Below are 57,671 nucleotides of genomic sequence, written 5' to 3' on the forward strand. Positions count from 1 at the left end.
CTTCCACGGCCTTTCGGCCACAACGACCTCAACGTTGCGCGTCTACCAGTTCCGCCACGACCGCACATCATGATGGTCCGGACGGGTCCGGCACCAGGTAGGAGCGGGCGCCTAGCAAAGCTTATCGGTCGATGCAAGCGAGCTTCGCCGCATTTATTTTTGCAGGTGCGAGCAGGCGATGCCGAGCGTCGCTGCCGCCCACCTCCGGCCATGTCATCGAACCGACTCAAAAGAGTCACTCAAATGTCACGGCTCTGGCGTCAGACCGTCATCGAATCACCCTAGTGGCGGCGTCACCGGGGGCGAGTCAGCGCATCTCTTCTCGTTCGCGGCATGTTTTTCATCAGGGGCGCCTGCGGGCGCGTACCGGGAACGGAGATTTTCATGGCGGCTTTCGCACGCGTTCGTTTGGTCATGCTCAGCGGCGTGGCCTGTTCTATCCTCGCGGCCTGCGGCGCCGATGGTGTCGCTTCGCCGGGTGAAGGCGTGATCGTCATTCCCGCGCCGACGCCGACGCCGACCCCCACGCCGACCCCGACTCCGACGCCCACGCCGACCACCGTCACCCCGGCCGCGAACTGCCCGACCATCGCGGGCCCCGACCAGCTCGCGAACCTCGGCACCATTTCGGGCCCCGGCGGCGAATGGCGCAACTGCGGCTTCCCGACGCGCTTCACCGCGACGACGGCGATCCCGAAGGTTCCCGGCGTCATCTATTCGATTCCCGGCCGCGTCGATGTCGGCACCGACCAGGGCGCGGCGAGCACCAACAATGTCGTCACGCTGACGATCGACCCCGGCGTCACCGTGTTCGGTGCGACGGGGGTCTCCTTCCTCGCGGTCAACCGCGGCAACCGCATCGACGCGGTCGGCACCCCGACCCAGCCGATCATCTTCACCGGCCGCGGCAACGTCGTCGGTTCGGCGGGCGACCAGACCTCGCAGCTGTGGGGCGGTGTCGTCCTGCTTGGCCGCGCGCCGATCACCGATTGCCTTGCGCCGGGCGCGACGCCGGGCACCGCGGCCTGCGAACGCGACACCGAAGGCACGTCGAACGCGCTCTATGGCGGCGCGCAGCCGGCCGATAACTCGGGCCGCCTGTCCTATGTCCAGATCCGCTATTCGGGCTTTATCCTGTCGGCGGCGAGCGAGCTTCAGGGCCTGACGCCGTCGGGCGTCGGTTCGGGCACCCAGCTCGACCATATCCAGATCCACAACAGCTCGGACGACGGCATCGAAGTGTTCGGCGGCCGCGTCAACATGAAGCATCTGGTCATCACCGGCGCCGAAGACGACGGTCTCGACACCGACGTCGGTTACCAGGGTAACATCCAGTACGTCATCGGCGTGCAGCGCGAAGGCGGCGCGGTCGGCGACTCGATGATGGAAATCGACTCGAACGGCAACGAAGACGCGTCGCCGCGTCAGCGCGTCGCGATCTCGAACTTCACCTACATCCATCGCAACAACGCGGCGGGCAACGGCGTGTCGATCCTGGTGCGCGGCGGTGCCGACTATACCTTCGCCAACGGCCTGATCGTGGCGCCGGGCTTCCGCTGCCTCGGCTTCAACAGCGCGACGACGGTGCAGGCCGCGGGCGCGGCGGCTGATGAGCAGGGCCCGCCGGTGTTCCGTTCGGTGTCGATGCAGTGCAACGCTTCACCGTTCCGCGGCACGAACGGCGTGACCGATGCGCAGGTGCAGGCGATCTTCGATGGCGGCACGAACAACCGCACCGCCTATACGCCGTCGCTGACGAACCTGTTCGTCAACGGCGCGACCGAGACGGCCTTCGCGCCGTTCGATGCGAAGACGCTGAACGCCTTCTTCGACACCACCGCTTATGTCGGCGCCGTCCGCGACGCCAATGACACCTGGTATCAGGGCTGGACCTGTAACTCGACGACCGCAAACTTCGGTACGTCGAGCCGCGCCTGCAGCGCCATCCCGACGACCTGATCGCTCGCGATCCAATTTGGGGAGCGGGCACGCCTGACGGGCTGGCCCGCTCCCTTCCTACATTTTCTTGGGGACATTCCACATGACCAAGCGGCCGATTTTCGCCAGCCTGCTCCTCCTCAGCTCGGCCCTCGTTGCGCCCGCGGCGCTCGCGCAGGACGCCGCTAGCGAACCCGCCGCCGACGCGCCGGCGCCTGCCGAAGAAACGCCTGCCGAAGAAGCGGCGCCGGCGGACGAGGAAGGCGATGTTTCGATCCCCGGCGGCGCCGAACAGGAAATCGTCGTCACCGGCCGCTATACCCCCAACATCGTCCGCGCGACGCCCGAAGTGGTGTCGGTGCTGTCGTCGGCGGACATCGCGCGCACCGGCGAGGGCGATATTTCGGGTTCGCTCCAGCGCGTCACCGGCCTTTCGGTCGTCGGCGGCGGCTTCGTCTATGTCCGCGGCCTCGGCGACCGTTATTCGCTCGCCTTGCTCAACGGCTCGCCGCTGCCGAGCCCCGAACCGCTGAAGCGCGTCGTCCCGCTCGACATCTTCCCCTCGAACGTCATCGATTCGACGCTCGTCCAGAAAAGCTATTCGGTGAACTTCCCCGGCGAATTCGGCGGCGGCGTGATCAACCTCACCACCAAGTCGACCCCGCGCGAACCCTTCCTGACCTTCAGCGGCGGGATCGGCTGGGACAGCGAGACGACGAACGAGCTTGGCTATACCTATTATGGCAGCGACACCGACGGGACGGGCTTCGACGACGGCAGCCGCAACGTTCCGTCGCTTTTGAAGGCCGCGTTCGCCAGCGGCAAGCCGATCCTTGAAGGTGCTGATTTCTCCCAGGACGATCTGGAACTGATCCAGATGGAACTTCTCAACAGCGATACGACGCTGCTGCAACAGAACAACCACATCCCGGTCAACTGGTCGGCGGGCATCACCGGCGGCACGACGATCCCCATCGCCGACGGCGAGCTGGGCATCATCGCAACGGCGGGCATCAGCAACAAGTGGCGCACGCGCGACACGTTGCAACAGACGTCGCTCAACCAGGATCTGTCGGGCGATCCACAGACAAGCTACAACCGCGTCATCACCGACAATCGGATCGTCGTGAACGCCCTGCTGGGTCTCGGCCTCGAAATCGGCGAGCACAAGCTGCGCTGGACCAATCTTTTTATCCGCGACACGCTGAAGCAGGCGCGCCTCGGGCTCGGCACCGATGCGAACCAGGTCGGCCGCGACATCATGAAGCAGGACACCGCCTGGTACGAGCGGCAGCTGATCAACACGCAGTTCGTCGGCGAATTCCACTTCGACGAGCTGAAGGTCGATCTGCGCGGCGCCTATGCCAACTCGCAGCGCGAGGCGCCCTATGAGCGCGGCTTCACCTATGTCCGCACCAACCTGCCCGTCGCGCAGGATCCCACCGGCAACAAGTTCGTCAACGACCTGGGCGGCAACCGCGGCGACGCGACGATCGCCTTCTCGGATCTGAACGAGGATTTGTGGTCGGGCGGCGTCGACCTGTCGTACGAGCTTGCCCCGCAGATTACCGCGACGGTGGGTTACGCCTATACGGACACGACCCGCACGGCGGTGCGCCGCGCCTTCCAGTTCCGCGCTTCGGGTCTGCCGGTGCCGGTGACGCAGCTGCGCCCCGACTATCTGCTCTCCGACGCGTCGATCCAGCTCTATAATATCACGCTGGTCGAAACGTCGGCGCAGGACGGCACCGCCGCCTTCGACGCCGGGCTGACCACCCACGCCGGATATGCGCAGCTTCAGGCCGAGATCGTGCCGGGCATGAACGTCAATGTCGGCGTGCGCTATGAGGATGGCAAGCAGACCGTCGTGCCGATCGACCTGTTCGGCACGGGCGGAAGCGCGATCACCGCAACCAATCTCAAGAATGACTATTGGCTGCCCGCCGTTACGCTGACCTGGGAAGTGGCGCCCGATATGCAGCTGCGCCTCAACGCATCGAATACGATCGCCCGGCCGCAGTTCCGCGAACTTATCGCGCAAATCTATCAGGATCCCGAATCGAACCGTCAGTTCCGCGGCAACCCGTCGCTGACCGACAGCGAGCTGTGGAACGCCGAACTTCGCTATGAGTGGTATTTCGCCAAGGACCAGCGTCTGACCGCGGCGGGTTTCTTCAAGAAGATCGAGAACCCGATCGAGGCCTATACCTCGCTCAGCACCGATTCGATCGCCAACACCAGCTTCGCCAATGCGCCCAAGGCGTTGCTTTACGGTGGCGAGATCGAGGTTCAGAAATATTTCGCGCTCGACACGCTGTCGGAATCGGCCTTCTGGGCGAGCCGCCGCCTGGTGCTGATCGGCAACTACACCTTCACCAAGTCGGAAATTCAGGTCGGCGCGGGCGACACCACGGTGATCAATGGCGTGGTGCAGGATGCGCGCAACTTCTTCTTCGACGGTTCGCCGCTGACCGGCCAGTCGGACCATCTGGTCAATTTCCAGATCGGGCTCGAGGATCAGGACAGGCTGTCGCAGCAGACCTTGCTCATCACCTATGCCAGCCCGCGCGTCACCAGCCGCGGTCCGTCGGGCCAGCCCGACATTCGCGAAAAGCCCGGCATCTCGGTCGATTTCGTCGCGCGGCAGGGCGTCACGCTGCTGGACAAGGAAATCGAGCTGAAGTTCGAGGCGCGCAACCTGACCGGCCGCAATTACGAGGAAGTGCAGACGTCCGGGGATAACCGCATCTTCCTCAACCGGTACAAGCTCGGCCGCACCTTCTCGCTCAGCGCGTCGCTGAAGTTTTGACGTCTATATCCTCCCCGTGCCGAAGGCATGGGGAGGGGGACCGCTCGCGAGGCGAGTGGCGGAGGGGCCAGCAGCGCCAAAGACCCCTCCGTCAGTCCCTCCGGCGCTGCCACCTCCCCATCGCTTCGCGACAGGGAGGATCGCTTCGGGCGGTCTCAGCGGACTCGCCCGACCGTCAAAAAACTGTAATCTTCCGGTCAACTGATTGTCACCAATCGCCCCTAGGCGATTCGCGACGGCAACTTCAGCCTCGGGGGGACAGGGACAATTTCATGGCGACGCTGATGTCCGGATCGGCCGTTCGGCTGCCGCGCGGTTTGCCCGCCTGGTTGCGGACGGCCAAGCGCTCGCCGCGCGAGATCGCACCGCAGCTGCTCGTCGGCCTGCTCGGCGCGCTGCTCGTCTGGCAGCTCGTTCGCCTGCTGTGGACCATCCTCACCCCGCTGTCGCCGCTCGGCGCGTGGCAGCCGCAGGCGGCGGTCATTGCGTCGCCCGCCGAACGGCGCGCGCTCTTCACCAGTTTCGATCCCTTTTTCCGCAGCAACGCACAGGGCCCGGCATCGGCGACCGTCACCGCGCTCGGCCTCACGCTCTTTGGTATCAACATCAACGAAGCGACCGGCGGCGGCTCGGCGATCATCGCCGGCGAGGACGGGATACAGAACAGCTATGCCGTCGGCGACGAGATCGCACCCGGCGTGAAGCTGGTCGGGGTCGCGTTCGATCATGTGCTGCTCGACCGCGGCGGTGCGCGCGAAAGCCTGTTCCTCGACCAGAGCGGCGACGCGGCGCCCGCGAACCCGGCGACCCCGCTGCCGGCTCCCACGCCCGAAATTGGATCGCCCGCTGCGGCCAGCAGCAACGCCAGCGGCGAGATGTCGTCGGCGACGCTGAAGGCCGGTGTCGGCTTTGCGCCGCGCACCGAAAACGGCCGCGTCACGGGGCTTGTGGTCCAGCCGCAGGGCGACGGCGCGACATTCCGTGCCGCGGGACTCCGTCCGGGCGATGTCATCCGCTCGGTCAACGGCCGTCCGATCGGTTCGGCGAGCGATGCCGCCGGGCTGGCCAACCAGATTGCGCCGGGCGCCCGCCTGTCGCTCGAAGTCGAACGCGGCGCCAGCGTCGTTCCCGTCGCCATCTTCCTGTCAAAGTCTTAGAGGTTTATGCGCCTGAAACTCTCCCTGATGCTTGCCGCGGCGCTGATTTCGGCCACGCCGACCGTGGTATCTGCGCAATATACGCTCAACGTCCGCGACGCCGATATTCGTGCCTTCATCCAGGATGCGGCGCGGATCACCGGCCGCACTTTCGTCATCGACGGCCGCGTCAACGGCAAGGTGTCGGTGGTCACCGACCGCCCGCTGTCGCGTAGCGAATATTTCGAGATTTTCCTTTCGACCTTGCGCTCGAACGGCCTTGTCGCGGTGCCCGGCCCGAACGGCAGCTATCGCGTCCAGCCGATCGACGGCGCGGCGTCGCAGCCCGGCCGGATCGGCAGCGACCGCGCGGCGCAGAACCAGTTCGTCACCGAAATCATCCGCCTGCGCCACATCGACGCGGTCGCGGCGGTCGAAACGCTGCGCCCGCTGGTCAGCCCGCAAGGATCGCTGACCGCGAACCGTAACGCCAACAGCCTGGTCGTCGCCGATTTTGCCGACAATATCCGCCGCATCCGCGCGCTTGCGTCGAGCATCGACCGCGACAGCTCGACCAGCCAGATCGTGACCCTGAAAAATGCCGGCGCGCGCGAAATCGCCGCCGCCTTGCAAGCGCTCGTCCCGGCGGCGGGGGAAGGTGCGCGGGCGCCCGTCGCGATCGTGCCGATCGACAGCAGCAACGCGATTGCCCTGCGCGGCGACCAGGCGCTCGTCGCGCGCTTCGTCCAGATGGCGAACGATCTCGACGCGAAGGCGGCGGGCGGCACCGAATTGCGCGTTTATTGGCTCGAGCATGCGAATGCCGAAACGCTGCTGCCGACGATACAGCAGCTGATCGGCGGGGGCAGCGATCCCGCGCAGAAGGCGGGACTGCCGCCCGCTTCGGCGTCGTCGTCGTCGGGCGGCAATGGCGCATCGGCGTCTGCGCCCGCGGCCACCACAGCGGTTTCGACGGGCGGCGGCGGGAGCGGCAGCATTTCGACCCGCGGTCCCGCCATCGTCACGCGCTACGAAGGCGCCAACGCGATCATCGTCGCCGCCAATAGCGAAGTCCAGCGCATGCTCGGCGAACTGATCCGCCAGCTCGACAGCCGCCGGCAACAGGTGCTGGTCGAGGCGATCGTCGTCGAGATCGGCGACGATGCGGCAAAGCGGCTCGGCGTCCAGTTCCTGCTCGGCGGCAAGAATATCCCTTTCGTCGCAACGAGTTACAGCAATGCGTCGCCGAACATATTGACGCTCGGCGGGGCCTATGCCTCGACCCAGCTGCAGCAGGAAACGACCACGGTCGACGGCACCACCGTCGTCACCCAGACGTCGAGCGCGCTCGGCAACAGCCTGCAGGAAGCGGCCGCGGCATCGTTGCTCGCGGCGACCGGCGGTTTCGCCGGTTTCGCGGGCGACATCGGCAAGAACACGATCTTCGGCGCGATCATCAACGCGGTGAAGTCGGATACGACATCGAACCTGCTCGCGACCCCGCATATCGTCACGCTCGACAATCAGGCGGCGAAATTCCTGGTCGGGCAGGACGTTCCGATCACAACCGGGGAAAAGCTGGGCGACAATTTCGAAAACGCCTTCCGCACCGTCCAGCGCGAAGAGGTCGGGATCAAGCTCGAAGTGACCCCGCAGGTCAATGGCGCGGGCGAAGTGAAGATGTTCCTGCGCCAGGAAGTGTCGAGCGTTGCGGGCCCCGTCTCGTCGCGCAACAGCGACCTCATTTTGAACAAGCGCTCGTTCGAAACGGTGCTGACCGTCGACGACGGCGAAATCCTTGCGATCGGCGGCCTGCTCAACGACGACGAACGCCGGACGATCGAGCGCATCCCGCTGCTCAGCGATATTCCGCTGCTCGGTGAGCTGTTCAAGTCGCGCAGCCGCACGCGGTCGAAAACCAACCTCATGGTCTTCATTCGCCCGACGATCCTCCGTAACCGTGAGGATAACGCCGCGCTCACCGCGCGCCGCTACGGCTATATCCGCGACTTCCAGCTTCAGCGGAATCCCGACGTCGAGCCCGCGATCGACACGCTGGTGCGCGATTATCTGGGCGCCGTTCCGCCTGTCCCGACGCCGCCCACCGCCGCCGATGTGACCGTCGGGCCGGTGAACCTCCCCGCGCTGCGCGGCGCCGACGGCACGGTCGCGCCGACCGACGTGCCGCCGTCGGTGTTGAACGCGCCGGCCCCACCGCCCGAGGGAGACTTGCCGTGAGCGACGGCGAACCGACCGCTGCGCCGCCCCCGGCGCCGGTCGATATTCCCTATGGCTTTGCGCGCGCGCATGGCGTCGTGATCGCACAGGGTGAGGGCGGTGCGTGGCTCGCGACCTTGCGCGAGGGCGCCGACCCCGCGGTGCTGATCGAGGTGAAGCGCTATCTTTCGCAGCCGCTGCGCGTCGTGACCGCGAGCGTCGCCGATTTCGACCGGCTGCTGTCGGACCATTATGCCGTCGACAGCTCGGCCGCCGCGATGGCGGGCTCGCTCGACGGCAGCGACATCGACTTCAGCCTGCCGAGCGCCGAGGACCTGCTCGACAGCGCCGACGATGCCCCCGCGATCCGCCTGATCAACGCGATCATCGCCGAAGCGGTGCGGCAGGGGGTCAGCGACATCCATATCGAGCCCTATGAAAGCGGGCTCGTCGTGCGGATGCGGACCGACGGCGTGCTCCGCGAGCATCTGCGCATGCCGCCGCATGTCGCGCCCGTCGTCGTCAGCCGCATCAAGGTGATGGCGCGCCTCGACATCGCCGAACGCCGCGTGCCGCAGGACGGCCGCATCGGGCTGACGCTCGCGGGGAAAGCGGTCGACGTCCGCGTCTCGACGCTTCCCAGCCGCGCCGGCGAGCGCGTCGTGATGCGTATCCTCGACAAGGATGCGGCGGGGATCGACTTCGACGTCCTCGGCCTGACGGGCGCCGCCGACCAGATTTTGCGCGAGGCGCTCGCCGAACCCAACGGCATCATCCTCGTCACCGGCCCGACCGGGTCGGGCAAGACGACGACGCTTTATGCGGCGCTGAAGCAACTCAACGACGGCCAGCGCAATATCCTGACCGTCGAGGATCCGGTCGAATATGCCGTCGATGGCGTCGGCCAGACGCAGGTGAACAGCAAGGTCGGGCTCGATTTCGCCGCGGGCCTTCGCGCGATCCTGCGCCAGGATCCCGACGTCGTGATGGTCGGCGAAATCCGCGACCGCGAAACCGCCGACATCGCGGTACAGGCGTCGCTGACGGGGCATCTCGTGCTCTCGACGGTGCACACCAACGACGCGGTGGGAGCGATCACGCGCCTGAAAGATTTGAAGGTCGAACCCTTCCTGCTCGCCTCGACCCTCCGTGCCGTCATCGCGCAGCGGCTCGTCCGCAAGCTCTGCGACCATTGCCGCGAACCGGTGCAGGCCGACAACGGCGTCGCCGCGATGCTCGGGCTCGACATCGGGACGGTCATCTGGCGCCCGAAGGGCTGCGAGCATTGTAGCGGCAGCGGCTACAAGGGCCGCATCGGGGTGTTCGAGGCGATCAAGGTCGACGAGACCGTGCGCCGCTACATCTATAATGGCGGCGACGAGGCGATGATCACGCGCCACGCCTTTCTGAAATCGCCGACGCTCGCTTCGGCGGCGCGGACGATGGTGGCGAAGGGGCTGACGACCGCCGAAGAGGCGATCCGCATCGCGCGGCGCGAGGATGTCGATGCCTGATTATCGCTATGTGGCGATCGATCCCCAGGGCCGCGAGCGCAAGGGACGGCTGACCGCCGCCAACGACGATGCGGCGCGCGCCGACCTGGTGCGGCGGAAGTTCCATATTGTCGCGGTCGAAGCCGCGGGAACGCGTCCTTCGTCGGGGCGCTCACTCTTGGCGTTCCGCCGCGCCCGTTTGAACAGCAAGGAACTGGCGCTCTTTACCCGCCAGCTCGCGACGCTGGCCGAAGTCGCGCCGCTCGAAGAGGCGCTGCGCACGCTCACGCGCCAGAGCGAGGCCGAAAGCGCGCGGAATGTCATCGGCGACGTCCACGCCGGGCTGCTCGAAGGGCGCCGGCTTGCCGACGCGATGGCGCGCCAGCCGGGAAGTTTCCCGCCGCTCTATCGCGCGATGGTCGCGGCGGGCGAAACGACGGGCAGCCTGACGACCATCCTCGCGCGCCTCGCCGACCTGCTCGAACGCCAGGCCGAGGTGCGCGGCAAGCTGATTGCGGCGCTCGCTTACCCGATCGTACTTGCGATCGTCGCGATCGGTGTCGTTGCGGCGCTGATGATCTTCGTCGTTCCGCGCGTCGTCGAACAATTCACCGACGTCGGCCAGCAACTGCCCTTCCTGACCCGCGCGGTGATCGCGATCTCCAGCTTCGCTGCCAACTGGTGGTGGCTGATCGCGCTGCTGATCGCCGCGGCGAGCTTCGGATGGATGACCGCGATGCGCCGCCCGGCGTTCAAGGCGCGTGTCGATGCGCGCCTGCTCCGCCTGCCGCTCTTCGGCCGCCTGCTCCGCGATCTTTACGCGGCACGGTTCGCGCGCACGCTGTCGACGATGGTGTCGAGCCGCCTGCCGCTCGTCGACGGGCTCCGCTTGACCCTCCCGACGATCCGCAACGCCGCGCTCGCGGGCGCGACCGCGACGATCGTCGACCAGGTGCGCGCGGGCGGCAGCCTGTCGGCGGCGCTGCGCGACGCCGGGGTCTTTCCGCCGCTGCTCGTTTACATGACCGCCAGCGGCGAAAGCGCGGGGCGGCTCGAGCAGATGCTGGAGCGCGCCGCCGACTATCTCGAGCGCGAGTTCGACCGCTTCACGGCGGCGTCGATGGCGTTACTCGAGCCTGTCATAATTGTCGTTATGGGGTCATGCGTTGCCCTTATCATCCTCGCCATCCTGCTTCCGATCCTTCAGTTGCAGAACCTTGCAGGTCTATAATAGATGTCCCTGATGCAGCTTTTCATTCGCCTGATGCTCGACCCCGCGCGTCCGCCGGTTCACCGGCGCCGCAAGAAGGGCGAACGCGGCTTCACGCTGACCGAATTGATGGTCGTGATCTTCATCATCGGGCTGCTCGCCACCGTGGTGATGATCAACGTTCTGCCCAGCCAGGACCGCGCGATGGTGACCAAGGCGAGGGCCGATATCGCGACGCTCGAAACCGCGCTTGAACAATATCGTCTCGACAATCTGACCTATCCGGCATCGACCGACGGACTCAACGCCCTCAGCTCGCCGCCGCCCGCACTGGCACAGCCCGAACGCTATCGCCGCGGCGGCTATATCAAGAAGCTGCCCGCCGATCCGTGGGGCCGCCCCTATAATTATCAGGCGCCGGGGCCGAACGGGAAGGCGTTCGACGTCTGGTCGCTCGGTGCCGACGGTGCCCCCGGCGGGACCGACGACAATGCGGATATTCGCAGCGAAAGCTGAGACGCGCGTGCGTCGCGGGCAAGGCGGCTTTACCCTTGTCGAACTGATGGTCGTGCTCGCGATCATGGCGCTCGCCGCGACGGCCGTCGTGCTGACCATTCCCGGCGAGGAACGCACCGTGCGCAGCGAGGCCGACCGCCTCGCCGCGCGCCTCGCCGCCGCGCGCGATGTCGCGGTGATCGAGGGGCGCAGCGTTTCGGTCAACTTCGCACCCTCGGGCTATGGGTTCGAACGGCGGATTTCGGGCGAATGGCAGCCGCTGCCCGGCCGTGCGTTTGAACAACGCAACTGGCCTTCGGACGTGCGCTTCGTTGCCGGTGACGGGCAGGGCGCGGTGCGTGTGCTGTTCGATCGTGTCGGCACCAGTCCGACGCCGCAGGCGGTGGTGCTTGTCGGCGGCGACGCGCGCGAGGTCGTGCGCGTCTCGGCGACGGGGGAGGTCAGCCGTGGTCCGTGAGCGACAAACCCGTTCCCCGGCGAAAGCCGGGGTCCATGGTGTCAAACGCAGCACCGTACCGCTCTGGGCCGCGTTCGGAGTCACGTGCCTCCGAACGCCTTTCGCCGGGGCGCGATCAAGTGCCGATGATCGCGGTTTCACCCTGCTCGAAATGCTGGTGGCGCTCAGCGTGATTAGCATCGCCGCGCTGGCGCTTGTGCGCCTCGATGCCTATGCGGTGCGTACCGCCGGCGACCTCGACGAAAGCACGATGGCGGGGATCGTCGCGCAGAACCGCGCGGTCGAATTATGGACCGATCCGGCGCCGCCGACGATCGGCAACAGCGCCGTTGGCGTCGCCAATGCCGGGCGGAACTGGCGCATCGAACAGCGTGTCGCGAAAACCGCCGACGACGCGCTGCTGCGTATCGACCTGATCGTCCGCCCCGAAGCCGGGCGCGGGCAGGCGGCGCTGACGATCATCCGGCCGTCGCGATGAGGCGGCTATCTTTCATCCTGAAGTGTTCCCCGGCGAAAACCGGGGTCCTGCGCGTGCGTGCGCGACGTTGGTTTGATACACTCTGGGCCCCGGCTTTCGCCGGGGAACATCTTTCTAACCGCGAGCGCGGCTTCACCCTCGTCGAAATGCTCGTCGCGCTTTCGATCTTTGCCGTGATCGCGGCGATGGGTGTCGGCTTGCTGCGCAGCAGCGTCGATACGCAGGACGCGGTGCAGGAACGGCTGAAGGCAATGGGCGGTATCAACCGCCTTCGCGCCGTGATGGCGAACGATCTGGCCCAAGCGGTCCAGCGCCCGACGCGCGGGTCAGCGGGCGAGGCGGTGCCAGCGTTCGTCGGATCCTCGAACGGCTTTGCGTTCGTCCACGGCGGCGCGGGTTCGCTCGACGGCAGCCCGCGCCCGAATGTCGAACGCGTCGCCTATGCCCTTGTTGGGCGCGAGTGGCGGCGCGCGACGCAGCCGATGCTCGACGGCACCGCACTCGGTGCGGGCGACCGGCTGATCGGCGAGGTTGCCGGCGTCGCGGTGCGTTATCGCGACGAGAGGGGCAATTGGGGCGAGAGCTGGACGTCCGAACCCGGCGACCGCCTGCCGCGCGCGGTCGAGGTGCGAATGACACGCACGGGACGCGAGGCGCTGACGATGCTGTTCCTCACCGCGCCGACCTTGCCGCCGCCGCCGCCCGTTGCAGGGGTGCCAGCACCATGACCCCCGGCGCAAAGGATGAACGCGGCGCGGCGCTGCTCACCGTATTGCTCCTGGTCGCGGTGATGGCGGTGATCGCGGCGACCGCGCTCGACCGGCTGACGCTCGCGACCCGCATCGCGGGGAGTGCGGCGACGGTCGATCAGGGCCGCGCTTACGCCTTCGCCGCCGAACAGATTGCGCTGCGGCGCGTCGCCGACCTTGTCGGGCGCGATCCCGCCAAGCTGACGCTGGCGGGTGATTGGCTGGGGCGCGATTTTGTCCTGCCGCTGCCCGGGGGCGAGGGGCGGGCAAAGCTTGCCGACGCGAACAATTGCTTCAACCTCAACAGCCTCGTTGCCGAAACCGTGCCGGGGCGGTTCAGCCAGCGGTCGGGCTCGATGCGTCAGTTCGGTGAACTGATGACCTTGCTCGGGATCGATCCGGGGCAGGCGCAGGCGATTGCCGGCGCGGCGGCCGACTGGATCGATAGCGACAGCAATGAGGGCCCGCTGGGAGCGGAAGACAATGCCTATCGGTCGATGCCTGGCGCCTATCTGCCCGCGAACCGCAAGATGGCCGATATTAGCGAATTGCGCGCCGTGCGCGGCGTCAGCCCAAAAATCTACGCGCGCCTCAAGCCCTGGATTTGTGTGTTGCCGGTCGCCGAGCCCGTGCGGCTCAACGTCAACACGCTGGCACCCGGACAGGCGCCACTGGTGGCGATGCTGTTGCCCGGCGAAATCGGCATCGCCGATGCGCGGGCGGCGCTAGCGGCGCGGCCCGCTGGCGGCTATGGCAGCAGCGTACGATTCTGGGAGGCAGGTCCGCTCGAACGGTTCGATCCGCCGACCGACGTCGCCGAGCAGGCGGGGGTGACCAGCCGCTGGCTGACGCTGACGACGAATGTGACGATGGGGGACGGGTTTTTGACGGCAGTTTCGCTCATCGACGCCAATGGCGGGGCACCATCCGCCGGCATGGCGTCGCCCTCGATCGTCCGCCGCGACTGGGGCGAGACCGACTGAGATGCCGCGCACGCTGGTTCTCTGGCTGCCCCCCGTGGCGGTGCTTGGCGATGAGAATGCGCCCCCGCCCGCGTGGCTGCGTGTCGACGATGGCGTGATCGTCGATTCGGGGCAGGACGATGGCTGGGTCGACGCATGGGAAAAGCCGCGGGATGACGGTCCCGACGATCGGCTGATTGCGGTGGCGCCTGCCGCCGACGTGCCGCTGCGCTGGCTTCATTATCCCGACGCCGCTCCGGCGCAGGCCGCCGCTGCGGCGCGCATCGACACGCTGAAGGCCAGCCTGGGCGATGCGGCATTGCTTCATATCGTCGCGGGGCAACCGGCGGAGACGGGGCAGGCGGTTCCCGTCGCGGTGACGACGCACGCTGCGATGACCGCGTGGACCGATTGGCTGAAAGCCCGCGACCTTGCGCCTGTGGCGATCGTTCCCGCCGCCGCCGCGGTGCCGCCGCCCGAACCCGATACGCTGTGGAAGGCCGATGTAGGGGGCGAGCAGATCGTCCGCGCCGCCGATCATGCCTATGTCTCCGACCCCGAGCTCGATCCGCTGATCGCGGGTGGCCGCACAATCGCGCCGCTCGATGCCGACCGGATGCGCGAGGCGTTGCTGCTGACGCTTTCCGTCCCGCCGCTCGACCTGCTCAGCGGGGGATGGAAACCCAAGCGCAGCTGGTCGGTCGATCCCGCGATGCTGCGGCTGGCGAAGCGCCTCGCCATTGCGCTTGTTGTCGTCAGCCTGTTGATCCCGATCGTCTATGCGCTGCGGCTGACGTCCGACAGTGCCCGTGCCGATGATGCCGTCGTCGCGATGGCAAAAAAGGCCGGGGTGACCGCGACCGATGCCGCGGCGGCCGAAGCCGAACTCGACCGCCGCCTTGCGGCGGCGGGCGGCGGGCCGCTGGCTTTCTCGGTCCCGGCGTCGGCGCTTTACGATGCGATGGGCGATGTGCCCGGCGTGTCGCTCAAGACGCTGTCGCACCGCACCGACGGGACGCTGACGACGACGCTCGCCGCGCCGCGCGTCGAGGACATCAACAAGGTGCTGCTCGCGCTGCAGGCGCGCGGCTATCGCATCACCGCCCAGCCGATGGCGGGCAGCGATGGCCAGCAAATGGCGAATATCACGATCCGGGCGGTGCCATGACCGAGAGATTGCAAAACTGGTGGCTAGCCCTGTCGTTACGCGAACGCTGGCTCGTCGGTATAGCCGGCGGGCTGGCGCTGGGCGTCATCCTGTGGGGTCTCGGCCGTCCGGCCGTCGCGGCGTTCATTGATCTCGAAAGCCAGCATCGCGCCGCGATCGAGCGCGAAGGCCGGGTGGCGGCAAAGGTGCAATTGCTCGCGCAGCGTCCGGCGAGGTCGGTCGCTGCGACGGTCGATGCGGTCGCGATCGACCAATATCTCGCGCAATCGGCGGGCGAGATCGGGCTGACGCTCGACCGCAACGAGGCGCGGGGGCAGGGGCAGGCGACGATCGCCATCGCCACCGCGCGCGCGACGGTGCTGACTGACTGGCTCGCTTCGCTCGAAGGGCAGGGCTTCGTCGTCGATCAGTTGACGATCACGCCGGCCGCCGACGGCACCGTGGGCGTTACCGCCGAACTCAGGAAGGGCGGCCAATGAGCGCACGGCGACGTTGGGGTATCGCGGCGCTGCTGTTCGCGCTGATCCTCGTCATTGCGACCTTCCCGATGCGGCTCGCGCTCGCCTGGTCGGGCGCGACCGACGCGGGCGTCACCGCGCGCGAGATTCGCGGGTCGGTCTGGTCGGGCGAGCTCGTCGAGGCACGGCTCGGGGCGTTGCCGCTCGGCACGGTGCGCGCCAGCCTGTCGCCGCTCGCGCTGCTCGGCGGGGGCGTTGAACTCGCTTTTTCGCGTGCCGACGAGCGGCTCGGCGCGCTGGCCGGCCGTCTCTACGGCAGCAATCCGCGCGGCGTCGCCGATGTCAGCGGTACGACCATGATGTCGGGCGGGCTCGGCATGATCCCCGTCGACACGATCCGGTTCGAAGGTGCCACCGTGCGTTTCGATGGTGCTGGAAAATGCGCCGAGGCAGCCGGGCGGATCCAGCTCGCGGTCACCGCGCCGATCGCGGGCCTCGACCTGTCGCGCGGCCTTGCGGGTCCGCTCGCGTGCGTGAAGGGGCGCGCGCAGGCGGCGCTGGCCAGCCAGTCGGGTATGGAGCGGCTGACGCTGTCGTTCGACGGCAGCGGCGCCTATCGCGCGAACTTCGCGATCAATGTCGACCGCGACCCAGCGATGGCGGCGGCGCTCGCGGCGCTGGGTTTCAAGGCCGGGACCGGCGGGTTCGTGCTGGCGACCTCGGGCCGCTTCTGAAATGCCCATCCTCGATGCCTTGCCCTTTGGCATGGGCGTCGCTCTTGCCGCGCTGATCGGGCTGGTCCTCGGCAGCTTCATTGCGACGCTGGTACTACGCTGGCCCGAAGGACGCTCCGTGCTCGGGCGCTCCGAATGCGATGGCTGTCGGCGGCCGCTCGGCCCTCCCGATCTCATACCGTTGTTGTCGGCTTTATGGTCGCGCGGCCGCTGTCGCCGCTGCGGCGCGCGGATCGACCCTTTTCACAGCCGCGTCGAGCTGGGCGCCGCGCTGATCGGCGGCATCGCGCTCGCGCTCCTGCCCGAAACCGCCGGGTGGCTCTGGGCGCTGTTCGGCTGGCTCCTGCTGCCGCTGGCGCTGCTCGATGCCCGCCACTTCTGGCTCCCCGACCGTCTCAATGCCCTGCTCGCCATCGCCGGCCTGCTGCTTGCCGGTCCGATGCTCGGCGCCACGCTGCTCGACCGCTGGATCGGGGCGCTTGCGGGGGGATTGCTGCTCGCGCTGGTCGCCTGGGCCTATCGTCGCGCGCGGGGCGGCGACGGCATGGGCGGCGGCGATCCCAAGCTTGTCGCCGCGATCGGTGCCTGGCTCGGCTGGCAGGCGCTGCCGCTGGTGCTGCTGCTCGCGAGCCTTGGCGGGCTGCTGTGGGCGCTTGGCACCCACAGCAAAGGGGACCAGCCGCTTGCCCAGCGGCGGGTCCCCTTCGGTGTTTTTGCCTGCACCGCCGCTTTCGCCGCGGTGCCGTTCTGGCCGCTTCTTACCGGCCGATAACGACGGTCACCGCGCGGCGGTTCTGCGCCCAGGCTTCCTCGTTCGATCCCATCGCGGCGGGACGTTCCTTGCCATAGCTGATGACGTTGATCCGCGACGGGTCGACGCCGAGCGACGCGAGATAGTTTTTCGCGGCATTGGCGCGGCGTTCGCCGAGCGCGATGTTGTAATCGCGCGTGCCGCGTTCGTCGGCATGGCCTTCGAGCGTGACGCGCACCGCGGGGTTGCGCTGCAGCCACTGCGACTGGCTCTGCAGCGTCGCCTGGTCTTCGGCGTCGACATTATACTGGTCGAAACCAAAGAAGATGCGATCGCCCGACACGTTGGCGACGAAATCTTCCTGCGATCCGGGGACGACGCCGGTGCCGGTTCCGGCGCCGGTGTCGGTTCCGGTGCCTTCGGGAGCGGGGGGGAGCGTGTCAGGAGCCTTTTTCGCGCAGGCGCCAACAGCAAGCATGGTGATCGCCGCGATCATCGCGGTGCTTTTCCGTATCGTCATGTCTTCTGTCCTCTTGTTGTTGTTGGGAATTTTGTTCGAGCGGGCGAATATACCCATTCAGGACGCGCTATTGGAACCCAAATGGGGCATTTTGGTTCCGGTTTCCTCAGGGCAGAACCGGGCCCCAGCTGGGGTCCGATCCGTCCTGCGGGGTCGGCAGGCGGCGCAGGTTCACGCCGGTCAGGTCGACTTGCCACAGGCTCGATTTGCCTTCGCGTCCCGCGGTGGTGCGGAAGAACTGGATGACGCGGCCGTTCGGCGACCAGGTCGGCGCCTCGTCCTGCCAGCTGTTGGTCAGCATCCGCGTGCCGCCGCCCGAGGGCGTCATCACCCCGATACGGAACTCGCCGCCGCCCATGCGGGTGAAGGCGATCAGGTCGCCGCGCGGCGACCATTCGGGGGTGGCGGCGCGGCCGCCGCCAAAGCTGATCCGGCGCTGGTCGGACCCGTCGATGTTCATCGTATAGATTTGCTGGGCGCCCGACCGGTCGCTTTCGAACACGATCTTCCTGCCGTCGGGGGAAAAGCTGCCGCCGACATCGATGCCCGGCGTGCTGGTCAGCCGCACCGGGGTGCCGCCGTTCGCCGAGATGCGATAGATGTCAGTGTTGCCGCCGACCGCCATCGAATAGAGAATCTGGCTGCCGTCGGGCGACCAGCGCGGCGCGAAGGTCGCGTTGCTGCTTTCGGTCACCAGTTTCTGCGAGCCGTTCGCCACGTCGTAGATGAAGACGCGGACGCGGTTGTTCAAATAGCTGACATAGACGATTTTCTTGTAATCGGGCGAGAAACGCGGGCTCAGCGCGAGCGCCTGGCCGTTGGTGATGAAGCGGTGGTTGCCGCCGTCCGAATCCATGATCGCGAGGCGCTTGATGCGGTTCCCCTTGGGGCCGCTCTCGGCGATGTAGGCGACGCGGCTGTCGAAGAAGGGCGACTCGCCCGACAGGCGCGAATAGATGGCGTCGGCGCATTTATGCGCGGCGCGGCGCCAGTCGGCGGGCTGGATTTCGAACCCCTTGCGGACAAGCTCGCTGCCGAGCGCGGTGTCATAGAGATAGCATCCCACCACCAGACTGCCGTTCGAGCCGGCGTCGACAAAGCCATGGACGACATTTTCGGCGCCCCGCGCCTGCCAATCGGCAAAACGCGGCGCCTGAACCTCGGCGCGGGTGATCGCGCGAATGCCGCTGGGGCCGATGGGCTCGTACAGGCCGCTGCGCTCAAGGTCGGCGGCGATGACTTCGGCGATCTGGCGGCCGAGGCTGTCGGTGCGGAGGCCCGCTACGGATTGCACCGATGCGGTTGCCAGCGAAGGAATCGCGATGACGGTGCGGTCCTGCGACAGCGTGCCCTCGATCGTCTCGCGCGGTTCGGTTTGCGTGACGACTGGTGGTTGGATCGGAGTTTGCGCGAAGACCGGCGCCGCGGTGAGCAGCAGGGCGAGCGAGAGGCTGATCGGACGGAGGAACATTTCTCTTACCTCTTGATGAAATCGAGCGTGTAATTCTGCCAGAAGCTGTAATTTTCTTCGGGCAGATCGAAGGGGGCGGCGAGTTCGACAGCGCGTTTCGCGCACTCCTGGTGCCGCTGGACCTGGAACTTGTTGCTGTCGTTTTCGCCCGACGTCGTGACGCTGGTGAAACCCGCGAGCGCGCCCGACTGGGTCAGCCGGAACTTCACCACGGTCTTGAGCTGATCGACATCGACGCCCGAAATGCGGCAGCCATTCCAGCGCGGCGCGACCGCCGACTTGATGCTGACATCGATCGAACGGCGGACCTCGGCGGCGGTTTTCGACGCCGGTGCGCCCTTGCTCGGCGATTTGGTCAGCTCGCGGCCAATATCGTCGAGGTTACCGGTTGGGCGGCCACTCGGCTGCGCGCCCGTTTTTTTGGTCGGCGTCTTTGGCGCGGCCTTGGGCTGCGCCTTTTTTACCGCGGGCGGCTGTTTTTTCGCGGGTTCGACCTTGGGACGCGCGACTTGCTTGGGCGTCGGGGCGGGTGTTGGGCGCACGATCGGTTCGGGCAATGGCGGCGTCGGCACCGGCTCGGGCGCCGCGATGTCGGTCATATCTTCTTCGCCCAGCCGCGCGGCGGGGGGCGTTTCGCTGATCACCGGCGCGGTCGATTGCACCGCGCTTTCGGCGATCAGGTCGACTTCCATCGGCGGGTTGTCGAAACGCCGGTCGCCCGCGGTCCACTGGACCGAGAGCAGGCCGATGATGACGACATGCGCCGCCACCGCGATGGCGACGCCGCGTCCTTCATTCCCCCTCACTGCCCGTGTTTCGGCCATGATGATCAGCCTATTGCCCCGTTTCTGAACCGTCGGTGACCGCGGCTTCGGCCGCCGGTTCGCTGTCGGCTGCGCCCTCCGAACCCGTCGTCACCAGCGAAATGCGCGTCAGGCCGGCGCGGTTGAGTTCGCCCATCACGCGCATCACGCGGCCGTAATCGAGCCCCTTGTCGGCGCGCAGCATGATCTGGCGCGGCTTGTCCTGGCCGTCATTCTCGCGCGCGATCGCATCGAGCCGCGCGGGAAGCTCGGCCTCGGGCACCACCTCTTCGCCGATATAGAGCGTGTCGTCGGCATTGATCGACAGCTGCACCGGCTCCTGATCCTCGGTCTCGACAGGCTTGGCGCGGCTTTCGGGCAGATCGATCGGCACCGCGGAGGCGAGCAGGGGCGCGGTGATCATGAAGATGATCAGCAGCACCAGCATCACGTCGACGAGCGGGGTGACGTTGATCTCCGCCATCGGCGCGCGGCGGGTGCCGCGGCCGCGCCGTCCGCCGATGCCGCCCGAAGGTCCGGTCATCGCCATCAGGCTTCGACCTCGAGCTCGCGGCTGAAGGTCGCGTGCAGCCCGTCGGCGAAGCGACCGAGCCGCGATTCGAGCCGGTTCAAGCGCTGCGAAAAGGCGTTGTACGCGATGACCGCGGGGATCGCGGCGAACAGGCCGATCGCGGTCGCGAACAGCGCTTCGGCGATACCGGGGGCGACGACATCGAGGCTGCTCTTATTTTGTGCGGCAATCTCGGTGAACGCGCGCATGATGCCCCACACGGTCCCAAACAGGCCGACGAAGGGCGAGACTGAACCAATGGTCGCCAGGGTGCTAATTTTTTCGGCCAGCCGGTCGACTTCGCCCGCGACCGCGCTGTTCATCGCGATGCCGAGGCGCTCGCGCGTCCCGTCGCGGTCGATATTCTTGCTCTTGGTCGAGCGGCGCCATTCGCTGATGCCGGCGCCGAGCACCTTCGCGCTCGGCAATTCCTCGCTGCCATTTTTGTCGAAGAATTTGTCGATATTATCGGCGCGCCAGAAATCGCGCTCGAAGCGATCGGACGCGCTCATCAACTTGTTGACGCTGCGGCCATGGGTGAAAATCACCGCCCAGACATAGATCGACGCGAGCAACAGGCCGATCATCACCGCCTTCACGATGATATCGGCCTGCAGGAACAGCGCGACGGGGGACAAGGTCGCCGCGTCGGCGGCCAGCGAGATATTGTCTAGCAAGGGATATTCTCTCCATTCATGATGGCGGTAAATCGGTCGGCCCAGCCCGCGGGCTGGCGGCGCGGCCGGCCCTCGGGCGACAGAAAGGCGGCGGTCACCCGCCCGTCGGTCAAACTCTCGCCGGATAACGTGTCAGTTCCGCGAAGGATGCGCTGCGCGATAATCACGCTCGCGCCGCGCACCGCCTCGACGGTGCTGACGACGAGCAGGTCGTCGTCGAGCCGCGCGGGGCTGCGGTATTTTATGGTGAGGTCGGTGACCGCCCAGCTGCCTTCGCCGGCCTCCATCGCCGCGCGCTGATCGATGCCCGCGATGCGCAGCATGTCCGACCGCGCGCGCTCCATATAACGCAGGTAATTTGCGTGATAGACGATGCCCGACAGGTCGGTGTCCTCGAAATAGACGCGCGCCCGATAATGATGCTCAGCCCCGACGAAAGCGCCGGGGATGAAGGGGGGCGGGGCGTTTACCATTGCTTCGACCGATAGCGGCGCAACGACTCGTCGCAAACCCCTCTTGAACGGTTCGTCGCAGATCGGGGCCAGTTGGTGGAATGAAAGCGGCAGAAATCCGCCTATTTTCCTTGATCGAAAAGTCCGTCCTGCGATCCTGCGGGCGGATTGAGCCCGAGATGCTTCCACGCGCTCGCATTGAGCATGCGTCCGCGCGCGGTGCGCGCGATCAGGCCGACCTGCAGCAGATAGGGTTCGATCACATCCTCGATCGTATCGCGCGGTTCGGACAATCCCGCCGCGAGCGTCTCGACCCCGACCGGCCCGCCGCGGTAAATATCGGCGATCATCGTGAGGTAACGGCGGTCCATCGCGTCGAGCCCGAGCGCATCGACCTCGAGCCGGTTGAGCGCGGCATCGGCGGCCCTCGCATCGACGATCTTGTGGCCAGCAACCGTCGCGAAATCGCGCACGCGGCGCAGCAGCCGTCCGGCGATGCGCGGCGTCCCGCGCGACCGCTTCGCAATCTCCAGCGCCCCGTCCGACGCGATGGGGAGCGCGAGCAATCTGGCGGCGCGGGTGATGACCTGCTCGAGCTCGCCATGCGTATAGAAATGCAGCCGCACCGGGATACCGAAGCGGTCGCGCAGCGGCGTCGTGAGCAGACCTTGTCTGGTCGTCGCGCCGACGAGGGTGAATTTCGGCAGGTCGATCCGCACCGAGCGCGCCGACGGCCCTTCGCCGATCATGATGTCGAGCGCGCGGTCCTCCATCGCGGGGTAGAGGATTTCCTCGACCGCAGGCGACAGGCGGTGGATCTCGTCGATGAAGAGGACGTCGCCGTCCTCGAGATTGGTGAGCAGCGCGGCAAGGTCGCCCGCCTTCGCGATCACCGGGCCGCTGGTCGAGCGGAAGCCGACGCCGAGTTCGCGCGCGACGATCTGTGCGAGCGTCGTCTTGCCGAGCCCCGGCGGGCCATAGAAGAGCACATGGTCGAGCGCATCCGACCGCGCCTTCGCCGCCTCGATAAAAATCCGCAAATTCTCGCGCGCCGCCGCCTGCCCGACGAACTCGGCGAGCGTTTTCGGACGCAGCGCGGCGTCGGCATCCTCGGGGGTACGGATCGGGGTGGTGAGGTCGGTCACGGTGTCGCGATACCTATAAATCTCGTCATGCTGAACTTGTTTCAGCATCCATGGTCCGGCCGATCGGCCCAGCACCGATTTCGAAGGCAAGATCGCGCCATTCGGGATTGTCCTTCTCGATCAAATTAATCTTCCACGGGCGATGGCAGCGCTTGAGCTGTTTCTCGCGCGCGATGGAGTCGGCCATGGTCCCGAACAGCTCGAAATGGACGAGGCGATAGGTGTGATATCTTGCTGCAAATCCCTCGGCCGTGCCGTTTCGATGTTGCCATATGCGTCGCACGAGATTCGAGGTGACGCCGATGTAAAGTGTACCGTTGCGGTATTTCGCGAGGACGTAGATGCAAGGCTGAAAAACGTCGCGCCCGGACCGTAAGCTCAGGGCCATGGATCTGAAACAAGTTCAGCATGACGAGGATTGGAGATGGAGCCTCAGTCAAGATGCTCACCAGTGTAGGCGATACGAAGCTGGCCGCAGCGACAGGCGGCGTTGTGGACGCGATCGGTCACTTGGCCGCTTTCTTGAGCGCGACACGGACCAGCGCATCAAGGCTGGCGTCTGCACCCAATTCTTCGCTCGCGGCAGCCACCGCGGCGCTCGCTTCGCCGGGTTTGAAGCCGAGGCCGGTGAGGGCGGTGACGGCGTCGGTGAGCGGGCCGGGGGCGGCCGAGAGGATCGGTCCGCTCCCCGCGATCCCGCCGAGCCCGCCTGCCTTATCCTTCAACTCATGCGTGATCCGCTGCGCGAGCTTCGGCCCAACGCCGTTCGCGCGCGCGATCATTGCGCTGTCGCCGCTCGCGAGCGCGCGTTGCAGGTCGCCGATTTCGAGCGCCGAAAGGATCGCAAGCGCGACCTTGGCGCCGACGCCCTGCACGCTGGTGAGCAGGCGGAACCAGTCGCGTTCCTCGGCCTTGGCAAAGCCGAGCAGGCGCAGGAAATCCTCGCCGACGAGCATTTCGGTGTGGATGGTGACGTCGCCGCCGACCGGGCCGAGGGCGTCGAGCGTTCGCGCCGATGCCTCGACCAGATAACCGACGCCGCCGACGTCGATCACCGCATGGCCTGCGCCGCTCGAATCCAGCCGCCCCGTCAGTTTCGCGATCATGATCCGTGCCTAGCGCGGGGAGAACGAAAAGGGAATCAATTTCCCTTCCTCGTCATGCCGGACTCGATCCGGCATCCATATCGGCACGGTTGGCATGGACCCCGGATCAAGTCCGGGGTGACGAATTATTATGATCGCGGGCGATGGTTCGCATGGCAGATCGCGACCGCCAGCGCATCCGCCGCATCGGCGCCCGTCACCTTTGCGCCGGGCAACAGCACGCGCAGCATCGCCTGCACCTGTTCCTTCGCCGCACCGCCGGTGCCGACGATCGCCTTCTTGACCAGCCGCGGCGCATATTCGCCGACGGGGAGCCCCGCGCGCGCGCAGCCGAGCAGGACGACGCCGCGCGCATGCGCGAGCTTTAGCGTCGATTGCGGATTGTCGTTGACGAAGACCTCCTCGACCGCGGCGCACTGCGGCGCGTGATCGGCGATCACCGCCGCGAGCGCGGTGTCGAGATGCGCGAGCCGGTCGGGCAGCGACGCCTTGGCGTCGGTTTTCACCTGCCCGTTGGCGATGTGGCTGATCCGGCTGCCCTCGACGTGGATGACGCCCCAGCCGGTGCAGCTGAGCGAGGGGTCGAGGCCGAGGATGATCATGGGGTCAGGCCGGGCCGACCAGCCGGTCGATCAGCGTCTGGTCGGCGTCATAGACCCAGCATTCGCGTAGCAGGTCGTCGGCGATGGTGTAGACGAGCACGCGTTCGACCTCGACCGCCGCGTCGCCCTGGCCCAGCCGCTCGCGCGCGATCACCGCGCCGCGGTGCGGTCCCGCCATGACATCGACGATTTCGAGAAGTTTCCGGCCAGTTCGCCGCGAGAAGTCCGCGAGAACCGCGAGCGCGGCCATCTTTCCGGCATGGACGCCCGACAGCGCATTGGCGCCGGCATAGTGCAGCGTGAAATCGTCGTGATAGCGCGCGACGATCGCGGCCATATCGCCCGATTGCCACGCGGCGGCATAGGCTTCGAGGACCGATCTTACCCGGTCCTCGCCGCCTGCTGCCGCAGGGTCGCTCATCCCAGTTTTTCCATCACCGCATCGGGGATTTCGTAATTGCCCCAGACGGTCTGGACGTCGTCGTCGTCGTCGAGCGTGTCGATCAGCTTGAACAAGGTCTGCGCGGTCGCCTCGTCGCCGACTTCGCTCTTCAGCGTCGGGCGCCACGCGAGCTTGACGCCCTCGGCTTCGCCCAGCTTGCTCTCGAGCGCTTTCGCGACCTCGTGCAGGCTGTCGACGCTCGTCCAGATTTCATGGCCGTCGTCGGACGATTCGACATCGTCGGCGCCGGCATCGAGCGCGGCTTCGAAGATCGTGTCGGCGTCGCCCGCCTTGTCGGGATAGCTGATCAGGCCGAGGCGGTCGAAACCGTGCGACACGCTGCCCGAAGTGCCGAGGTTGCCGCCATTTTTCGCAAAGGCGGTGCGGACGTTGGTCGCGGTGCGGTTGCGGTTGTCGGTCAGTGCCTCGACGATCAGCGACACGCCGCCGGGGCCATAGCCTTCGTAGCGGATTTCCTCGTAATTATCGCCTTCGCCGCCCGATGCCTTGTCGATCGCGCGCTGGATATTGTCTTTCGGCATCGACTGCGCCTTGGCGGCGTTGACCGCCGCACGAAGGCGGGCGTTGGCGTCGGGATCGGGCAGGCCCATCTTCGCCGCGACGGTGACTTCGCGCGCGAGCTTCGAGAAAAGCGTGCTGCGCTTTTTGTCCTGCGCACCCTTGCGGTGCATGATGTTCTTGAATTTACTATGGCCGGCCAAGCCACCCTCCATCGGTAATTTTGAAAGCTGGCGCCGCCCTAGCGCGGCTGTCCAAAAGAGACAATGCGATCAGACAACCACGGCGGTTCCCGACGCGCTGACCATCAGCATCGACCCATTTTGGCCGAGCACCTCATAGTCGAGGTCGACGCCGATCACCGCATTGCCGCCGAGGCGCGCGGCTTCGGCTTCCATCTCGGCGATCGCTTCCTTGCGCGCGCGGGCGAGGACATCCTCATATTTGCCCGAGCGGCCGCCGACGATGTCGGTGATGCTGGCGAACAGGTCGCGGAACAGGTTGGCGCCGACGATCACCTCGCCAGTGACGATGCCCAGATATTCGCGGACCGGATGGCCTTCGACATTGTTGGTGGTGGTGCTGAACATCGTCACTCTCCTTCGTTGCTTTTAGTCGATTCCGAGCGCCGACTTATACACGTCGAGGATCGCTTCCATTTCCTTGCGGTCGTGGACCGGCAGTTTGCGCAGGCGAACGATCTGGCGCATGATCTTCGGGTCGTAACCCTGCGATTTCGCTTCGTTATAGGTGTCGCGGATATCGTCGGCGATGCCCTTTTTCTCTTCTTCCAACCGCTCGATACGCTCGATGAAAAGGCGCAGTTGCTGGTCGGACACGGTGGCTTCGCTCATTTTTGACTCCGGTTGTTGGGATGATGCGGCGCGAGAATCGCGCTTGGCGCGTCCCTAATCGGCTCGGGGATTTTTGGCCATGCTTTCTTCCATCCGCGCGAGCTGTTCGGGAGTGGCGGCGGTGTGATGGCGCGCTTTCCATGCCGCGGTGGGCATGCCGTGGACGATCGTGCGCCCGGCTTCCTTGTCCATCCTGCCCGCTTCGGCGATCCAGTCGCCGAGGCAGTTGCGGCAAAAGCCCGCAAGCCCCATCAGGTCGATGTTGGCGGCGTCGCTGCGATGCTGGAGCAGGCGGACGAGGCGGCGGAAGGCCGCGGCGGCGACGGCATCGTCGAGCGTGTCGAGCGCGTCGTTCGGGGCAGGTTGGTCTTCGCTGCAGGACATGGCGGATTTCCTTCGGGTGTGGCGATGAATAGCTATACGCGGCTTGCCTTGGCCGGGGCAACGCGCCTACGCAAGCCACCCCAGCTTTTCATCGGTTCGGAGCAATTGTGGTCCAGAGTTTTACCCCCCGCCAGCGCAAGGTGCGCATCCTGGCGACCCTTGGCCCGGCCAGCGCCAATCCGGAGATGATCGCCGAATTGCACCGCGCCGGCGCCGATGCCTTTCGCGTCAATATGAGCCATGGCGACCATGCGGGGCACGCCAGGGTGATCGCCGCGATCCGTGCGCTGGAGAAGGAAACCGGCCGGCCGACGACGATCCTCGTCGACCTGCAGGGGCCGAAGCTGCGCGTCGGCACCTTCAGGGACGGTCCCGCCGAACTGGTGAAGGGCAGGAGCTTCATCCTCGACGCCGACACGGCACCGGGCGACGCGACGCGCGTCCACCTGCCGCATCCCGAACTGTTCGCGGCGCTCGAACCCGATACGCGGCTGCTGATCGACGACGGCAAGCTGGTGCTGCGTGTAAAGAGCGTGGCCCCGGGCAAGATCGAGACGGTTGTCGAGGTCGGCGGCAAGATTTCGGACCGCAAGGGCGTTAACGTCCCCGACGTCGTCGTCCCGCTCGCCGCGCTGACCGAAAAGGACCGTAAGGACCTGACCTTCGCGCTCGAACAGCATGTCGACTGGATCGCGCTGTCGTTCGTCCAGCGGCCCGAGGACGTCGCCGAGGCGCGCACGCTGATCGGCGGCAAGGCGGCGCTGCTCGTCAAGTTCGAGAAGCCGTCGGGCGTCCAGCGGATCGAGGAAATCCTCGAGCTCGCCGACGCGGCGATGGTCGCGCGCGGCGACCTGGGCGTCGAGCTGCCGCCCGAAGCGGTCCCGCCGCTGCAAAAGCGCATCGTCGCGACCGCGCGGCGTATGGGCAAGCCCGTCGTCGTCGCGACGCAGATGCTCGAATCGATGATCACCTCGCCCTCGCCGACGCGCGCCGAAGTGTCCGACGTTGCGACCGCGATCTATGACGGCGCCGATGCGATCATGCTGTCGGCCGAAACCGCCGCGGGCGCCTGGCCGGTCGAGGCGGTGACGATGATGGACTCGATCGCGCGCTCGGTCGAAAGCGACCCCGACTATTTCCGCCGTCTGCATTTCACCGAAACGCATCCCGACGCGACGACCGCCGACGCGCTGGCGGAGGCCGCGGGCAGTATCATCACCACGATCGCCGCCGATGCGATCATCTGTTTCACCGCATCGGGTTCGACCGCGCGCCGCGTGGCGCGCGAACGCCCCGACGCGCCGCTGCTCGTGTTGACGCCGAAGAAGGAAGCGGCGCGGCGCATGGGCCTCTTGTGGGGGGCGCATGCGGTGCCGACCAAGGATATTGGCAGCTTCGAAGAGATGATCGCCAAGGGCAAGCGCATGGCGCTGCGCCACGGCATCTGTAAGGCGGGCGCGAAGCTGGTGATGATGGCGGGGGTTCCGTTCGGTACGCCGGGGTCGACCAACGTGCTCCACGTCGCGACGCTGACCGGCGACGAGCTGCGCGGGTATAGCTGACCGAAACGCGAGACCGCGATCATCAATAATAATCCGTCGCCCCCGCGAAGACGGAGGGCCGCCGTCGTCATTGCCTTTCGCCGCTTTGTAAACCTCCAGCGGCCGCGTTCAGAGGCACGTGACTCTGAAACGCCCTTCGCGGGGACGACGATGTATCTCTGATTCAATTCGGCACAACAGTTACCGGCCGATTCAGAAAATTTTCGGGTTGATTCAGATCGGGACGTCCAAAAATGGTAAATGCACTTTGCACCATTGACGCCGCGCGGCATAGTTGGTGCAAGTAGCGCGTCGGACCCGCGTCGGGGGGATCCGCATCGCCAATCGGAGGTCCATTTCGCGTGTCCGCACCGTTCCGCTTTCCGCGTTTTTTTGTCACCAGCCCCGCGCCTTGCCCCTATCTGGCGGGCAAGACCGAGCGCAAGGTGTTCACCGAACTCAGCGGCAATACCGCGAACGAGCTGAACGACGCGCTCGGCCGTATCGGTTTCCGGCGCAGCCAGTCGGTCGCCTATCGTCCAAGCTGCGCCGATTGTTCGGCGTGCGTGTCGGTGCGCGTTTGCGCCAGTGAATTCACGCCCAGCAACTCGCAGAAACGCAACATGCGCCGCAACCGCGACCTCGTCGCCACGGCGTGCAAGCCGTGGGCGACCGAGGAACAATATGCACTGCTGCGCTCCTATCTCGCCTCGCGACATCCCGATGGTGGCATGGCCGACATGGACGAGCAGGATTTTGCCGACATGGTCGAACAGACCCCGGTCGACAGCTATATGATCGAATATCGCGAACCCGCGGCCGATGGCGGCAAAGGCCGTCTCGTCGGCTGCTGCCTGACCGACCGGCAGGGCGATGGCTTGTCGATGATCTACAGCTTCTTCGACGCCGCGCATCCCATGCGCGAGGGCCTCGGCACCTATATCATCGCCGACCATATCCAGCGCGCGGCGCGCGCGGGGTTGCCTTATGTCTATCTTGGCTATTGGATCGAGGGGTCGGCGCGGATGGCGTACAAGGCGCGCTTCCGGCCGCTCGAACGGCTCGGCCCCGATGGCTGGTCGCGTTTCGAGCCGACCGCTTCGGATCGTCTTGCGGCGATGTTCGAGCTCGCCTGAGCCATCTATCCTATCTATCGTCAAAAGAGGTAGAGCTGCGAACGCCTCGCAACGGCCAGAATCTCACGCCCGCCGGTTGACCTTTCCCCGCTTTCAAGGGCATAGCTTTGCACCCAGGATATAAGTCCGGGTCGCATCCATTGTGAATTCGCCGGGGGGCTGGCGAGAGGGGAAAAGGATGCCCGTGCGCGAGTTCGTCAGCATCATGGCCAGCGACAGCAAGTGCGGTTTCCGCCGTTCGGTGGCGCGCGCATGAGCGATCCGGTCAAGGTCGCGATCATCGGCTCCGGCCCCGCGGGGCTCAGCGCGGCATCGCGCGCCGCGCAGCTCGGTCTCAGCCATATCCTGCTCGAAAAGACCGACCATCTTTCGGATACGATTTTCAAATATCAAAAGGGCAAGCGCGTCCTTGCGACGCCGGAGCGGCTCGACCTGCGTTCCGATTGCCGCTTTGCCGAGGGCGCGCGCGAATATATCCTCGGCAATTGGGACGAGGACGCCGCGAACAACAAGATCAACGTGGCGTATCACGCCGACGTCGCCGAGGTGACCGGCGAAAAGGGGGCGTTCGCCATAAAGACCGCCAAGGGCGACGTCTTTCACGCCGAGAATATCGTCCTCGCGATCGGCACGCAGGGCAATCCGAACCGCATGCGCTGCGAGGGCGCCGACCTGCCGCACATCATCTACCAGGTCGATGATCCCGAGGATTTCAAGGACAAGCATATCACCGTCGTCGGATCGGGCGACGCGGGGATCGAAAATGCGCTCGGGGTCGCCGAGGAAGCGCTCGAGAACACCGTCACCATCCTGAACCGGTCGAAGGATTTCGCGCGCGCCAAGGCCAAGAATGTCGCCGACATGACCGAGGCGGGCGAGAATGGCTTCATGTCGATCCGCACCGAAACGCAGCCGAAGAAGGTCGAGCCGGGCTGGCTGACGCTCGAAACCCCGACCGGCGAGGAGCGGATCGAATGCGACGTGATCGTCGCGCGCCTCGGATCGGTGGCGCCGCGCGGTTTTGTCGAATCGATGGGGATCGAGTTCACCGGACCCGACCGCGAGGCTTTTCCCAAGCTGTCGCCGACCTTCGAGACCACGGTCCCCGGTCTCTATGTCATCGGCGCGCTCGCGGGTTATCCGCTGATCAAGCATTGCATGAACCAAGGCTATGACGTCGTCGAGTTCCTTAATGGAAACAAGGCGCTGACCCCCGCCGACGAAAAGGATCTGGCGGCGATCTTCGAAAAGCTGCCGCAGAAGAAATCGGTCAGCGAATGGCTCGAGTTCCTGCGCACGCGCATCCGTATTTTCGCCGATGTGTCGCCGCTCCAGATGCGCGAATTCATGCTCGATTCCAAGGTCGCCTTTTATTCAAAGGGCGATGTCGTGTTCGAAAAGGGCGAGCCGGGTTCGTCGCTCTTCGCGATCGCCGACGGCCATGCGATCGTCGAGGTCGGCCCCGACATCAATGTACCGATCGAGCAAGGCTCGATCTTCGGCGAGGTCGGCCTGATTTCGGGCCGCAAGCGCGGCGCGACGATCCGTGCGGGCGAGGACAGCATCTTTGTCGAAGTGTCGCGCACCGCGGCGCTCAAGCTGATGAGCTCGGTCCCGGGGGCGAAGCGTGTCATCAACCGTATTTCGCTCGAACGCCAGCTCTTGCAGATTTTCAAGGGCGGGCTGACGGTCGAGGATCTCGAGCCGATCGTCGAGGATCCGGCGATCGAGCGCGTTCCGGCGGGCAAGGTCGTACTGTCCGAGGGTGACGAGGGCGACGACGTCTATGTCATCCGCTCCGGGTCGATGGTCGTCGAAAAGGACATCGGCGGCAAACCGATCTTCCTCCGCTACCTGCCCGCCGGCAGCTTTTTCGGCGAAATGGCGGTGCTCAGCGGCGCGCCGCGCAACGCCACGGTCAAGGCGGCGGTCGCGAGCGAGGTGATCCGGCTGAAGGGCGAGGAATTCAAGGCGATGCTCGCCAAGCGGCCGCAAGTACGCGAGGCGACCGAAGCGGCGGTTGCCGAGCGCGCGGCGATGAACAGCTTCATCGAATCGCGCAAGGCGAGCTATTCGAGTGCGGTCGACCTTTATTCGGACACCGCCAGCTTCATCATGAAGGAAGGGCTGGGCGAGGCGACCGACGCGCTGCTGATCGACGAAAATCTGTGCGTCGGCTGCGACAATTGCGAAAAGGCGTGCGCCGACAGTCATGAAGGCCTGTCGCGGCTCGACCGCGAGGCGGGCAAGACCTTCGCGCACCTGCATGTGCCGACGAGCTGCCGCCACTGCGAGCATCCGCACTGCATGGCGGACTGTCCGCCGAACGTCATCCATCGTGGTCCCGATGGTGAGGTGTTCATGGAGCCGGGCTGCATCGGTTGCGGCAACTGCATGCGCAACTGCCCCTATGGCGTGATCCGCATGGAAGCCGCGCCGCCCGAGAAGCCCAGCCTGCTGCGCTGGCTGCTCACCGGTTTCGGCCCCGGCCCGGGCGAGCCGTCGCCCAAATGGACCAAGAAGCAATTGGGCGATGAAAAGCCCAAGAAAATCGCGGTCAAATGCGACATGTGCAAGGGCATCGCCGGCGGCCCCGCGTGCGTGCGCGCTTGCCCGACCGGCGCCGCGATCCGCGTTTCGCCCGAAGAATTCCTGTCGATCGCGCGGCTTCAGGAAGACGCCGACTGATGGCATCGCTCTTCCAGCGCCGCCGCACCAAGGCAACCCAGACCGAGCGCGTCCGCGAGCGGCGGCACGAGGGTTTCCTTCGCTATGCCGGTTTCCGCTGGGCCAAGATTTCGGGCGGGCTCTGCCTGCTCATCATCGTGAGTTACGCGCTGGTCGATGTCACACCGCGGCATAGTGGCGGTAGCTGGTATGGCTATACCCTCGGTGCGATCGGTGCGGGACTGATCCTCTGGCTCACCGCATTGGGCTATCGCAAGCGCAAGATGACGAACGATGCCTGGTCGCTGAAGGCGTGGACCTCGGCGCATGTCTATCTCGGGCTCAGCCTGATCGTCATCGGCACCTGGCACACCGGGTTCCAGCTCGGCTGGAACGTCCATACGCTCGCGTGGGTGCTCATGATGCTGGTGATCCTGTCGGGGCTTTATGGCGTGATCGTCTATGCGACCTTGCCCGCGGCGTTGTCGAATAACCGCGACGAAATGACGCAGATGCAGATGCTCGAGGCGATCCGCGCCTTCGACCGCCAGCTGCACAGCGCCGCGCAGCCGCTCACCCCTGCCGATACCGCCCCCGTGCTCGCGGCGCTGGGCGAAGATCCGTTCGCGGGCGGCGTCACCGCGCGGCTGAGCGGGCGCTATCCCGATTGCGCAACCGCGGCGGCGCTCCGTACGCTGTCCGCCTCGCACGGCAGCGATGTCGAGGCGCGCGAGAAGGTCGTCGGGCTGCTCAAGCAGAAACAGGCGGCGCTCGCGCGCCTGCGCCAGCATCTGCGCATCCGGGGGCTGCTCGAAATCTGGCTCTATGTACATGTGCCGCTGACCTTTGCGCTGATCGCGGCGCTGTCGGCGCACATCATCAGCGTCTTCTTCTACTGGTAAGGCGGGGAGGGGGACCATGAGCTTCATCCTGCGCCGTATTTCGACGACGAAGACCGGCAAACAGATCATTCGCGACACGCCGCTGCCCGGCGACACGATCACCCTCGGGCGCGAGGGCAGCAATGTCATCCATGTCGCCGATCTCGCGGTGAACCCGCATCATGCGACGATCAGCAGCACCGACGGCCGCCACGTCCGCGTCGCGGCGAGCGAGGGGCTTGGCTTCGATTTCAACGGCCGCTCCGTCGATGCCGCGGAGGTCGACGGCGCAGCGGGCGCCGAACTGCGCTTTGGCGGCCACCGGCTGACAATCGCGCGCGAGGGCGACAATATCATCCTGCTCGTCGAGCGGATCGACGAGCTGTCGCAATCGTCGAAGGACGTCGATGAGGCCAAGGCTTTTTCGCTGCAGGGCGTGATGCTCGGCAAGCGCATGGGGGCGTGGGCGTTCGGCCTGTTGATGCTGCTCGCCTTCCTGATCGGGCCGATCTGGGCATGGTACAGCTATAAAAATGTCAACGAGCGTCCCGACGGCTATCATGCCGACAGCGCGTGGCTGTCGGGCCCGTTGTCGAGCGCGCACGCCAGCCTGAAGAAGGATTGCCAGTCGTGTCACGTCGAGCCGTTCGTCGCGGTGACCGACAAGGCGTGCGTCGGCTGCCATACCGGCGAGCACAAGACGATGAGCATGGCGCACGCCAATGCACCGACAGCGATGCTGCTCGCCGCGCGGCATCCGCCCGGCGTCGGCGAGCGGATCCTCGATGGCTTTGCCAAGACCTTCAACAAGCCGCAGGGGCGCTGTGTCGATTGCCATACCGAGCATGAAGGCGCGGGGCCGATGCCCGCGACGCCGCAGAAATTCTGTGCCGATTGCCACGACGGCATGTCGGCGCGGCTCAAGACGGCGGGGCATCCGACGACGCTGGCCGACGCCGCCGATTTCGGCACGAGCCATCCCGAATTCCGCCCGCTCGTCCGCCCGGCGCCCGGCGCGAAACCGGTGCGCGCCGCCCCGGGCAAGGGAACGGTTGATTACAACGGCCTCAAATTCCCGCACGACATGCACCTGCAGGCGACCGGCGGGGTCGCGCGCATGGCGGCGAGCTTCCGCGGCCGCTATGATTTCGGGAAGCAGCTCGAGTGCCAGAATTGCCACCGCGTCGAGGCCGACGGGGTGCGCGTCAAGCCGGTCGAAATGGAGCGCGACTGCGCGATGTGCCACAGCCTCGCCTTCGAGACCGTCGGCGGCGTGACGCGGACGCTGCGCCATGGCGAGCCCGATCAGGTCGTTGCGGACTTGACCGCCTATTACCGCTCGACCCCTCCCGTGCGGCCGCTCCAGCTGGGCGGCATGCAGCGGCGACGCCCCGGCGCCTATGCCGAGGGGCAGGTGTATAATATCTATTTCCGCGAAGTCGCGGTGCGGCCCTCGCGCGCGCAGGATGCCGTGCGCGCGGTCTTCTCGAAGGGCGGCGCCTGTTATGACTGCCACACCATCTTTGCGCCGCAGGCAGGCAACAGCTGGCGCGTGATGGCGGTGAACCAGACGCCGCGCTTCCTGGAAAAGGGCTGGTTCGACCATGACGCGCACCGTGAGAGCGATTGTGCCGACTGCCACACCGCCGCGCCGGCATCGAAAGCGTCGACCGACCTGCTCGTCCCGGGCCTCCGCCAATGCCGCGACTGCCATGTCGGCGAGGGCGGCGCGCGGCTGGTGAAGGTCGAAACCGCGACCGAATCGCCGTGCGCGATGTGCCACGAATATCATTCGGACGGCGGCAAACCGTGGATGCCGCCGCGCCAGCGCAAGAAAAATGTGGCGGCAATTACAAATAAACCCCTTCGTGCTAGCTATGGTGTGAGCATGATCACAGGAACCGGGGGGCGGGGCCTTTATGACGTGACGTGGCGCACACCTGTCTTGCACGGGGCAAGGCGGGGCGGATAGGTTTTGGGCGGCCGGGACGAACCGGCCGGAGCAGGGGACGGATATGCTGATCGCCCAGATCACCGATATCCATATCGGGTTCGATCCGGACAATCCGGCCGAATATAACCGCAAACGCCTCGACGAGGTGCTCGACCTGCTGATCGAGGGCCCGAACCGTCCCGATCTGCTGCTTGCCACCGGCGACATCACCGACCGCGGCGACGACGACAGCTATCGCCGGCTCGTGACCGCCTTTTCGCGCTGCCCCTTTCCGGTATGGCCCAGCGTCGGCAATCACGACCTGCGCGACAATTTCCACGCACGCTTTCCGGGGTTCGACGACGGCAACGGCTTTGTCCAATATGTGATCGAGCTTCCCGAACTGCGGCTGGTGACGATCGATACGCTGGAGGAAGGCCGCCACGGCGGCGCCTTTTGCGAACAGCGCGCCGCGTGGCTCGACGCCGAACTGTCGAAGGACACGGCCAAGCCGACCTATATCGTCATGCACCACCCGCCGGTCGAAAGCGGGATCGAGTGGATGAACACGCACCCCGATGAACCCTGGGTCGCGACCTTCACCGACGTCGTGCGGCGGCACAGCCAAGTGCGGGGGCTGATCTGCGGCCATCTCCACCGCAGCGTCACCGTTGCGTGGGAGGGGCGCACCGTCGCCATCTGTTCCTCGACCGCGCCGCAGGTCTCGCTCGACCTTCGCCCGATCGACGAGAACAAGCCCGACGACCGTCCGATGATTGTCGCTGAGGATCCCGCCTATGCGCTCCACCGCTGGAACGGGCGCGAGCTGGTCAGTTTCTATGACCATGCGGGCGCACACACGATGCTCGCGAAATATGACGAGCGGTTGCAGCCGCTGGTGCGCGAGTTGAAGGCTGAGCGGCCGGGCTGAGTGCCCGTTAGCCGTTCATCGTCAAAAGTCCCTGTTGTCGGTAGCGCGACTTCGCCTCGCGCGGTTCATTCATGGGCCCTGTTTCGGGGCGCCGCATTAATTTGTTTTTTACTACAGATATTTAGACTGAATGGTCGATGGGCCACACGCATCGACCCGCTGGTGCGATAGCCGTTCGAGTGCCATGCGCCCAAAAGGGATTGAACGGAAACACATGAACCATCCCTCGAAACGATTGTTGCGACTGGATGGGCTACGCGGCGTTGCGGCTTGCATCGTCAGCCTGATATTTCATGCGCGAATCCTGTCCGGCGGACGGGAAAGCCCGCTCGACGGATTGCCGACCATGGCGTGGTTCCAGGCTTGGGGATGGTCGATGGTCGACCTGTTTTTCGTGCTTTCCGGCTTTGTCTTTGCATATCGCTACCTCGACGGCTGGCGAATGCGCGCCGGAACCACAATTTCCGGATTTGCAGGATCGCGCTTCGCTCGACTTTGGCCTTTGCATGCAATCATCCTGGTCTTCACGGTTTTCGTCACGTTCAATTTTCCGAATACGACGTGGAGCAATTCGCTGCTCTCGTTGCTGATGCTGCATGCCGTCCTGGCCGATCCAACATATACGTTGAATGGTCCCGCATGGTCGCTTTCGGTCGAGGTTTTCTGCTACGCAATCTTCTGTCTGGCTGCGATTTCCGGCGTGCGCTTTCTTAAGGCAGCGGTGGTGGTCGCCATGGTTTTCGGTGCCTATTCTATTGTTGAATTCGGAGTATGGGACGCGCTGATCGGTCGGGGTTTCCTGGGGTTTTTTGGTGGCGTCCTGTTGCGTCAATCGATGGAATTTGCCGATCGGATACCCAGCCTGGCCTTGGCGCCTCTGGCCGCTCTGCCGTTCATTATCGTTCCGGACGGGGCCTGGCTGATATTGACGATCGTCATCGCCTGGCCCGCCGCGATCCTGTTAGCGCTGCGAAGCAAGATTATGGAGGCGCGTCCATTGATTTGGTTGGGTGACCGCAGCTATGCGATCTACCTGCTTCATATTCCCATTTATATCGTGAGCTGGACTATCCTGTCCGGCGTCGGTGCGCATGCGCCGATGCAGTGGTTGATCGGTGTCTTTGCAACCTGGGCAATCATCATTTTCGTTTCCGACATCCTCTATCGCCGCATCGAAAGGCCCTGCCAAAAGGCAATTTTGGAACGATTCGGAAGTCGGGTTTCGAACGCTCCGAAGTTCGCGGCCGCTTTCGGCGGGGACTGACGGGCCTTCATACTTCAATCTTTCATCGGCGACGGGGATCAGTAACCCAGCGTCAGGTCGACGCGCGGCGCGACGGTCTTGCCCTTGTCCCAGCGATCGAGATTTTCGAGGAAGCGCTGCGCCGCGCGCACGAACATCTTGTCCTGCGCGCGCCCCGAAAGGTGCATCGTGACATGTGCGTTGTCGAGGCTCCACAGCGGGTCGTCGGCGGGCAGTGGCTCGGGGGTCGTGACATCGAGGAAAGCCGATGCGATCTGCTGACCGTCGAGCGCCGCGACGAGCGCGTCCTGATCGACGACGCTGCCGCGCGCGATGTTGATGAGCGTGGCGGTGGGCTTCATCGCGGCGAGTTCCATGGCGCCGATCATGCCGTCGGTTTCGGGGGTCGCGGGGACCGCGAGGATTATCCAGTCGAAATCGCCGAGCCGCGCGCGCCACTGGTCGGGCGTGAGCGTATTCGGCCCCGGCGAACGGCGCACCACGGTGACGTCGACCGCGAACGCCTTCAGCCGCTCCTCGATCAGCTTGCCGATCGCGCCATAGCCGAGCAGCAGCGCCTTCGACCCGAAGAGTTCGACCTTGCCGGGCGAATCCATCAGCCATTCGCGGCGTTCCTGCGCGCGGACGACGTCGCGATAGCCCTTGGCGACGGTCAACATGCCCATCACGACATATTCGGCGATGGTGATAGCGTTGATCCCGGCGCCATTGGTCACCACTGTCCCGCGTGTCCGGAGCAGGTCGAGCGGCATGCCATCGACCCCGGCGTAGATCGAGTTGAGCCATTTGAGGCCGGTCGCGGCGGTGATGACGGCCGCCATGTCTTTCTTGTCGTACATGTCGAACCATCCGATTTCGGCGGTGGGCGCCAGCTCGAGCGCCTCTTCCTTCGATGCGAAGAAGCGCGGCTCGACCCAGTCGGGCAGGCGGTTTTCGACGAGCGGGCGAATGAGGCCCGAGAGGACGGTGACGGTTTTGGTCAAATTATCTCCCCTCCCGCTTGCGGGAGGGGCCGGGGGAGGGCCTGTCCGCTTGCGAAGATTCATGTGCGGGACGGAACATGCCCTCCCCTAACCCCTCCCGCAAGCGGGAGGGGGACTCAATTGTCCAGCCGCCAGTCCCAGCCGAGCGGGTCGCCGTCCATCACCTCGACGCCGGCGGCGATGAGTTTGTCGCGGAGCACGTCGGACGCGGCGAAGTCTTTGTTGGCGCGTACTTCCTTGCGTTTGACAAGCGTCGCTTCGATTTCATCCTCGCTGATCGCTGCTGCCTTGGGGCGCACGCGTAAGTCGCTACGCTCGATGGTCAGGAGGTCGAGACCCAGCACCGCATCCATCGCGGTAAGGGCGGCGCGTTTCTGGCCGGCGTCGATTTTCTTCATCGCCGCGGCTTCTTCGAGCAGCGTAAGCGCGACCGCCGTGTTGAGATCGTCCGACATTGCCGCGTCGAACTTTGCGAGCAGCTCGGCGAGCCGGCGGTCGGTCACATCGGCCGTGTCTGCATCGCGAACGGGAGCGGCCGCCATCACCAACCGCTTCAACCGCGTCAGCGCCGCACCCAAACCCTCCCACGAAAACTCCAGCTCGCTGCGATAATGCGCCTGCAGGCACATCAGGCGATAGGCGAGCGGGTGGTAACCCTTGTCGATCAACAGCTGGATGCGCAGGAACTCGCCGCTCGATTTCGACATCTTGCCGCTGCGTTCGACGAGGAAATTATTGTGCATCCAGATGCGCGCGCCGCTGTCGGTCGAGCAGCTGTGCGCCTGGTTCTGTGCGATCTCGTTCGGATGATGGATTTCGCGGTGGTCGATGCCGCCGGTGTGGATGTCGAACGGGAAGCCGAGCAGCGCTTCGGACATCACCGAGCATTCGAGGTGCCAGCCCGGCGCGCCGCGGCCCCAGGGTGAATCCCACTCCATCTGGCGCGTCTCACCCGCAGGCGTCTTGCGCCAGATCGCGAAGTCGGCGGGATGGCGCTTGCCGTCGACGGGATCGATGCGGCTCTCGCCCTCGTCGGTGCCGTGCCGCGCGAGGCGGCCATAGTCGGCAACGCTCGCGGTGTCGAAATAGAGGCCGCCGTCGAGCTCGTAGCAATGCTTGTCGGCAATCGCCTTGGCGAACTCGATCATCTGCGGCACATAATCGGTCGCGATCGACCAGTGCGCCGGCTGTCGGATATTGAGCGCCTTCACGTCGGCCCAATAGGCCTCGGTGTAATGCTTGGCGATGTCCCAGATCGATTGGGCTTTCTCCGCCGCCGCCTTTTCCAGCTTGTCCTCGCCCGCGTCGGCGTCGTCGGTCAGATGGCCGACGTCGGTGATGTTGATGACGTGGGTGAGCCTGTATCCCTTGAACGACAGCGTGCGGCCCAGCGTGTCGGCAAAGACATAGGCGCGCATATTGCCGATATGCGGATAGTTGTAGACCGTCGGGCCGCAGCTATAGACGCGCGCCTCGCCGGGGTGGACGGGCTGGAATATTTCCAGACTGCGCGTCAGGCTGTTGAACAGCTTCAGCGGATGGGCAGGGGCGTCGGTCATGACCGCGCCCATGCCTTGCGCCGGGGCAATTCGTCAACCGAAACGCGGCCAAGGATCCTGACCCTAGTCGCCCGGCGTCGTCCACAGATCGTCGTTGCCCGCGCCGGTTACCGGATCGTCGAGCAGCGGCTCGCCGCTCAGCGGGTCGAGGTCGCGCATCGTGATCAGCGGGACCGGCAGGCTGTTGCCGTCGCCATCGTCCCCCTCGGCATCGGCCTCTTCCTCGATCACATCCTGGACCGGGAAGCTGTTTTCGAAGGTTACAGCGATGCAGGCGCCCGTGTTTGCGATGACGCAGCCGTTGAACGTCGACCGCGGATCGAAGCTGCCGGCGACCGGCGCCGCGCCGGCGATGGTCAGCAGCGGGATCGTATCGAGGCCGGTGACTTGTCCGCTCGGCCCGAGCTGGACGCCGTTGATGACGATCCGCGACGGCCCCCCGGTCCGCACGTCGAGCCCGCCCGCGCCGAAGGTCAGTCCGCGACGCTGGCCGAAATCGGTGCCGGCGCCGCTGTTCTGGACATAGAAGCCGCCGGCGACATCGGCGCGGATGCCGCGTGCAAAGAGTGCGCCTTCGTCGAGCAGGACGCCGTCATTTTCGCCGAGGCGGGTGTTGATCGCAGCGGTGGTGGCGGCAGCACCGACATCGGCGATCGCGTCCATCGTCGCGACGATGATGTCGTCCGATGCCATGTTGAGCTGTCCGCCCGGTGCATTGCCCGCGCCGGTCAACCGGACCGTGCCCTGGCCGAGGATCACTTCAAGCGCCTCGCCGGCGAACAGGTTGAGCGCGTTGGTGTCGGCGAGGCCGGTCAGCTGGACATTGCCGATGACGCGCATCTTGCCCGGCGTCTCGATCGTCAACGAACCATTGGCGCCGAGGTTCGACCCCGCCGCGCCGCCGGTGAAGGTGAAGCTGTCGACGACCACGTCGGGCGGTGCCGCCGACCCGACCGACCCGCCGCCGGCCGCGGCAACCTCGGGCGCGAGGATGCGAACATCGGTGCCAAAGACGCGCGTCAGTTCGGCGGCGTCGATGTGATAGCCGCTGCGCGTGCCGGTTCCGCCGATGAAGGTCTGGTTGTCGCTGTCGTTGTTGGTGATCGACAAGCCCTGTGTCGTCCCGGAGGTGCCGACGCGGGCGGCGGTGCCGATGGAAATGTCAGCCGATGCGAGCGAGATGTTGCGGCCGGTGACGATGCCGTCGATGAGCAGCGATCCGCGCGCCGAGGCGTCGAGGGCATTGGTCACAGTGACGTTATTGAGCGTCATAAACCCGCCATCGGCGGCCAGCGCGGCGTTGGCGGCGGTCAGCGTCCCGATGCCCAGCCGCTCGCCGTCGCTGCGCAGGTCGGCGGTGCCCGTGACGCTGCCATTCGTGACGAATAGATCACCGCCCGCCCGCACCACCGCATCGCCGACATCGGTGATGAGGTTAGTGAAGATCATGTCGCCGCCGCTGTCGATGCGGATGCTGTTCGCGCGGGCGTCGATCTCCCCGTTCGAAACCAACGAACCGGCAAGGATCGCGCCGTCGTCGCTGTTCAGCGTCGTCGTTCCGACGCTCTGGATCGCTTCGACGGCGATCCCGGTCGCGCCGTCGAGATTGACCGTGCCGCCAGCGACTCCCAGCATGTCGATCGCCGTGCCCGCGGTCAGGATGACATTGCCCTGGCCCAGCACCCGGCCGCCGCCGATCGCGTTGGCCGAATTGATCGTGACATTGCCGCTCGCGCTGATCGTCTGGAGCGCGTTGCCACCGGGCGCCGTCAACCCGGCGAGGCTGACGTCGTTGGCATTGATCGCGACATCGCGTCCGGCCTCGACCGTCCCCGTGGCGTTGACGCGCCCCGTCGAGTCGACGAGCACGTCATTGAAGCTATCGAGGCCCGCAAGCACCGTGTCGCCGCCCTGCGTGCGGATATTGCTGCCGCCCGCGGTGACGCCGAGACCGAGCGTCTCGGCCCCGGCGATGCCGATCGTCCCGCTCGCGATCGCGGCGATGTCGTCGCCCGCCGACAGCGCCGACGCATCGATCGAGCCGCCCGCCGACAGCGAGACGTCGGATCCGTTGATCGATGACACGCCTTCGCCCTGCGCGATGGTGAAGCCGTTGCCGGGCAGATAGTTCAGGAAATGCGTATCCGCGCCGGCACCCGTCGCGCGGACATTGTTCGCGGCGAGATCGCCGCCCGTGCGGATGTCGAGGTCGTCGCCTGCGCCGATGTTGGTGAGCGACGCCGTCGTTCCGGCGAGCACAAGGAAATCCTCGCCCGCAGCGGCACCCGTGATCGTCGCCGATCCGCCGGAGTTGACGCCGAACATGCGCGCGGCGGTGCTGTTCGCAAGCACGACATTGCCCGCCGCATCGACAAAGACGTTGCCCTCCGCCGTCCCGCCGCTGCTGTTCATAAAACCACCATTGGCGGTGGCCGACGCGTTGATGTTTGCACCCGAATTCAGCCGTACGTCGCCCCCCGCGACATAGGTGCCCGTCAGGTCGCCTGCCGCGACGATGGAAATATTGCCATCGACGTTGGCTTGGTTGATCCCGACGATGCCTCCGCTGCCCGTCGCAAACAGCGACGCGTCGCCGCTCACTGTACCGGTCAGCGCGATGTTGTTGCCACCCAGGTTGATGTCGTTGCCCGCGGTGATGTCGGCACCCGAAATAGCGCCGACGGCCGTCAGATCGACCGTGCTGCCGGCGTCGATCGCTTCGAACGAAATGCTGCCGGCATCGACCCGGGTGGCGAGGCCCGAGCCGATTGTCCCCGTCGTGGTCACCGCTCCCGAAGCGGTCGCCGTCAGATTGTCGAATGCGTTGATAGTGCCGCCGCCGATATTGCCCGCCGAAGCGGTCAGCGTGATATTCGACGAGTCGGCCGCCGAGGTGACGATCTGCAGGATGTTGAGGCCCGACGAGCTCGACGGGCCATAGATCAGCGCCCGGTCGTCGGATCCGGCGCCGGTCGTCGCAAGACCGTTCGCGGTGATGCCGCCGGGTGCCGTCGCGGTCAGGTCGTCGCCCGCGGTGATGCTGGCGAGGGTCGCGGTGGTGCCCGCGACGACCAGCACGTCTTCCCCGGCCGCCGCGTTGCTGACCGTCGCCGCCTGTCCCGCGCGCACGCCCAGCATCGTTGCCGCGCTGCTGTTCGTGAGCGTCGCATTGCCGTCGGCATCGGCGAAGACAAGGCCTTCGGCGGTGATGCCGTTGGGATCGACATAACCGCCCGCTGCATTGGCTTCTGCGACGATATTACCGTCGGCGGTGAGGCTGATATTGCCGCCCGCGGCGTAGCTGCCGGTGATGTCGCCGCTGGCGACGATCCCGATATTGCCATCGACGTCGGCCAGCGCGATCGCCGTATTGCCGCCCCCGGCAAAGGCAAAGAGCGAGGCCGCGCCCTGAAGCGTACCGGTCAGCGCGATGCTGTTGCCGAAGAGGTTGACGTTGCCGCCGGCCGTGATGCTGCCGCCCCTGATGCCTTCGGCGCCGTTCGCGGTGCCGGTGGCATTGAGGTCGACGGTCGTCCCCGCATTGATGCTGTTGAAGACGATCGACTGGCCACCCACCGAAACAAAGCCGCCCGCGGTCGAATTGCCCAGATCGACCGCGCCCGGCGAGGTGATCACTATGTCGCCGCCGGTGATGATCGAATTGAGCCCGGTGCGGAAACTGCCGGCGGTCGCGGTGAAGTCGTTCGCGGCTTCGGCGTGCTCGACGCTGGCCGCGCCGTTGCTGTTGATCGTGATGTCGGTTCCGCCCAGCCGGTCGACGCCGATCGTACCCGTCACGCCGGTGGTCTCAAGCGACAAGGTCGCGCCCGCGCTGACCAGGCTTCCGGGCGCGCCGCTGATGCTGTTCAGCGCGGTGGCGATCAGGCTGTCGCTTGCGCGGATCGTCGGCGCAACGCCTTCGCGGAAATCGTGCCTGACGTCGATCTGGTCGCCCGCGCCCACCGTGAGGATCCCGTCGACATCGAATATGCCGTTCGACTGGGCATAGGCGCCGACCGAGCTGTCGGTCGTCAGCGACACATCGCCCTGGCTGGCGATCGTGCCGCCGTTCATGGCGAGGAATATGCCCGCCGGCGCTACATCGGTGTCGTTGTTGGTCGGATTGGCGAAGCCCAATGCCTCGGCATCGAGGCCGGCAAAGCCGAGATTGCCTTCGGTGCTGAGCTCGATGCGGCCCGCGATGTCGCCATTGGCGGTAATGCTGGTGTTGCCGAGGGCGATTTGTCCGGGGCCGGACAGGCCATTGAGCGCCTCGATCACGACGCGTCCGCCGGCTGTGCCGCTAAAGCCGCCGTTCGCGCCGTTGATGCCGCCGCCCTGGCCGGCGCCGCCCACGCCGCTGGTGCCCGATACGCCGCTCGCGTTGATTTCGACCGACTCGCCGTTCGAGGTGATCGTGCCGCCGCCCGTGGCCAGGCGAACCGAGCCGCCGCTGCCGCCGCCGCCGTTGCCGCCGTCGCCCGCTTGTTGGCCCTCGCCGAAATTGCTGTCCGACCCCGTGCCGCCATTGCCGCCCGTGCCGGTGCTGCCGAAAACGACGCTGTCGCCCGATGCGAGGCCGAGCGATATGGTGGCGCCTTCGTTGGCGACGACTTCGATCGTCCCGCCCTGGCCATTCCCGCCGTTGCCGCCCGAGGGCGCGACGGCGACGAAGGAGCCAAAGCCAAGCCCGCCGGCGCCGCCATTGCCTCCGGTGCCGCCGTTGATGAAATTGGTCTCGACCACCGTCAGGCTGGCGCCCGGACCATCGGCGAGCATGCGCGCGGTTCCGCCGGCGCCGTTGCCGCCATTGCCGCCGGCGCCATCGCGCCCGTCGGTGCCGTTACCGCCAAGGCCAGTGGAATCGACGGTCACCGCGAGCTCGCCGGCTTCAAAGTTGGTGACGATCGCCTGCGCGACGCCGCCGAAACCGTCGCCGCCGTTACCGCCGACATTGTGGTCGCCGCCGTTGCCGCCCGTCCCGCGCGCGACGCTGTTCGCGATGCCGACGGTATCGATCGCCGTTTGCAGCGCGATGGTCGCGGTTCCGCCCTGGCCGGTGCCGCCGGTGCCACCGACCCCGACGCCGGTCGCGCCGCCGCTGCTGCTCGAGAAAAAGCTGTTGCCGCCATCGCCGCCGATGCCCGATGCGTCGGCGATCATGCTGCTCGTAGTCGTCGTCCCGCCGATGACGTTGACGGTGGCCGCGCCGCCGTTCCCCGCGCCGCCGTTGCCGGGCGTGCCGGGCAGGCCGCCAAAGCTCGACGCGTTGACGAAATCGCCGCCCGCGCCGCCGCGGCCGGCGGCGTTGGCGACGATGATGCTTGCGTCGACCACGGCCGATCCGTCGATGTTGATCGTCGCGGCGCCGCCCTGGCCGGTGCCGCCAAGGCCGCCCGGGATGATGTTCGCCGGATCATCGTCATTGCCTTGGGAGCCCTGGCCGCCGAGGCCGTTGGCGTTCGCGATGATGTCGGCCGCAGTGATCGTGCCGCCGAGCAGGTCGATCGTCGTGATGCCGCCGATGCCCGCCCCCGATTGGTCGGGCGCGACCCCGCCGAACCCATTGGCGCTGATCGTCATGTCGCCGACATTCACGTCGCCGCCCGTCTGGGTGAAGGTCGCGGTGCCGCCGGTGCCGGTGCTGCCGCCGGCCGCGTTGCCGCCAAAGCCATTGGCCGAAACGCTGATCGACGATGCGGTCAGCGTGCCGCCCTGGATGTCAAAGCGGGTGCTGCCGCCCTGGCCATTACCCGCGCTTTCGCTCGGCAGGGCGGGGTTGCTTTCGAGGTCGACCGCGGTCCGGCCGTCGGCCGAGGCGTCGAAATCGCCGAGGTCGATCGCGCTGCTGTTCAGCGCATCGGCGACCGCCTGGATCAGGATGGAGCCGCCGGTGCCGGTCGAGCCGCCCGCCCCCGGCGCGGTCGCCCCGCCGGAGGTGCCGTTCGCGATCAATGTCGCTGTCGAGCCGGCGTCGAAGCCGAGGGTGCCCCCGTTGGCGATGAAGCGGATGCCGCCGCCGGTCGCCGCGCTGCCGTTCGCGCTGACACCGGTGGTCGCGCTCGCGTCGAACTGGCTGCCGGAATCGAGCAGCGCCAGAATCTGCCCGCCGTTGGACGCGATGAGGTCGATGGTGCCGCCCTGCGCCGCGCCGCCCGCGCCAGTGACATTGACGGTGTTGGCGCTCGCGTCGATCGCATAGATGTCTGCCTGGATCGTGCCGCCATCGGCGGTGAGATCGATATTGCCGCCGGTTCCGTTGCCGGCGCTCTGCCCGATCGCCGAAGAAGAACTGCCTCCCATCGCCTGGACGATGAATTGGTTCGCCGAACTGATCGTGCCGCCCGATGCCGCATTCACGACAATGTTGCCGCCTTGGCCGGTGCCGAAATTCTCGCCCGCGACGCCCATGCCGACGGCAAACAGGCGGATGTCGCCGCTGGCCGCGATGGTCGATCCGTTGGTTGCGGCCAGCGTCACATTGTTCGCGCGCGCGGTGCCGTTCTGCCCGCTGGTGCCGCTCGGGCTTCCGGCGCCGTCGACGCGGGCCGAGGCGTTGAGCACGATGTCGGTGAACTGCGCGTTGATGCCGCCATCGGCGGTCAGCGTCGCCGCGCCGCCCAGCATGTCGCCGCCGCTTGCGTTTTCGCTGCCACTCGCATTCCCGAGGCGCGCGAGGCCTTCGATCAGGACCGACCCCAGCGAGGCGGTGGCCGTCGCGTCGGCATTGAGGATGATCTCGGCTGTGCCGCCCGTGGCGTTACCGCCGTTTTGGGTTTCGAAGGTGCCGAAGGGATTGCTGAAGCTTCCCCCGCCGCCCGCGCCCGCCTGAACAAAAGTTTGCGTCGTCGAGAGGGACGACCCGGCGCCCGACAGGTCGATGCGCGCCGTGCCGCCGATGCCGCTGCCCGATTGAACCAGGCCCGTGACGCCGAGCCCGCTGGCATTGAGCGAAAGCAGCGTCACGGGGCCGACGCTGCCGCCATTCGCCATGGTCAATATCGACGTTCCGCCCTGGCCGTCGCCGCCCATGTCGACGACGCCGTAATTGCCGCTGCCGTCGAAGAAGGGGCCGGCGCCAACGCCGGCGCTGTTGATGAAGATATTGCCAGCGGTCAGCGTGCTGCCCGCGCCCGACACCGTGATGCTGGCCGTGCCGCCGCGGCCGTCGCCGCCCGTGCCGTTCGTTCCGACGTCGGCGAGGCCATTGGCTTCGACCGTGACGCCCGACGAGCTCACGCTGCCGCCGGTGATCGTCAGGCTGGCAATGCCGCCCTGGCTGTCGCCGGTCAGCGTCTGCACGTCGCCCGAGGCCCGGATCGTGAGCGCCCCCGGCGCCGAAAGCGTGCCGCCGGTGACGTTGACCGCTGCATTGCCCGGCGTGCCATTGGCGCCGCCCGACTGCACGGTCAGCGTGCCTGTCGCGCCGCCCGATTGGCCCGCACCGATGGTCAGCCTCGCGCTGGCGTCGCCGATGAAAGTGCCGCTGCCCTCGACAAAGAACTGGCCCGACGACGACAGCGGAGGCGGCGAGGCCGGCAATGACTGCGTCGGCTGGCCGGCAAAGGCGCCGCTGGCGCGTGCATAGGTGCTGCTGCGGAACAATGTGTCGCCGGCGGTGATGTTGGCGGCCGTGGCGTTCACGGGCGTCGCGTTCACTTCACCGAGGGTGACATTATAGCCTGCCGACAGGCGTATCGCGCCGTCGGCCTCTGTTGCCGAGACGGCGTCGTCATAACCGATCGCGCCCGACACCAACATGGTCACGGCGTCATTTTTGGGGATGGCGACCATATAGATGCGGTTCTGATCGGTGTCGCCGTCCTGATGCGCGGGGCCCGTGGTGTTGCCCGTGTGGGTGATGACATTGCCGCCCTCCGCCCCGACCAGCACATTGATGTCGAAAAGCCCGCCGTTGATGCGGATGTCGGCCTGTTCGGCGGCGACATAAGCGGCCGATCCATCGACGCGGACGTTACCCGCCTGGACGACGCGCGGCGCCACCAGTGCGACATAGCTGCTGCCGGGGTTGCCGACGTTGTTCGCATTGATGGCCCCGTTGACGGCGACCGCCGACGTGCCCGCCAAGCCGCGGAAACGAATCGTGTTGCCGGGCCCCAGCAAGCCGCCGGACGTATCAATATCGTTGGCGGTGAGCACGAGGCTGCCGACGTTGATGACGCCGGTGGCACCGATCAGGATGCCGCCGGCATTATAGAACCAGATATTGCCGCCGCGCGGGCCGGTGGTCGCGCCCACAAAGCTGTTCACGGTGCCGTTGAGCGCGATTTGCCGGCTCAGCGATCCGCCGCTGCCGTCCACGAACCGATTGAGGACCGTATATTGGCCGGTGCCGATGAAATTCAGATTCTCACCGGTTGCCAGGAAGTCGATCGGATTGGTTGTCGTCGTTGACGTGTCGGTCGGCACCCAGTTGATGATGCTCTGATTGGCGCCCAGATTGACTGTCGTCGTATTCGTGCCCGAATTGTCGGTGATCGTGCTGCCGCCGCCACCGCCGGTGACAAAGCTGCCCGTTCCCGAAACCTGTGCCAGAGCCGGTCCGCCCAGCGCCAGCGCGGCCATTCCGGCGGCAATCGCACAGCTTTCGAGCAGGCGGCGCTTGCCCTTGCGGATCGATGCGGGGGTTGCCGTGGCACGCATGTCGTTTGTCCTCGATGCAAAGCTCATGGGTCAGCGCGCCCTCACGCCGAATTGTGTGGTCAGCGACACCAGCAGCCGCGGGTCGGGTTTTTGGGCCAGGAAGCCGCCGCGATTGAGCGGGACGGCCATCGTCACGTCGAGCCGCGCGACATCGCCGTAGGCGACGCGCACGCCGCCGCCCGCCGAATAGAGTTTCTGCGGATCGATGCCGTTAAAGGCCGTGTCCTCGTTCCACACCCAGGCCGCGTCGAAAAAGATGAAGGGCTGGACGGCAAAGCTTTTCGTGTTGGCGGGGACGAACGAGCCGTAGCGCGCCTCGAGCGCGACGCCGACGCCGCTGTCGCCGATCACCGTCCCCGGGTCGAAACCGCGTCCGACGGTGAAATTGCCACCCGAAAATTCTTCATAGGCCAGCAGCGGGTCGCTTGCCCATTGCGCGCGCGGCGCCGCCGACAGCGTGAACAATTTGGCGGGCCGCCATTCGGCGAGCGCATTGGCGCGAACCAGGAAAGCGTCGGGTTTGCCCTCGACGCGGGTCAGCGGCACCGCGCCCGGCAGGAAGCAGGCGGTTCCCCCCGGACCGCAATCGTCGCTCGCGCCGAGGAAATTGACGCCCTGCCTGAGTTCGAACGACGTCGCGTAGGACCAGCGCGGCTCCGACGGGCTGAAACCATTGCGGCCGGAGATCGACGCGGGATCGATCCAGCTTGCGTCGGCGCGGAGGTTGAACACGCGCAGGCGGTCGCGGTTGATCGGTACACCGCCGAGGCCGATGTCCTGGTCGATGACGTCGAGGCCGCCGCCGATCGTGATCCGCTCCGCCTGCGTCAGTGTCACCGGATAGGACGCATACAGGCTTGCGATTTGCGTCTTCGACCTGATCGGGAAGGCCGCGATGTCGGGGCGCGTCCAGGCGTAGGTGTAGCTCGCGCCGAAGCGCAGCCCTTCGCCGCCGACGCGGAATTCATGCGCCAGCTGCACGACCTGCTGCTCGTCGAAGTCGGGGGTCGAATAGAAGCTCGCGGTGGTGAGGTCGCCCATGCCGGTCAGCCCGGCAAAACGGACGCGCGCGACGCCGCCCCAGCGGCCGACGTCGCGCGAACCGAAATTCTGGGCGTTGAAGTCGAAGATGACGGGCGTGCGCGCCACGGTCACTTCGCCGACCACTTCGCCGGGCGCGGCGCCGGGGCTCAGCGTCAGCCGGGCGTCGAGGCCGGGAATGTCGCGGGCGAGCAGCAGATAGCGTTCGGCGTCGACGATGTTGAACACCGGCTGGTCGTCGAGCCGCGACAGGTAACGCTGCAGCAGGCGTTCATTGGCGCCGGCATCGCCGCGCACCTCGATGCGCGCCATGCGCGCGGCCAATATGTCGAGCCGCACGACGCCGTCGCCGATCGTCTGCGCGGGAACACGGACCGCCGCCAGATAGCCTTTCGACCGCAGCATCGTCGCGGCGCGATCGCGAATGTCGCATACCGCCGAAATCGGCAGTTCCTGCCCGACGCGGTCGGACCAACTCGGCGCGAGCATCGCGGGGTCGATCCCCTCGACGCTCGAAAACTCGACGCCGCGCAGCGTAAAGCGGATATGGGCGAATTCGGGGTTGGCGAGCGGGCAGGGCGCGCGTTCGATGCTGTCGTCGGCGGAAACGACCTGCTCGTTCGGCTGGGTCACGGGCGCCAGCGTCGGTTGCTGGATTTCCTCGCGGGTGGGGATTTGCGGTGTCGCCTGCGCCAGCGCGGCGACCGGCAGTGATGCCGCGGCCATGGCCGCCGAACAGGCCAGCGCGCTGCCAATCGCGGCCCGTTTCGGCCGTGCGATTGCAATATTTCCCAGATCCCCCGTAATCATCACCACCCCTTGTGCGAACGCCGCCGCGATCGTCGCAGCGCGCCAATTCAACCGGCTCTGCCGAAAGCCGGCAGGGCGAATTTTTCGACCCAAGGAAAGGTTCTGCCGACGGATCGGCAGCTTTTCTTCTGATAGTTACCAGATGGACCCGGTGGGTTCAATGGTCACCCGATCCTGAGTTCTGACCCTGACCTTACCTTGTTTCGGCTTCCGACACCGTATCGACCAGGCGGTTGAGCTGCGGCGAGCAGCCCTTGGTCATCAGCATGTCGACCGATCCCTCGACCGTGTCGGGCGCATTTTCGACCGGCGTGAAGCGCACCGTGACCGGGGAGCCAAGGCCGCCGCCCGACAGGCGATAGTCGACGCCATATTTGACCGGCAGCGTGTCGGTCGGCCATTTGCGGAAGTTCGCGCCGTCGACGAGCGCGACGGTCGCCTTCTTGCCGGCGCTCTCGATCTCCAGTGCGGTGTCGCCTTCCATATTCGGGCGCCACAGCATCAGCGTCGCAGGGTCGGCGACGCAGAAAGTACCGGCTTCGCGATAGTCGAGCAGCCAGAGGTTGGGCGCGCGCGCGTCGACGGGCACCGGATCGTTCGGTCCGCCACGCGTGAACCCGCCGCGCGACCGCATCGTCGGGCCCTTGGCCAGCATGCGCGTCACATTGCCACCCAGCGACTGGCTGGCCTGGATCGTCGCGCTGGCACCAAAGGTGCCGGGACCGGAAAGGGTGCGGGTCTTGCCCGCCTGCATCAGCACGACCTTGTCGCCCGCGACCAACGTCAGCTTGTCGGCGGGCTTCAGCTTGGCGCCGGTCGGATATTTGCTCGCCGAAGGCCCGGTCGAGCGAACGACCATCGATTGGGCGGCGGCGGCGGTGACGACGGCCACCGCCATGACGGCGGCAGCGGCGGTGAGGCCCAGGCGGCGCATCCGGAAGTCAGGGAAGGACATAGCTTTCTCCTTTTTCGGTATCGTTCAGGCGTTCTATCAGGAACATGATGGATGGATCCTGACCGAACTCGCCGGTCAATGCTGTGGCGCAGGTCACATAGGCGCTTTTATCGCCCGCGGCATGCGCCGCGACAAGCGCCGCGATGCGGGCCCGCTGTTCCGGATCGAGATCGGGGCGCGGGGTAAAGACGTCGACGGGCTGGGCGCGGCCGCGCAGCGTCACGCGCCCCATCGGCATCAGGTCGTCGCGGCCCGATCGCGCGGCGGCCTCGGCCGAGATCAGCACGCCCGTTTTCAGGCCCTTGTTCGCGGCCTCGAGCCTTGACGCGGTGTTCATGCTGTCGCCGAGCGCGGTGTATTGGATGCGTCCTTCGCCGCCGAAATTGCCGACGATCGCGTCGCCGACGTGCAGGCCGACGCGCGTCATGCCGAGCGGCGGTACGCCTTCGGCCAGGTCGACGCGGAACTTCTCGCCCGCTTCATACATCGCGGTCGCCGCCGCGGCCGCCCGCGGGCCGTCGTCGGGGCGGCTGAGCGGCGCCCCCCAGAAAGCGACGACGGCGTCGCCCACGAACTTGTCGATCGTCCCGCCATGCCCGAGCACGATGTCGGAGAGGCGGTCGAGATATTCGTTGAGCAGGCGCGCGACGGTTTCCGGCGTCGTTGCATGGCTGAGCTTGGTAAAGCCTTCGAGGTCGGTGAAGACGCAGAAGATGTTGCGCCGCTCGCCATGGAGCGAGAGCTGATCGGGATCGCGCATGATCTGCGCCGCGACATCGGCGGGCAGATATTTGCCGAGCGCCGACTGCGCAAAGGCGCGCTGGCGCGAGCCCACGGTGCGCGCCGCGGTCCCGACCGCGGCGTAACCGAAGAGCCAGCCGATCGCCCAGCCGAAGGTGGGCAGGGTCATGGTGTCGACGCCGCGTCCCTGCAGCCAGAAGGGAAAGGCGACAAAAAACGCCATTTGCCCGAAGAAGGCGAGCGCCACCCAGCGCGCGCGCAGGTCGATCAGGCTGGTGAGCCCGCCCGCGAGGACGATCAGGATCGCGAGCACCCACAGGGCGGGACTCGCCAGGGGCCGCGCCCAGGCCTTGTCGAGCTGCTGCGCCAGCATATGCGCATGGACCTCCAGCCCGATCATCGTTTCATGCTGGCCGGTGATCGCGTCTGGAAAGCGGCTGAGCGGCGTGTCGAACTGGTCCTTGTCGATGATGTCGCCGCCGATCAGGACATAGCGACCCTTGACCAGGTCCGAAAAGCCCGCACGCATCTCCGCATCCATCGGCATCGCAAAGCTGTCGATCGGGAGATTGGCAAAGACCGGCTCTTCCTGCCCCTCGGCCGCGCGCGCAGGCACGAGGAAGCGGATATTGCCTTGGAAATTGGCATGTGCGGGGTCGACGGGGGCGAGGGCATTCGTCATCAACGGCGGCAGATGCTTTGGCCGGTCGGGCCAGCGGCGGATCACGCTGTCGGCGTCGGTGCGGAACAGCACGCTGGTCGCTTTGGTCCTCGCGGTCGTGACGTCGGCGATATAGGATTCGAGATATTTCTGCTGTTCATAGAAGATCGTGTTCGGGTTGCTTGCCTGTTCGGCATAGGCGAGCCAGGTCGGCGTCTTCATCGCGCGCAACTGGGCTTTCAACACAGCATCGTCGGGGCGCGGCGAATCAAAGACAATATCGATGCCGATCGCCTTGGCGCCCATCTGATCGATATTACCCAGCGCATTGGCAAGGATGGTGCGGTCGAGCGGCGAGCGGATACCGGTGTTGAACAGCGTCTCGTCATTATAGGTGATCATGACGATGCGCTTGTCCTGTTCGACATGCGGCGCCATCAGCGTCGCGCGGGCGTCGTAAAGCGCTCGCTCGGCGGCATCGAGGAGCGGCATCTGCCAGCTGAATCGCGCGATCAGGACCGCGACGAGCAGGAACAGGATTGTCGCCGCCATCCGCGACGGGCCGAGCTGCATGATCAGCCGGCGCACCCGCTTGCGCAGCGGCACGGCGGCTCGCTCGCCGTCCTGCGCGGCCGCGTCCGCCGCGGGATCGATCGTTTCGGGTGCCGTCATGGGATCAGCGGGCCGCGCGGCCGGCTCCCTCCTGCGTCCGGGGCGCTGCGGCGGTGGCCGTATTGCCGTGCAGCAGCGCCTGGCCGCCGTCGCCGATGATCGCGAACCCTGCCCAATAATAGGGATGCGAGGTTTGCTTGTCGTCCATCAGCCGCATCTGCGTTCCCCACAGGGCATCGGCGACGCTCGCCCCCTCGCGCGTAGCGAAAAGCCCGCCGATCAGCCGCTTGGTCGCGTCGAAGTCGTCGGGCGCGGGCCAATGGCTCGCGATCACCGATCGGCCGCCGGCGCCGATAAAGCTGCGCACCAGCCCGTCGAGCGCATTGCCACCGCCTGACAGGCCCGCCTCGCGCGTCGCCGTGACCGACGCCGCGCCCGCGGTGTCGCACGCCGACAGGATGACAAGGTCGGCATCGATCTTGAGGTCGAAGATTTCCTGGAAGGTCAAAAGACCGTCCGAATCGCTGTCGCCGAACGAGGTGACCAGTGCGGGCCGCGCCGGGCAGGCGGGCCGCGGCGCGGTGACGAGGCCGTGTGTGGCAAAGTGGATGATGCGATAGTCATCGAGGTCGGTGCGGTTCTTCACCGCGGTATCGGTGAAGGCGCCGCCGGTCAGCAGTGTCGCGGCCTCGCGGCCCATGGCATTGCGCGCGGTGACCAGCTCGTCGGCCGAGATTGGCCGCGCCCATTGCGACACGTCCCACCGGCAATCGCCATCGACACCGCCCGCCGCCGCGCCGCGCGTGCCGAGCGAGGGCAATGTGCCGCTTACGGGCTGGTTCTGGCCGAGGCCGAAATATTGGTTCGCCGCCTTCGACGGTGCCGCCTGCCGCGCGTTGCGAAAGGCGAGCGTCGACACCGCCGTGCTCGGCCGCGTCGACCGGCCGAGCCAGGCGATCTGGCGCATGTCGAACGGATCGGCATCGGGATCGAGCAATCGCTGTTCATAGGTGGCCAGACCGGTGTCGGCAGTGATCAGCAGATTGATCGGCAGCCGCAGCATGCCGCCATCGGGTTCGAAGATCAGATGCCGGACGGCGGGCAGGCGCGTGGCAACCGGACCAAAGAGCTGACCGTAAAGCTTGTACGCCGTCGCCGCGTCGAAGGGATAGGTCACGCGGCGGCCATTTTCGACGATCGAGATGGTCGACCGCAGCGTGTCGACCGCGGTGTCGAGGCCCGATGCGCTAATGTCCGATTTCCACAGCTGTGCACCTCCCTGTTCGATCAGGATCGCATAGACGGCGTCGCCGACGACTAGCATCTTCAGATAGGCTTCGTCCGGGCGCAGCACCTGCTGCAATTCGGGAAGGTCGAGCTTGCCCGGTGCGACGACGCGATATTGCGGAAAGGCCGACAGTCCGACGACCGTTTCGGCCTGCTGGAACGCCAGATTATCGAGCTGGGTCTTGAGGTCGGCGCGCAGCGCGTTGATTTCGGGCGATACCGGCAATTGCGCGAGCCGCGCATCCTCGATCCGTGCGCGTTCGATATCGCGGTTCAGCGTCGTCGCCTGGCGGAACAGCCGCGCGCCATCGTCGCTGCCGCTCGACAATTCGCGTGCCAGAAGCGCCTGCGTGTCGGCGACGCCGGGGCGGACCTGCAACTGGCTGGCCACGAAGAAATCGCCGATCGCCGTCGGGTCGGTCGCCGCGCGGCTGGCGAGCAGGCGGTAATAGGGCGCCATCATGTTCGCCATGCCGGTGGTCGAGCGCTGCGAATTCGCGAGCGCGGTGACGACCTCGCGGTAGATACCCAGCGCCTTGTCGTCCTGCCCATGGCGGGTCAGGAAGGCGGCATAACGCGCGCGCGCCGAGGCGAGGGCGTTGGTTTCGGGATATTCGATCGCTAACGCGCCGATCGATTCGAGGAAACGCGCGTCGGCGGCGTCCTTGTCGCCCAGCGCCTCTTCGGCGAGTGCCAGCTCGCTCAGCATCTGCGAACGCAGGCGGATGATCGAGGTCACGCGGCCTTCGCGAACGGCCACCGCATCGGACAAGCCCTTGAGCTGCGCCGATTTTGCCGCCTGCGCATTGCCGCGGAGCCGTTCGACGGTGCCGAGCAAATGGACCGCCTGCGCATCGATGATCTGCGCCCGTTCGAGCGGCGCCAGCCGTTCGCGGTCCGACGCCTGGTGGATTGCGCGGGCGCTGCTGCCGCTGTTCACGCCCGCGACAATCGCCGGCGTCAGCGTCACGGCCTTGCCCTCGACGCTGACCGCGCCGGCCAGCGGGGGGACCGGCCTTTTGAGCAATTCGGCGGCGCCATCGTAATCGCGCTGGTTCAGCGCATGGATCGCGCGGAAGTTGCGGCGCAGGCGCATCTGGACCGGATCGCTGGTCGGGATCGCCTCAACCTCGGTCAGCAGGCGCTCGGCGTCAGCGAATTCGCCGAGGTTCGATTTCTGCAACGCGCGGTTGAGCGTGAATTCGGTCGGGTCGATGCCGGTCGCCGCCTCCTCGTTGAGCGTGCGACGCGACAGCGCCTCGAAGAATTCGGCGGCCTCGGCATAGTCGCCGCTATGGTTGCGGCGGTATCCCTCGGCCAACGCCTTGTCGACGTCGATCGCCCCCGCGAGGGTGCGGGCAAAGCCGTCGTTGCCGCCGACCGACGTCGTTGCGACCTTGATGACGCCCGGCACGACCTTGCGCTGGCGCACCGATTCGAGCGCGAGGTTCAGCGCGTCGCCATATGCCGCGATGCCCTCGACGCTATAGACGCTGTTGCCATCGGCTTCGATGCGGGTCTGCCATGCGACATTGCTGCCCTGGACCGTGCAGGCGCCGCCCGCGGTACAATGGATCGTCCCGGCGCGGCCCTGCTCGATCCGCGCGAGCGCGTCGGCAGGGGTGGTGCGGAGCAGTCGGACGGTGCCGACCGGCTGGCTCGCATCGCGGCAGACGATCGTCCAGGCGCGGTCGAACATGCCCTTGATCACGCCATCGCGAACGGTGGCCTGCACTTCGCAGAGCGATCCGCCCTGATCGCCGATCGAAAAACTGTCGCGGAGTGTCGGGTCGGTGCCCTGTGCCTGCGCGCTTCCGGGCGCCGCCGCCCCGGTCAGGGCAAGCGCCGCCAGAATCGACAGAAAATGCGGACGTCGCGCGGTCATCACCAATCCCCCAAACACAAGCATAGAGGCGCCAGGCCGCCATCGTTGCGGCAAGGCGCAGCCTTAATATTGCTGCGGTACGACCCATTCCCTTGGGTAAAGACCCTAAACCCTTCTCCTTAAAAAGGGAAGTGATCTGCCGCACAGGCCGCTTGCGCCGCCGGGATGCGCGACCTATCTGCAAGGGATCATTCCATTCCGGTGAGGACAAGATGAGCGGATTCGACGATCGTGAACGAGCCCATGAAGCGCAATTCGCACGCGACCAGGAAATGCAGTTCCGGATCATCGCGCGGCGCAACCGGCTGGTCGGCGAATGGGCGGCCGAACGCATGGGGCTGACCTCCGAAGAAACCGACGCCTATGCCAAGGCGGTGGTGCAGGCCGATTTCGAGGAAGCCGGCGATGAAGATGTCATCCGCAAGCTCGCGGGCGACCTGACCGCGGCGCAGGTCGAGATCAGCGATGCCGAAATCCGTGCCGCGCTGAACGACAAGGCGGTCGAGGCGCGCCGCCAGTTCATGGACAAGCAGGGCTAAGCGCCATGGGTATGCGCGAAGATGATTTGCGGGCGATGATCGTCGCGGCCTTCCCCGATGCCGAGGTTTCGATCACCGACCTTGCGGGCGATAACGACCATTATTCGGCGCATGTCGTCAGCGCCGCCTTTCGCGGGCTGACCCGCGTCGCGCAGCACAAGGCGGTCTATGCCGCGCTCGGCGGACGCATGGGCGGCGAACTTCATGCCTTGCAATTGACGACCGCCGTACCTTCATAAGGGGCATATCCCTTTTTGCGGCGCGCCGACGCCGACCGGAGACACGAAATGACCGACCCCGCCACCCACGACCGCATTGCCAAGCTGGTCGCCGACAACCCCGTGCTGCTGTTCATGAAGGGCACGCCGCTTTTCCCGCAGTGCGGCTTTTCCTCGCGTGCGATCGCGATGCTCGACCGCCTCGGTGTCGAATATGAAACCGTCGATGTGCTCCAGGATATGGAAGTCCGCCAGGGCATAAAGGAATTTTCCGACTGGCCGACGATCCCCCAGCTTTATGTGAAGGGCGAATTCGTCGGCGGATCGGACATCATGATGGAAATGTGGGAAGCCGGCGAGCTTCACACGCTGATGACCGGAATTCCGGCGCGCGCCGAGTAAACGCCTGCCGGATTCAGCAAAAAGGGCCGGCGATTCGCCGGCCCTTTTTTTGTTTTCGCGTGTCGGACTTAGCGGCAGCGCAGTTCCCCGCGATCGATTGCTCGCCCGAGAAGCGCGCCGCCGGCCGCGCCGACGATCGTGCCGACCGTGCGATCGCGTCCGCCGTCGAGTTCGCGCCCGACGAGTGCGCCAACTGCTCCGCCGATGATCAGACCGGTGGTGCCGTTGTCGCGGCGGCAATGATACTGGCCGTCGCGACTGCGCCAGATGCGGTCGTTGCTGGAAAGCCTGCGCGGTTCGTAATAGCGCCCATAGCTGTCATAGATTGCGCGATCCTTC

48 protein-coding genes (1 of these 48 running past the window's edge) are annotated in these 57,671 nt (G+C 66.3%); 25 read left to right on the forward strand and 23 right to left on the reverse strand.

Translation table 11 applies throughout. The annotated features are described in order from the left end of the window. The first annotated feature begins 384 nt into the window (after positions 1-384). From V6M50_RS14155 to V6M50_RS14225, 15 genes are all read left to right on the forward strand, one after another. A complete protein-coding gene (locus tag V6M50_RS14155) occupies positions 385-1,959 on the forward strand; it encodes a hypothetical protein (protein ID WP_332819212.1) in 1,575 nt (524 codons plus the stop codon). Positions 1,960-2,041: 82 nt separating this feature from the next. After that, entirely contained in the window at positions 2,042-4,747 is a 2,706-nt protein-coding gene (locus V6M50_RS14160) for a TonB-dependent receptor domain-containing protein (RefSeq protein ID WP_332819213.1), read from the forward strand. Positions 4,748-5,019: 272 nt separating this feature from the next. Beyond that, positions 5,020-5,904 carry a type II secretion system protein N gene (locus V6M50_RS14165; RefSeq protein ID WP_332819214.1) on the forward strand — a complete coding sequence of 295 codons (885 nt, stop codon included), beginning with the start codon at positions 5,020-5,022 and terminating at the stop codon, positions 5,902-5,904. A gap of 6 nt (positions 5,905-5,910) precedes the next feature. Beyond that, positions 5,911-8,121, forward strand: coding sequence for a type II secretion system secretin GspD (gene gspD / locus V6M50_RS14170; protein ID WP_332819215.1), 2,211 nt, complete (start codon positions 5,911-5,913; stop codon positions 8,119-8,121). After that, positions 8,118-9,614 (forward strand): GspE/PulE family protein, encoded by a 1,497-nt coding sequence (locus tag V6M50_RS14175; RefSeq protein WP_332819216.1) that lies wholly within the window; start codon positions 8,118-8,120, stop codon positions 9,612-9,614. The genes gspD and V6M50_RS14175 overlap by 4 nt, the downstream gene beginning before the upstream one ends. Beyond that, on the forward strand, positions 9,607-10,824 hold the full coding sequence (gspF, locus tag V6M50_RS14180; RefSeq protein WP_332819217.1) for a type II secretion system inner membrane protein GspF: 1,218 nt from the start codon (positions 9,607-9,609) through the stop codon (positions 10,822-10,824). The genes V6M50_RS14175 and gspF overlap by 8 nt, the downstream gene beginning before the upstream one ends. A 12-nt stretch (positions 10,825-10,836) precedes the next feature. Then, complete coding sequence (gspG, locus tag V6M50_RS14185) at positions 10,837-11,319, forward strand: type II secretion system major pseudopilin GspG (RefSeq protein WP_332819218.1); 483 nt, start codon at positions 10,837-10,839, stop codon at positions 11,317-11,319. A 7-nt stretch (positions 11,320-11,326) separates the two neighbouring features. After that, positions 11,327-11,776, forward strand: coding sequence for a GspH/FimT family pseudopilin (locus tag V6M50_RS14190; RefSeq protein WP_332819219.1), 450 nt, complete (start codon positions 11,327-11,329; stop codon positions 11,774-11,776). Beyond that, positions 11,766-12,254, forward strand: a complete 489-nt coding sequence (gene gspI, locus V6M50_RS14195; protein WP_332819220.1) for a type II secretion system minor pseudopilin GspI — start codon at positions 11,766-11,768, stop codon at positions 12,252-12,254. The genes V6M50_RS14190 and gspI overlap by 11 nt, the downstream gene beginning before the upstream one ends. A gap of 53 nt (positions 12,255-12,307) precedes the next feature. Continuing rightward, positions 12,308-12,982: a type II secretion system minor pseudopilin GspJ gene (gene gspJ, locus V6M50_RS14200; protein ID WP_332819221.1), complete on the forward strand. Its 675-nt coding sequence runs from the start codon at positions 12,308-12,310 to the stop codon at positions 12,980-12,982. Next, positions 12,979-13,986, forward strand: a complete 1,008-nt coding sequence (gspK, locus tag V6M50_RS14205; RefSeq protein WP_332819222.1) for a type II secretion system minor pseudopilin GspK — start codon at positions 12,979-12,981, stop codon at positions 13,984-13,986. The genes gspJ and gspK overlap by 4 nt, the downstream gene beginning before the upstream one ends. 1 nt (position 13,987) lies before the next feature. Then, the gene (gene gspL, locus V6M50_RS14210) at positions 13,988-15,133 is read left to right on the forward strand and encodes a type II secretion system protein GspL (RefSeq protein ID WP_332819223.1); all 1,146 of its coding nucleotides are present in this window, start codon (positions 13,988-13,990) and stop codon (positions 15,131-15,133) included. Beyond that, on the forward strand, positions 15,130-15,612 hold the full coding sequence (gene gspM, locus V6M50_RS14215) for a type II secretion system protein GspM (protein ID WP_332819224.1): 483 nt from the start codon (positions 15,130-15,132) through the stop codon (positions 15,610-15,612). The genes gspL and gspM overlap by 4 nt, the downstream gene beginning before the upstream one ends. Next, positions 15,609-16,325: a type II secretion system protein N gene (gspN, locus tag V6M50_RS14220; RefSeq protein ID WP_332819225.1), complete on the forward strand. Its 717-nt coding sequence runs from the start codon at positions 15,609-15,611 to the stop codon at positions 16,323-16,325. The genes gspM and gspN overlap by 4 nt, the downstream gene beginning before the upstream one ends. Before the next feature lies 1 nt (position 16,326). After that, positions 16,327-17,097, forward strand: coding sequence for a prepilin peptidase (locus V6M50_RS14225; RefSeq protein WP_332819226.1), 771 nt, complete (start codon positions 16,327-16,329; stop codon positions 17,095-17,097). On the opposite strand, the gene pal is transcribed toward V6M50_RS14225, so the two are convergent. The 15 genes from pal to V6M50_RS14300 all read right to left on the reverse strand — a co-directional run bounded on the left by pal (position 17,084) and on the right by V6M50_RS14300 (position 26,622). Next, positions 17,084-17,596 (reverse strand): peptidoglycan-associated lipoprotein Pal, encoded by a 513-nt coding sequence (pal, locus tag V6M50_RS14230; RefSeq protein WP_443030519.1) that lies wholly within the window; start codon positions 17,594-17,596, stop codon positions 17,084-17,086. The two genes, V6M50_RS14225 and pal, sit on opposite strands and share 14 nt — an antisense overlap. 106 nt (positions 17,597-17,702) lie before the next feature. Then, positions 17,703-19,067: a Tol-Pal system beta propeller repeat protein TolB gene (tolB, locus tag V6M50_RS14235; protein ID WP_332819227.1), complete on the reverse strand. Its 1,365-nt coding sequence runs from the start codon at positions 19,065-19,067 to the stop codon at positions 17,703-17,705. A 5-nt stretch (positions 19,068-19,072) separates the two neighbouring features. Beyond that, on the reverse strand, positions 19,073-19,891 hold the full coding sequence (locus V6M50_RS14240) for a hypothetical protein (protein ID WP_332819228.1): 819 nt from the start codon (positions 19,889-19,891) through the stop codon (positions 19,073-19,075). Positions 19,892-19,901: 10 nt separating this feature from the next. Further along, positions 19,902-20,420 (reverse strand): protein TolR, encoded by a 519-nt coding sequence (gene tolR, locus V6M50_RS14245; RefSeq protein WP_332819229.1) that lies wholly within the window; start codon positions 20,418-20,420, stop codon positions 19,902-19,904. Beyond that, positions 20,420-21,118: a protein TolQ gene (tolQ, locus tag V6M50_RS14250; protein WP_332819230.1), complete on the reverse strand. Its 699-nt coding sequence runs from the start codon at positions 21,116-21,118 to the stop codon at positions 20,420-20,422. The genes tolR and tolQ overlap by 1 nt, the downstream gene beginning before the upstream one ends. Beyond that, positions 21,112-21,591: a YbgC/FadM family acyl-CoA thioesterase gene (locus V6M50_RS14255; protein WP_332819231.1), complete on the reverse strand. Its 480-nt coding sequence runs from the start codon at positions 21,589-21,591 to the stop codon at positions 21,112-21,114. The genes tolQ and V6M50_RS14255 overlap by 7 nt, the downstream gene beginning before the upstream one ends. Positions 21,592-21,692: 101 nt before the next feature. Next, a complete protein-coding gene (gene ruvB, locus V6M50_RS14260; RefSeq protein WP_332819232.1) occupies positions 21,693-22,763 on the reverse strand; it encodes a Holliday junction branch migration DNA helicase RuvB in 1,071 nt (356 codons plus the stop codon). Then, positions 22,741-23,103 (reverse strand): GIY-YIG nuclease family protein, encoded by a 363-nt coding sequence (locus V6M50_RS14265; protein WP_332819233.1) that lies wholly within the window; start codon positions 23,101-23,103, stop codon positions 22,741-22,743. The genes ruvB and V6M50_RS14265 overlap by 23 nt, the downstream gene beginning before the upstream one ends. Before the next feature lie 118 nt (positions 23,104-23,221). Continuing rightward, complete coding sequence (gene ruvA, locus V6M50_RS14270; RefSeq protein ID WP_332819234.1) at positions 23,222-23,821, reverse strand: Holliday junction branch migration protein RuvA; 600 nt, start codon at positions 23,819-23,821, stop codon at positions 23,222-23,224. A gap of 128 nt (positions 23,822-23,949) precedes the next feature. Beyond that, positions 23,950-24,423: a crossover junction endodeoxyribonuclease RuvC gene (gene ruvC / locus V6M50_RS14275; protein ID WP_332819235.1), complete on the reverse strand. Its 474-nt coding sequence runs from the start codon at positions 24,421-24,423 to the stop codon at positions 23,950-23,952. A gap of 4 nt (positions 24,424-24,427) precedes the next feature. Further along, complete coding sequence (locus V6M50_RS14280) at positions 24,428-24,844, reverse strand: nuclear transport factor 2 family protein (RefSeq protein ID WP_332819236.1); 417 nt, start codon at positions 24,842-24,844, stop codon at positions 24,428-24,430. Then, complete coding sequence (locus V6M50_RS14285; protein ID WP_332819237.1) at positions 24,841-25,587, reverse strand: YebC/PmpR family DNA-binding transcriptional regulator; 747 nt, start codon at positions 25,585-25,587, stop codon at positions 24,841-24,843. Before V6M50_RS14285 ends, V6M50_RS14280 begins: the two co-directional genes overlap by 4 nt. A gap of 69 nt (positions 25,588-25,656) precedes the next feature. Beyond that, a complete protein-coding gene (locus V6M50_RS14290; protein WP_237836793.1) occupies positions 25,657-25,974 on the reverse strand; it encodes a heavy metal-binding domain-containing protein in 318 nt (105 codons plus the stop codon). A 21-nt stretch (positions 25,975-25,995) separates the two neighbouring features. Continuing rightward, positions 25,996-26,238 (reverse strand): DUF2312 domain-containing protein, encoded by a 243-nt coding sequence (locus V6M50_RS14295; protein WP_332819238.1) that lies wholly within the window; start codon positions 26,236-26,238, stop codon positions 25,996-25,998. Between the two features lie 54 nt (positions 26,239-26,292). Beyond that, complete coding sequence (locus V6M50_RS14300; protein ID WP_332819239.1) at positions 26,293-26,622, reverse strand: DUF1244 domain-containing protein; 330 nt, start codon at positions 26,620-26,622, stop codon at positions 26,293-26,295. Between the two features lie 107 nt (positions 26,623-26,729). Here V6M50_RS14300 and pyk point away from each other — a divergent pair, with 107 nt between their 5' ends. The 7 genes from pyk (at position 26,730) to V6M50_RS14335 (ending at position 36,975) form a co-directional block, all read left to right on the forward strand. Further along, the gene (gene pyk, locus V6M50_RS14305; protein WP_332819240.1) at positions 26,730-28,184 is read left to right on the forward strand and encodes a pyruvate kinase; all 1,455 of its coding nucleotides are present in this window, start codon (positions 26,730-26,732) and stop codon (positions 28,182-28,184) included. 341 nt (positions 28,185-28,525) lie between these two features. After that, positions 28,526-29,299: an arginyltransferase gene (locus V6M50_RS14310; protein WP_332819241.1), complete on the forward strand. Its 774-nt coding sequence runs from the start codon at positions 28,526-28,528 to the stop codon at positions 29,297-29,299. 252 nt (positions 29,300-29,551) lie between these two features. Continuing rightward, positions 29,552-31,987: a cyclic nucleotide-binding domain-containing protein gene (locus tag V6M50_RS14315; protein WP_332819242.1), complete on the forward strand. Its 2,436-nt coding sequence runs from the start codon at positions 29,552-29,554 to the stop codon at positions 31,985-31,987. Continuing rightward, positions 31,987-32,868 carry a hypothetical protein gene (locus V6M50_RS14320; protein WP_332819243.1) on the forward strand — a complete coding sequence of 294 codons (882 nt, stop codon included), beginning with the start codon at positions 31,987-31,989 and terminating at the stop codon, positions 32,866-32,868. The genes V6M50_RS14315 and V6M50_RS14320 overlap by 1 nt, the downstream gene beginning before the upstream one ends. 16 nt (positions 32,869-32,884) lie before the next feature. Then, positions 32,885-34,819 (forward strand): cytochrome c3 family protein, encoded by a 1,935-nt coding sequence (locus V6M50_RS14325; protein WP_332819244.1) that lies wholly within the window; start codon positions 32,885-32,887, stop codon positions 34,817-34,819. Between the two features lie 43 nt (positions 34,820-34,862). Further along, entirely contained in the window at positions 34,863-35,711 is an 849-nt protein-coding gene (locus tag V6M50_RS14330) for a metallophosphoesterase (protein ID WP_332819245.1), read from the forward strand. 214 nt (positions 35,712-35,925) lie between these two features. After that, positions 35,926-36,975, forward strand: coding sequence for an acyltransferase family protein (locus V6M50_RS14335; protein ID WP_332819246.1), 1,050 nt, complete (start codon positions 35,926-35,928; stop codon positions 36,973-36,975). A gap of 38 nt (positions 36,976-37,013) precedes the next feature. Here the strand turns inward: V6M50_RS14335 and V6M50_RS14340 are convergent, their stop codons facing one another. The 7 genes from V6M50_RS14340 to V6M50_RS14370 form a co-directional block, all read right to left on the reverse strand. After that, on the reverse strand, positions 37,014-37,958 hold the full coding sequence (locus V6M50_RS14340) for a D-2-hydroxyacid dehydrogenase (RefSeq protein ID WP_332819247.1): 945 nt from the start codon (positions 37,956-37,958) through the stop codon (positions 37,014-37,016). A 116-nt stretch (positions 37,959-38,074) separates the two neighbouring features. Next, positions 38,075-39,517, reverse strand: a complete 1,443-nt coding sequence (gene cysS / locus V6M50_RS14345; protein ID WP_332819248.1) for a cysteine--tRNA ligase — start codon at positions 39,515-39,517, stop codon at positions 38,075-38,077. Positions 39,518-39,580: 63 nt separating this feature from the next. Further along, positions 39,581-48,181, reverse strand: a complete 8,601-nt coding sequence (locus V6M50_RS14350) for a beta strand repeat-containing protein (RefSeq protein ID WP_332819249.1) — start codon at positions 48,179-48,181, stop codon at positions 39,581-39,583. Positions 48,182-48,211: 30 nt separating this feature from the next. Continuing rightward, entirely contained in the window at positions 48,212-49,948 is a 1,737-nt protein-coding gene (locus tag V6M50_RS14355) for a ShlB/FhaC/HecB family hemolysin secretion/activation protein (RefSeq protein ID WP_332819250.1), read from the reverse strand. A 277-nt stretch (positions 49,949-50,225) separates the two neighbouring features. After that, entirely contained in the window at positions 50,226-50,987 is a 762-nt protein-coding gene (locus V6M50_RS14360; RefSeq protein WP_332819251.1) for a hypothetical protein, read from the reverse strand. After that, entirely contained in the window at positions 50,974-53,061 is a 2,088-nt protein-coding gene (locus V6M50_RS14365; RefSeq protein ID WP_332819252.1) for an adenylate/guanylate cyclase domain-containing protein, read from the reverse strand. Before V6M50_RS14365 ends, V6M50_RS14360 begins: the two co-directional genes overlap by 14 nt. A gap of 4 nt (positions 53,062-53,065) precedes the next feature. Then, positions 53,066-56,173 (reverse strand): CHAT domain-containing protein, encoded by a 3,108-nt coding sequence (locus V6M50_RS14370; RefSeq protein WP_332819253.1) that lies wholly within the window; start codon positions 56,171-56,173, stop codon positions 53,066-53,068. A gap of 212 nt (positions 56,174-56,385) precedes the next feature. Here V6M50_RS14370 and V6M50_RS14375 point away from each other — a divergent pair, with 212 nt between their 5' ends. Genes V6M50_RS14375 through grxD form a run of 3 tightly spaced genes read left to right on the forward strand, consistent with a single transcriptional unit; the run spans position 56,386 to position 57,332 of the window. Next, a complete protein-coding gene (locus V6M50_RS14375) occupies positions 56,386-56,712 on the forward strand; it encodes a DUF1476 domain-containing protein (protein WP_332819254.1) in 327 nt (108 codons plus the stop codon). Positions 56,713-56,717: 5 nt separating this feature from the next. Then, positions 56,718-56,951 (forward strand): BolA family transcriptional regulator, encoded by a 234-nt coding sequence (locus V6M50_RS14380; RefSeq protein ID WP_332819255.1) that lies wholly within the window; start codon positions 56,718-56,720, stop codon positions 56,949-56,951. 48 nt (positions 56,952-56,999) lie between these two features. Next, positions 57,000-57,332 (forward strand): Grx4 family monothiol glutaredoxin, encoded by a 333-nt coding sequence (gene grxD / locus V6M50_RS14385; RefSeq protein WP_324072344.1) that lies wholly within the window; start codon positions 57,000-57,002, stop codon positions 57,330-57,332. Between the two features lie 68 nt (positions 57,333-57,400). Here grxD and V6M50_RS14390 read toward each other — a convergent pair whose 3' ends face one another. Further along, positions 57,401-57,671 carry the 3' portion of a glycine zipper 2TM domain-containing protein gene (locus tag V6M50_RS14390; protein WP_332819256.1) on the reverse strand. Its footprint extends 104 nt past the window's final position, so the window shows 271 of its 375 coding nt (coding positions 105-375); the start codon falls outside the window, past its right edge; its stop codon occupies positions 57,401-57,403.

This window comes from Sphingopyxis sp. (genome assembly GCF_036675685.1).
In the GTDB taxonomy this organism is placed as follows: domain Bacteria; phylum Pseudomonadota; class Alphaproteobacteria; order Sphingomonadales; family Sphingomonadaceae; genus Sphingopyxis.

What these genes read in the sequence shown, in the direction of transcription:
- tolB (WP_332819227.1), bottom strand. Translation starts at nt 19,067, where the DNA reads ATGTTCCTCCGTCCGATCAGCCTCTCGCTCGCCCTGCTGCTCACCGCG.
- V6M50_RS14165 (WP_332819214.1), top strand. Translation starts at nt 5,020, where the DNA reads ATGGCGACGCTGATGTCCGGATCGGCCGTTCGGCTGCCGCGCGGTTTG.
- gspM (WP_332819224.1), top strand. Translation starts at nt 15,130, where the DNA reads ATGACCGAGAGATTGCAAAACTGGTGGCTAGCCCTGTCGTTACGCGAA.
- V6M50_RS14350 (WP_332819249.1), bottom strand. Translation starts at nt 48,181, where the DNA reads ATGCGTGCCACGGCAACCCCCGCATCGATCCGCAAGGGCAAGCGCCGC.
- V6M50_RS14225 (WP_332819226.1), top strand. Translation starts at nt 16,327, where the DNA reads ATGCCCATCCTCGATGCCTTGCCCTTTGGCATGGGCGTCGCTCTTGCC.
- ruvB (WP_332819232.1), bottom strand. Translation starts at nt 22,763, where the DNA reads ATGCTGAAACAAGTTCAGCATGACGAGATTTATAGGTATCGCGACACC.
- V6M50_RS14155 (WP_332819212.1), top strand. Translation starts at nt 385, where the DNA reads ATGGCGGCTTTCGCACGCGTTCGTTTGGTCATGCTCAGCGGCGTGGCC.
- V6M50_RS14160 (WP_332819213.1), top strand. Translation starts at nt 2,042, where the DNA reads ATGACCAAGCGGCCGATTTTCGCCAGCCTGCTCCTCCTCAGCTCGGCC.
- V6M50_RS14290 (WP_237836793.1), bottom strand. Translation starts at nt 25,974, where the DNA reads ATGTTCAGCACCACCACCAACAATGTCGAAGGCCATCCGGTCCGCGAA.
- V6M50_RS14265 (WP_332819233.1), bottom strand. Translation starts at nt 23,103, where the DNA reads ATGGCCCTGAGCTTACGGTCCGGGCGCGACGTTTTTCAGCCTTGCATC.
- V6M50_RS14325 (WP_332819244.1), top strand. Translation starts at nt 32,885, where the DNA reads ATGAGCTTCATCCTGCGCCGTATTTCGACGACGAAGACCGGCAAACAG.
- V6M50_RS14280 (WP_332819236.1), bottom strand. Translation starts at nt 24,844, where the DNA reads ATGAGCGACCCTGCGGCAGCAGGCGGCGAGGACCGGGTAAGATCGGTC.
- V6M50_RS14300 (WP_332819239.1), bottom strand. Translation starts at nt 26,622, where the DNA reads ATGTCCTGCAGCGAAGACCAACCTGCCCCGAACGACGCGCTCGACACG.
- pal (WP_443030519.1), bottom strand. Translation starts at nt 17,596, where the DNA reads ATGACGATACGGAAAAGCACCGCGATGATCGCGGCGATCACCATGCTT.
- V6M50_RS14370 (WP_332819253.1), bottom strand. Translation starts at nt 56,173, where the DNA reads ATGACCGCGCGACGTCCGCATTTTCTGTCGATTCTGGCGGCGCTTGCC.
- V6M50_RS14375 (WP_332819254.1), top strand. Translation starts at nt 56,386, where the DNA reads ATGAGCGGATTCGACGATCGTGAACGAGCCCATGAAGCGCAATTCGCA.
- cysS (WP_332819248.1), bottom strand. Translation starts at nt 39,517, where the DNA reads ATGACCGACGCCCCTGCCCATCCGCTGAAGCTGTTCAACAGCCTGACG.
- gspL (WP_332819223.1), top strand. Translation starts at nt 13,988, where the DNA reads ATGCCGCGCACGCTGGTTCTCTGGCTGCCCCCCGTGGCGGTGCTTGGC.
- tolR (WP_332819229.1), bottom strand. Translation starts at nt 20,420, where the DNA reads ATGGCGATGACCGGACCTTCGGGCGGCATCGGCGGACGGCGCGGCCGC.
- ruvC (WP_332819235.1), bottom strand. Translation starts at nt 24,423, where the DNA reads ATGATCATCCTCGGCCTCGACCCCTCGCTCAGCTGCACCGGCTGGGGC.
- gspD (WP_332819215.1), top strand. Translation starts at nt 5,911, where the DNA reads ATGCGCCTGAAACTCTCCCTGATGCTTGCCGCGGCGCTGATTTCGGCC.
- gspN (WP_332819225.1), top strand. Translation starts at nt 15,609, where the DNA reads ATGAGCGCACGGCGACGTTGGGGTATCGCGGCGCTGCTGTTCGCGCTG.
- V6M50_RS14320 (WP_332819243.1), top strand. Translation starts at nt 31,987, where the DNA reads ATGGCATCGCTCTTCCAGCGCCGCCGCACCAAGGCAACCCAGACCGAG.
- V6M50_RS14365 (WP_332819252.1), bottom strand. Translation starts at nt 53,061, where the DNA reads ATGACGGCACCCGAAACGATCGATCCCGCGGCGGACGCGGCCGCGCAG.
- gspG (WP_332819218.1), top strand. Translation starts at nt 10,837, where the DNA reads ATGCAGCTTTTCATTCGCCTGATGCTCGACCCCGCGCGTCCGCCGGTT.
- V6M50_RS14360 (WP_332819251.1), bottom strand. Translation starts at nt 50,987, where the DNA reads ATGTCCTTCCCTGACTTCCGGATGCGCCGCCTGGGCCTCACCGCCGCT.
- grxD (WP_324072344.1), top strand. Translation starts at nt 57,000, where the DNA reads ATGACCGACCCCGCCACCCACGACCGCATTGCCAAGCTGGTCGCCGAC.
- ruvA (WP_332819234.1), bottom strand. Translation starts at nt 23,821, where the DNA reads ATGATCGCGAAACTGACGGGGCGGCTGGATTCGAGCGGCGCAGGCCAT.
- V6M50_RS14315 (WP_332819242.1), top strand. Translation starts at nt 29,552, where the DNA reads ATGAGCGATCCGGTCAAGGTCGCGATCATCGGCTCCGGCCCCGCGGGG.
- V6M50_RS14255 (WP_332819231.1), bottom strand. Translation starts at nt 21,591, where the DNA reads ATGGTAAACGCCCCGCCCCCCTTCATCCCCGGCGCTTTCGTCGGGGCT.
- V6M50_RS14355 (WP_332819250.1), bottom strand. Translation starts at nt 49,948, where the DNA reads ATGGCCGCGGCATCACTGCCGGTCGCCGCGCTGGCGCAGGCGACACCG.
- gspK (WP_332819222.1), top strand. Translation starts at nt 12,979, where the DNA reads ATGACCCCCGGCGCAAAGGATGAACGCGGCGCGGCGCTGCTCACCGTA.
- gspF (WP_332819217.1), top strand. Translation starts at nt 9,607, where the DNA reads ATGCCTGATTATCGCTATGTGGCGATCGATCCCCAGGGCCGCGAGCGC.
- V6M50_RS14295 (WP_332819238.1), bottom strand. Translation starts at nt 26,238, where the DNA reads ATGAGCGAAGCCACCGTGTCCGACCAGCAACTGCGCCTTTTCATCGAG.
- V6M50_RS14380 (WP_332819255.1), top strand. Translation starts at nt 56,718, where the DNA reads ATGGGTATGCGCGAAGATGATTTGCGGGCGATGATCGTCGCGGCCTTC.
- V6M50_RS14240 (WP_332819228.1), bottom strand. Translation starts at nt 19,891, where the DNA reads ATGGCCGAAACACGGGCAGTGAGGGGGAATGAAGGACGCGGCGTCGCC.
- V6M50_RS14330 (WP_332819245.1), top strand. Translation starts at nt 34,863, where the DNA reads ATGCTGATCGCCCAGATCACCGATATCCATATCGGGTTCGATCCGGAC.
- V6M50_RS14335 (WP_332819246.1), top strand. Translation starts at nt 35,926, where the DNA reads ATGAACCATCCCTCGAAACGATTGTTGCGACTGGATGGGCTACGCGGC.